Genomic DNA, 55,346 nt, shown 5'->3' on the forward strand with positions numbered 1-55,346 from the left:
CGCGATCGTCAGGTTCACGTTGTCGACGGCCGTGCTGTCGCCGAACTTCTTCACGACGTTCTCGATGCGGACGAACGCGTCCGTGCCGAAGCGTGCGCCGGCCGCGGCCGGCACTGCGGGGAGTGGCTGGATCATCGTCGTCTCCCTCAACCGCCCGACTTCAGTTGCAGCCAGAGACGGTTCTGCATCCGCGCGATCTCGGCGCTTCTGGGCATCGCGAGCGCCGTCTTCGCGATCGTCGCGTCGGACAGGTAGACGCTCGGATCCTGCACGATCGCCGGTGTCACGAACGCGCGCGCGGCCTTGTTCGCGCTCGGATAGAAGATCTCGTTCGTGATCGCCGCGTTGGTCTTCGGATCCTCGATGTAGTTGATCCACTTCAGCGCGGCTTCCGGATGCGGCGCATCCTTCGGAATCGCCATCACGTCGAACCACAGCAGGCCGCCTTCCTTCGGATTCACGTAGCGGATCTCGTACGAGCGCTTCGCGTCCAGCGTGCGCCGCCGCGCGATGCTCACGTCGCCCGACCAGCCGAGCACGACGCACACGTCGTTGTTCGCGAGATCGTCGGAATAGCCGGCCGAACTGAACTGCGTCACGTACGGGCGGATCTTCTTCAGCACGTCGTAGGCGGCCTGGTAGTCGGCCGGGTTCTTGCTGTTCGGATCCTTGCCCATGTACTGCAACGTCGCGGCGAACGCGGCGTCCGGCGCGTCGAGCAGCGAGATGCCGCAGCCTTTCAGCTTCGCCGCGTTCACCGGGTCGAACAGCAGCGCCCAGCTGTCGATCGGCGCGCTGTCGCCGAGCCGCTTGCGCACGGCCTCGACGTTGTAGCCGATGCCGGTCGTGCCCCATGCCCACGGCACGCCGTACTGGTTGCCCGGATCGACCTTCGCGATCATTTTCATCAGCACCGGATCCAGGTTCGCGAGGTTCGGCAGCTTCGACTTGTCGAGCTTCTGGTACACGCCGGCCTGGATCTGCTGCGCGAGATAGTTGGACGTCGGCACGACGATGTCGTAGCCCGAGCTGCCCGCGAGCAGCTTCGTCTGCAGCGTATCGTCGCTGTCGTAGCTGTCGTAGCGCACCTTGATGCCCGACTGCTTCTCGAACGTGGGCACCGTGTCCTTCGCGACGTACTCCGACCAGTTGTACACGTTCAGGTTGGTGTCGCCCGCGCGGGCCGACAGGCTGGCCGCGAGGGCCAGTACCGCCGACGCGACGAGCGTGGCGCGCAGGGCCGGAAGACGACGGATACGGATACGCATGGGGATTCTCCTTGTGATGGGGATCGGCCGTTGCGCCCGGTCCGCGTCCGGACTCGCGTCAACGCCGTCGAGCGGTGTTCAGCACAAGGGGCAATGTAGAGATCGCGGCCTGCACCGTCAGTCCTGCAAACCGGGACAAACGGCGACTTCGTTTCGGGCCGCTTGGGTAGATTCCCGCGTAGGCAGTCGAAATTATTCGTGATACCTGTAGCGCCACCTGAAATCTTCGACACCCGACGCCATGAGCGCTGCGCTTCCCGCCCCCGATCTCCCGCTGAGCCACGTCGCGTTCGTCACCGAAACGCTGGGCGATATCGCGCAAGCGGTCGGGACGCCGCAGTTCATGCGCGCCGTCTACGAGACGCTCGTGCGCTACGTCGACTTCGACGCCGTGCATCTCGACTACGAACGCGGCGCGTCGGCGGGCCGGCGCAACGTCGGCTGGATCGGCAGCTTCGGCCGCGAGCCCGAGCTGGTCGCGCAGGTGATGCGGCACTACTACCGCAGCTACGCGAGCGACGATGCGACGTATGCGGCGATCGAAACCGAAAGCGACGTGCAACTGCTGCAGGTATCCGCGCAGCGCGTCGCGAGCGAACTCCGGCACCTGTTCTTCGACGCGGGCGACATTCACGACGAATGCGTGATCGCGGGCGTGACGGGCGGCACGCGCTACTCGATCTCGATCGCGCGCTCGCGGCGGCTGCCGCCGTTCTCGCTGAAGGAGCTGAGCCTGCTGAAGCAGCTGTCGCAGGTCGTGCTGCCGCTGGCGTCCGCGCACAAGCGCCTGCTCGGCGCGATCTCCGCAGACGACTCGCCGCGCGACGAGCTCGATCTCGACCTCGTCGCGCAATGGCTGCCCGAATGGCAGGGGCGGCTGACCGCGCGCGAGATGCATGTGTGCGCATCGTTCATCCAGGGCATGACGTCAGCCGCGATCGCGCAGGCGATGGGGCTGAAGACGTCCACCGTCGATACGTACGCGAAACGTGCATTCGCGAAGCTCGGCGTCGAGTCGCGGCGGCAACTGATGACGCTCGTGCTGAGGAATGCGTCGCGACGGCACGACGCGTAGGCTGCCAGCCCGTTGCGCGCGCATCCATCACCGCGCCGCCTCATAACGATTCGACAATATATTGGTTCCCTTGACGATGCGCCGTCCGTATCGTTCACCGATTCGTCAGACCAATCGACCTACGGGGGAATCCAACAATGAAACGCATCCGTTCATTCGCACTGCTCGCGCTGCCGGCCGCGCTGTACGCCGCCGGCGCGCACGCGCAAAGCAGCGTCACGCTGTACGGCATCGCCGACGCAGGCATCGCCTACGTGCACAACGCGCAGAACGCGAACGGCAGCAATGCGTCGAGCCTCGTCAAGTTCAGCAGCGGCAACCTGTCCGGCAGCCGCTGGGGGCTGCGCGGCATCGAGGATCTCGGCAGCGGCCTGTCCGCGCTGTTCCAGCTCGAGAACGGCTTCAACATCGGCACCGGCGCACTCGGCCAGGGCGGGCGCGAATTCGGCCGCAAGGCCGTCGTCGGCCTCGCCAGCAGCACGTACGGTACCGTGACGCTCGGCCGCCAGTACGATCCGGTCGTCGATCTCGTGCAGGGCCTCACGCAGGACAACTACTTCGGCGGCGTGTTCGCGACGCCCGGCGATCTCGACAACTACGACAACAGCCTGCGCGTCAGCAACTCGGTGAAGTACACGAGCCCGCTGATCTCGGGCTTCCAGTTCGCGGCCCTGTACGGCTTCGGCGGCGTCGCGGGCGCCACCGGCAACGGCCGCACGTACAGCTTCGGCGCGAGCTACGCGAACGGCCCGCTGTCGCTCGGCGCCGGCTTCTTCTACGCGAACGGCGGCACGACGGTCGCCAACGGCGTGCGCACGTGGTCGAGCAGCTCGGACACGCTGTTCAACACCGTGATCAACCAGGGCTTCTCGAGCGCGAAGTCGATCCAGATCGTGCGCGTGGCCGGCCAGTACGTGGCCGGGCCGGCGACCTTCGGCCTCGCGTATTCGAATACGCAGTACGGTGCAGACACGCTGTCGGCGTTCAGCCAGAACGCGAAGTTCAACAACGGCTCGGCGTTCTTCAACTGGCAGTTCTCGCCGGCACTGCGCGCGGGCGTCGGCTACAACTACACGTCTCTGACGGGCCCGGCTTCCGCGCACTACAACCAGGTCAACCTCGGCGCGGACTACGCGCTGTCGAAGCGCACCGACCTGTATGCGCTGTTCGGCTACCAGAAGGCGAGCGGCAACACGCTCAACGCGAGCGGCGCCACCGTGAAAGCGGCCGCATCGGTCGGCTCGTACGGCGTGAACTCGGGCACCGATACGCAGGAACTCGCGATCGTCGGCATCCGCCACAAGTTCTGATCGCGTCGTCGCACGACGACTGCCCCGCAGGCGCGCGCCACGGTGCGCGCCTGCGGCGTTTACACTGTCCGACTTCAGGTTCCGCACGACGCAAGGAGACCGGCATGCTGACGGTATGGGGACGACGCAACGCGTTCAACGTCCAGAAGGTGATGTGGCTCGTCGACGAGCTCGCGCTCGCGCATCGGCACGTGCCGGCCGGCGGCCGGTTCGGCGTGCTCGATACGCCCGAGTTTCTCGCGATGAACCCGCATGGACGCGTGCCCTTGATCGACGACGAAGGTACCGTCGTATGGGAATCGCACAGTATCCTGCGCTACCTCGCCGCGCGTTACGGGCGCCCCGGCTTCTGGCGCGACGACCCGGCCGAGCAGTCGCGCGCCGACCGCTGGATGGACTGGGCGCAGACGACACTGCAGCCGACGTTCCTCAACGGCGTGTTCCGCGGTTACTTCCGGACGCCGCCCGAGCAGCGCGACACCGTGCGCGTCGAGCAGAGCATCGCGCAGTGCGCGCAGTATTTCCAGCTGCTCGACGCAGTGCTGGCCGAACATCCGTTTCTCGCCGGCGACACGATCACGCTCGCCGACATCGCGGCCGGCACGCACCTGTATCGCTATTTCGAACTCGACATCGCGCGGCCGGAGCTGCCGCACGTGCAAGCGTGGTACGAGCGCCTGCAGGCGCGGCCCGCGTATCGCGCGAACGTGATGATCCCGTTCGACGACCTGCGCGGCAAGCTCGACTAGGCTGGCGCCGCGCCGACGGCGGAACGACTTGCCGGAAGGTCTCGGGAACCGCTGATTGCCGGCCTAACGCCGCCGCATGCCTCCCGCCCCGCCCATGCCGCCGAACCGGTGCATGCCGCCAAACCCATGCCCGACTCCGACCGGGAACGCGCCATGGTGAAAGCCCGCGTCCATCGGTACACCGAAGCGGCGATGATCGATCGGGTTGAAATGGTTGAAGTGGTTGACGTGATCGAAGTGGTGGAAGCGATGGAACCGATCGACGAAGATGAAGCTCACGCCCGCGCCGATGAACACCGGCGGCCCCCAGTACCACGCGTCGTCATACGGATAGGCTGCCACCGGATACCACAGCACGCTACCGTCGGCACTTTGCACGATCTGCCAGGTGCCGTCGCTTTGAAGGCACGCGCGCCCGACGATTTGCTGCGCCGTGCCGTCGATGTCGGCTTGCGCGACGACTGCGCGGCAGTTCGTGCCGTTGTCCGAAGGATCGTCGATCATTTGCGCAAGGACGGACGTGGAAAGACCGAGACAGACGATGCCCGCCACGGATCGAAACAGGTTGCACATGATCGGCTCCTGCGTTGTTGCCCCCGACCACCTGATCCCCGGCGTCGCTGGCGGCGCCCGGAACACCGGTTTGCTTGCGCACGATGGGGCGCGCGGCGGTCATGGCGCACCGCGTCCTCGTGCAGGGTCTCCTGACGGCTAAACGACGCGGCCAGGCGGGTTATTCCTGGGGTCTGGATGCGAAGGGCCGGTGCCGGAACCGTCGGCACGCGTTGCCGTGGTCAGCGCACGGCGTGGCGAGTCGCGACGCGGTAGACGGCGGCTGCCGCGCCCCCGAATACCAGATGGGCTAGCAGCGTGATCTCGCCGCGAACCGGGATGAACCACGGGAAGATTGCGGTGAAGGCGTACAGGTTGACGCCATACAAGAGGAGTCCGAACGCGCCGCCGGCGAGCAGCGTGGCGCGGAACGACAATCCGTGGACCAGCCGTGCCAGCACGGCCGCATAGACCAGCGAAAGCGCGGCATGCACGACCGTCGCCACGCCCATGACCAGCGGATCGAAGCCGCCGGACGAACCGAGCACGCCGCGCCCCATCACGATGGCCGCCGTGAGGCGCGCGTCGCGAAGCAGGTTCCGGACGGCGTCATCGCCGACGATCGCCCAGAGCAGCAGCTCGATGACGGTCGAGGCGACCGCCGCGCCGAATGCTGCCCAGAGAATCGGAGCCGGACCGGTCTGCTTCAAGTGCCAACCTCCGCGATGACAGCCCGCTGCGCAGACTTACAACGGCCGTTCGCAATCCGACCAGTACGCAAACGGGTCGCGATGCTTCGGATAGTGCTCGTCGAGCCATTTCAGCAACGTCGCACGCGCATTGTCCATGTCGGCTTTCAGCGACGACGTCGTGAGTTCGTGCACTTCGATGGACTTTTCGCGGTCGATCACGAAGCAGTTCCAGTCGGGGCCGTCGAGATCCGGATCGTCGGATGCCTTCGACGACTTGCTCCAGCCGAAGCGCTTGCGTGCGTCGATGTAGTAGCGCGGGTGCACCTTCAGATACGACATCTCGCCGCCCTGCAGGCTGCTCTCGGCGCGCAGCACGTCGCGTTCGTCGACGATCTGCGTGACTTCCGGAAGGCGGCGCGAGCGCCATCCGGCCGGCAGCGTCGCCACGGCCCGGACGCTGTCGTACGTCCCCCATTCCAGCCCCCATGCTTCGGCCATGCGCTTCATGAACGCATCGGCGCTCGGATAGCCGCGCAGCTGGATCCGGGTCGACAGCGTGACTTCGACGCCGCCACGGCCGCCGGATGCACGGGACACCTCGTCGTCCGCCGCTTCGAACGGATTGCCGGGGCGCGGCGACGAACGCGTCGCGTCCGCAGGCGCCATGCCCGAAAACAGTTGATCCAGCGCGGCACGCGCTTTCGACGACTTGTCTGGTCTATTCATCGGTTCCCTTTTCTGCAAGTTTGAACCCGTACTGCAATGGTTGGAGATTGGCTCGCCGCCGGCCAAAGGCGCGATTTTGCCTCATTGCGGCGATCTCGCCGTATTCCGCGGCTGCATTGTAACGATCTGGCGACGCCGGTCGAGCGAACAGCATGGGCATGGACACGGTCCGTCGCATCCACGGCAAGCCGCGCGCCTACCCCAGCGCTTTCACCATCCGCTCCATCAACGCCAGCACTTCCGGCCGATTCTCGCCCTTCGCATGCACGAAGTGATACCTGAGCAGCGAATCGACTTCATGCCGGCTGACGCGGACGAGCGTACTGCGCTTCAGGTACGCGTCGGCCAGCGGCGTCCGCGCGAGCGCCACGCCGAGGCCCGCTTCGGCCGCCGCCAGCACGAGGTTGTAATCCTCGAACCGGCGATCCTGCGCCCGCGGCTTGAACGGAATGCCGAGCCCGTCGAACCAGGTGCGCCAGCCCGTCACGTCGGAATCGTGCAGCAGCGGCATGTCGAGCAGCGCGGCATCGCCGGTTCGGCGGCGCGCCTTCGCCAGCTGCTCGGCGAGCCGCGGATGCGCAACCGGATACAGCCGTTCCGGCATGAACGCACGGGTCTCGAGCTGGCGCCAGTTGCCGCGCCCGTACCGGACCGACAGATCGGCTTCGCCGCCGGCGATATCGACGTTGCGCAGTTCGATGCCGAGCTCGATACGCAGCGCGGGCGCCTCGCTTTCGAGCATAGGCTGCCGCTCGAACAGCCACAACTGCGCGAACGCGGGCACCACGCTCATCCGGACCAGCCGCGGCGTACGCGGGGAGCGCCACTGATCGGCCGCGCCGTCGATGATCGCGAATGCCTGCTCGATCCGGCCGACGAAGCGCTGCCCGTCCGGCGTCAGGCGCACGCCGCGCGCATGCCGCTCGAACAGCGCCATCCCGAGCCAGTTCTCGACGGCGGCCACCCGCCGGCTGATCGCGCCGTGCGTGACGCCGGAAACGTCGGCGGCCGCGAGAAACGAACCCTCGCGTGCCACCGTGCAGACGGTCTCCAGGCTCGCGAGCGGCGGCCGCGGGCCGGGCGCCGGCGCGGCGACCGGCAGTGCGCCCACGACCTGGCGCGCACGCGCCGGATCGTCAGCCCGCCGCGAACCCGAGCTGTGAGCCATTTTCATATCCGGATATTGATCTGTGCGCTAGCTTAACATCTCGCCACGCCGCACCATGGCTGCATGAATACCCTTTCCTCATCGACGTCGCGCGGCGCGCGACAACCGCTCGTCGCGGCAGGCGCGGTCGCGTTCACGATCGTCTCGTGGGCGTCCGCCTTCCCGTTCATCCGGATCGGCCTGCACGGCCTCGCACCGCTGCAGCTCGCGTCGGCGCGCTTCGCGACCGCGGCCCTGCTCGTGATCGCGTGGCTCGCATGGCGACGGCCGCCGCTGCCGACGAAAGGCGACGCGCTGCGCTTCGTCGCGTGCGGTTTTCTCGGCATCGCGCTTTACAACGCACTGCTCAATACCGGCGAGCAAACCGTGTCGGCCGGCGCAGCGAGTTTCATCGTGAACACGCTGCCGATCTTCACCGCGCTGCTGGCCGCCGTGTTTCTGCGCGAGCGCTTCAATCGCTGGGGATGGTTCGGCTCGCTGGTCAGCCTGGCCGGCATCGCGGTAATCGCACAAGGGCAGCCCGGCGGCCTCGTGCTCGGCTCGGGAAGCACGCTGATCCTCGGCGCGGCGCTGTGTTCGGCCAGCTATTTCGTCTTGCAGCGACGGCTGATCCCCGTGTACGGCGCACTGACCTGTACCGCGTACACGCTGCTGGCCGGCGCGGTGCTGCTCACGCCCTGGCTGCCCGGCGCGCTCGGGTCGCTCGCAGGCGGATCGCGCGATACGGCGCTGGCCGTCGTTGTGCTCGGCGTATTTCCCGCCGCGCTGGGTTACGCGACCTGGACCTTCGCGCTCGGCTACTTCGGCGCGGCGCGCGCGGCCAACTTCCTCTATCTGACGCCGGCGGTCGCGACGCTGCTGTCGATGGTGCTGACGGGCGAGCGGCCCGGCATCGCGACGGCATGCGGCGGCCTGCTGGCGATTGCCGGCGTGGTCTTCGTCGCATTGCGCGGACGTTCGTAGGATCGCAACGTCACCGAAAGACAGTACCGGCCCGTCGATCCGGATGCGGGCCGGGCGAAAAGACCCCGGCACCTGCCAAGCGGAATGGGTGATCCAGGCCGTGAAGTCCGCATCCGTTCGCCGATGCTGGCGGACCTGACCGTTAGTTGCGTTATAGGGGAGGCAACCGTTGATGAAGCCAGCCGACGAAACCGGATACGCGCTCGCGAGTGTCCAAACTGTGCAGACAAATCGACCGAACAGTTCCCGATTGACCGTGCATCAGTGTCCATGGCTTCGTCCTGGCGACCGGCCGAATAATGCATGTGGCCGTAAGGCCGACGACAGCGAATCGCAGCCTTGGGGCTCGCCGCAGCGCACGATTTCCGGCATCCGGGGCCTTCGACGTCCGGGCGCCGGCCCGCGCCGCACCGGCCCGCTACGCGATTCGCCGCAGCGCGCAAAACCGGCTTCAGATATATTCATACGAATTGCATGATGTCCGGCGACGATCCGCCCGCTCGCCCGGGCGGTCCGTCACACCACCGGACGCCATGCAAGTGAAGCCCGTGATGGGTATGGAGACTCGTCCGATCGCCCCGGCACCCCGGCCGGCCGGTCGAGACGTCACTAGAAAGACATTCAATTCGGAGATGGCAGATGGAACGAAGCACTGTCGGCATGCGCTGCAAACCCCTGATCACCGTTGCACTGGCTGCCGCCGCGTTCGCGGCCGCGTCGACGGCAATGGCCGACCAGGTCGTCAAGATCGGCAGCGTCGAACCGACGACGGGCGGTATCTCGCACCTCGGCAAGGACAACGAGAACGGCGCGCGCCTCGCGGTCGAGGAAATCAACGCCAAGGGCCTGACGATCGGCGGCAAGAAGGTCACGCTGCAGCTCGACGCGCAGGATGACGCGGCCGACCCGCGCCAGGCCACGCAGGTGGCGCAGAAGCTCGTCGACGACAAGGTCGTCGCCGTCATCGGCCACCTGAACTCGGGCACGTCGATCCCCGCATCGAAGATCTACAGCGACGCGGGCATCGTGCAGATCTCGCCGTCGGCCACGAACCCGACCTACACGCAGCAAGGCTTCAAGACGACCTACCGCGTCGTCGCGACCGATGCGCAGCAGGGCCCGGCGCTCGCGAGCTACGCGCAGTCGAAGGGCGTGAAGAGCGTCGCGGTGATCGACGATTCGACCGCGTACGGCCAGGGCCTCGCGAACGAGTTCGAGAAGAAGGCGAAGGCGCTCGGCCTGAAGGTGCTGTCGCACGACGCGACCAACGACAAGGCCGTCGACTTCCGCGCGATCCTGACCAAGGTCAAGGGCGAGAACCCCGACGCGATCATGTACGGCGGCATGGACGCCACCGGCGGCCCGCTCGCGAAGCAGGCGAAGCAGCTCGGCCTGCGCGCGAAGATCCTGTCCGGCGACGGCGTGTGCACCGACTCGCTGGCCGAACTGGCCGGCCCGGCGGCCGACAACGTGCTGTGCTCGCAGGCAGGCGCTGCGCTCGAGAAGATGCCGGGCGGCGCGGACTTCCTCGCGAAGTATCAGAAGCGTTTCAACCAGGGCATCAAGTTCGACGCACCGTTCGCGTATGACGCGGTCTACATCGCGGTCGACGCGATGAAGCGCGCGAATTCGACCGACCCGGCGAAGATCCTCGCGGCGATGCCGTCGACGAAGTACGACGGCGTGATCGGCACGACGACGTTCGATTCGAAGGGCGACCTGACGCACGGGATCATCTCGATCTACGGCTACAAGACCGGCAAGAAGACCTTCCTCGACCAGGTGAAGATGTAATCCGCCGCGGCGCCGGCACGACGGGAACGCCACCTGTCGGCGCCGGCGCCACGCGGACCGATTTCTGATTCGCGGAGACGAAGCATCATGTGTGCAATGGCGTATGCGGAATTTCAACAGGAGTTGAAGAAGGCTCAGCTGACGGCGCGCGAGTTCGCCCGCCTGATCCGGATGAACGAAAGTTCGATCACGAACTATTCGAGCAAGGGCACCGTCCCGTCCCACCTCGCGGTCATCGCGAAACTGATCGGCACGCTGGCCGCGCACGAGATCGACTTCCGGCGCGTGATCCGGCAAATGCGGATCGAGCCGAAACGGCCGCGCGGCGTCGGCGTGTTTCCCGCGGCGGAAAAGCCGCGCACGCGGAAAGCCGCGAAAGCCGACGCCTGAACGGCGGCATGCGTCGAACGCGGCAAGGAGATGGACGCTCGACGCTCGATCGATGCGCCCTCACGGGCCGTGCGACACGCGCCGCCCGATCGTCACCCCGCCGCCCGCACGTGATCGAGCAGCGCCTGCAGCGGATGGCGCACCTGCTTCGACGACATGCGCTTCACCTGGCTGCGACAGGAATACCCGGTCGCCAGCGCCTCGCCTTCGTCCTCCGGGCCGTCGACGTGCGCCGCCCACGACTGCGCATAGATCGTCTTCGACGTCGCGAGATTGCGCGTCTCATGCCCGTAGGTACCCGACATCCCGCAGCATCCGGTCGACTCGACCTTCAACCGCAGCCCGCGCCGCGCGAACACCTGCATCCATTGCTTGCCGCTGTCGGGCGCATTGGTCTTCTCGGTACAGTGCGGCAGCAACCGGTACGAACCGGTCGCACCGCCCGCACCGGCTTCCGGCAGTGCCTGCAGCAGCCACTCCTGCGGGAGTGCAACTTTCGGTACCTCGGTAAGCCCCGTCACCTTCAGGTATTCCTGCCGGTACGTGAGCGTCATCGCCGGATCGAGACCGACCAGCGCGACGCCCGAACGCGCCAGCGCGGCCAGTTGCGTCGCATTGCGGATCGCGGCCTTCTCGAACGCCTGCAGAAAGCCCTGGACGTGCAGCGCCTTGCCGTTCGGTGCGAGCGGCGCGAGCCAGACCTGGAAGCCCGTACGCGCCGCCAGCTCGATCAGCGTCGCCAGTTGCCCGGTATCGAAATAGCGCGTGAACGTGTCCTGCACGATGACGACGCTGCGCTCGCGCTGCGCATCGCTCAGTGCGGCGAGCGCATGCGGGTCGGCCGGCTTCACGTTCCATTGCCGGATCACGGCCGCGAGATCGAAGCGGCTCAGCAGCGGGCTGTCGACCATCCCGACCTGCCGCTCGAGCAGCGTGCGCATCCACCTCGCACGCATCAATCCGTTGTACAGCGCAGGCACGCGTGCCATCCACGGCATCGTGAATTCGAGCGAGCCGATCAGGTAGTCGCGCAGCGGCCGCAGGTAGCGCTGGTGATACAGCTCGAGAAAGCGTGACCGGAACTCGGGCACATTGACCTTCACCGGGCACTGTCCCGCGCACGACTTGCATGCGAGGCAACCGGCCATCGCGTCGTACACCTCGTGCGAAAAATCGGCGTCGCCGCTGCGCGCCGCGCGGCTGTTGCGCCAGCGCTCGGCCAGGCCGCGCAGAAGCGGCTGCCGCGCACGCGCCGCCGCGACGACGTCGATGCCGGCCTGTCCTTGCAGGCGCAACCATTCGCGCATCAGCGACGCGCGCCCCTTCGGCGATTGCACGCGTTCGCGCGTCGCCTTCCACGACGGGCACATCGCGTCGTCCGGATCGAAGTTGTAGCACGCGCCGTTGCCGTTGCAGTGCATCGCCGTGCCGTAGCTCTGCCACACGCGCTCGTCGATCTGCCGGTCGTGGTCGCCGCGCGTCGGCACCTCGTCGATCTTCAGCAGCCGCATCGTGTTGTCCGGCGGCGTCGCGATCTTGCCCGGGTTGAACTGGTTGTGCGGATCGAACGCGGCCTTCAGCTGCTGCAGCGACGGATACAGCTCGCCGAAAAACGCCGGTGCATATTCGGAGCGCACGCCCTTGCCGTGCTCGCCCCACAGCAGGCCACCATGCCGCTGCGTGAGTTCGGCCACCGCGTCCGACACGGGCCGCACCAGCGCGGCCTGCTTCGGGTCCTTCATGTCGAGCGCCGGGCGCACGTGCAGCACGCCCGCGTCGACGTGGCCGAACATCCCGTACTGCAGCCCGTGGCCGTCGAGCAGCGCACGGAATTCGGCGATGTACGCGGCGAGGTTCTCGGGCGGCACCGCGGTGTCCTCGACGAACGGCTGCGGGCGCGCCTCGCCCTGCACGTTGCCGAGCAGGCCGACGGCGCGCTTGCGCATCGCATACACGCGCTTCACCGCATCGTCGCCGGCCGCGAGCGTATGGCCGAGGCGCTCCACGCTCGTATCGGTGCGCAGATGCTCGACGAACGCACGCACGCGCGCATCGACGTCGTCCGCGTCGTCGCCGCTGAACTCGATCAGGTTGATGCCGAGCGTCGGCCGCTGGTCGTCCTGCGGGAAATACTCGGCCACGCTGCTCCACACGAAATCCTTCATCGCGAGCATCAGCACCTTCGAGTCGACCGTCTCGATCGACAGCGGCTTGAGTTCGAGCAGCGCGCGCGCATCGCGCAGCGCGTCCATGAAGCCCGCATAGCGCACGTTGACGAGCACCGAAACCTTCGGGATCGGCAGCACGTTGAGTTTCGCCTCGACGACGAAGCCGAGCGAGCCCTCCGCGCCGCACAGCACGCTGTTCAGGTTGAAACGGCCGTCGGGTTCGCGCAGGTGCGCGAGGTCATAGCCGGTCAGGCAGCGGTTGAGCTTCGGAAATTTCGCGTCGATCAGCGCCGCCTTGTCGTCGCTGATGCGGCGCGCGGTGCGATACACCTTGCCGATACGATCCTGCCGCGCGCACCGGCGCTCCAGTTCGTCGTCATCGAGCGCGCCGCTGTGCAATTGCTCGCCGCCCATCAGCACGAAATCGAGTTCGAGCACGTGGTCGCGCGTCTTGCCGTACGTGCAGCTGCCCTGCCCGCTCGCATCGGTGTTGATCATCCCGCCGACGGTCGCGCGATTCGACGTCGACAGCTCCGGCGCAAAAAACAGCCCGTGCGGCTTCAGCGCCGCATTGAGCTGATCCTTGACGACGCCCGCCTGCACGCGCACCCAGCGCTGCTCGACATCGATTTCGAGGATCCGGTTCATGTTGCGCGACAGGTCGACGACGACGCCGTCGGTCAGCGACTGCCCGTTCGTGCCCGTGCCGCCGCCGCGCGCGGCCACGGCAACGTCGCGGTGCGCGGGCTCGGCCAGCAGTCGTGCCACCAGCCGGACGTCATCGGCATGCGCGGGGTAGATCACCGCCTGCGGCAGGCGCTGGTAGATCGAGTTGTCGGTGGCCTGCACCGTCCGGTTCGCGTGATCGGCACGGATCTCCCCGGCGAATCCGGCGGCCCGCAGCGCGGCGAGAAAGTCGCGGTACGCGTTGGCAGGCGGGCTGGCGGGACGGGGCAACGGGGCGATCGACATGGGTAAAAGCGCAGTGTGGGTGGAGCCGGCCGGCATGCGCGCGCCAAAACATGAATTTTCGGCAAGTTTCCACGCGACCGGGAATTCCAGTATCTTCGGAGATTCCATGAGAAACAAACGAATTCTCATCCGTCGAATATTGCATAAAACTCATGAATTACCGTCGCCTGACCCCGTCGATGTCATTGCTGCTCGTGTTCGAGGCCGCCGCCCGGCATGAAAGCTACACGCGCGCGGCCGAGGAACTGTCGCTGAGCCAGAGCGCGATCAGCCGGCAGGTCCAGACGCTCGAGGATCAGCTCGGCGTGCCGCTGTTCCGGCGCGAGGGGCGCTCGGTCAAGCTGACCGAAGTCGGCCGCCGCTACTTTGCCGAACTGAGCGGCGCGCTCGGGCGCATCCGTGGCGCGACGCTGCAGGCGATGTCGCATCAGGCGGGCGCCGGCACGCTGCGGCTCGCCACCTTGCCGACGTTCGGTTCGAAATGGCTGCTGCCGCACCTGCACGACTTCTACGCCGCGCATCCGGGCGTGACCGTGCATCTTCATTCGCGGATCGGCGCGATCGATTTCCTGCACGACGACCTCGACGCGGCCATCACCGTCGGCGCGGGCGACTGGCCCGGCCTGCACGCGCACCGGCTGTACAACGAGTTCCTGATCGCGATCGCGCCGCCCGACCCGGGCCGTGGCCGCAAGGCCGACGCGCGCACGCCGGCGTGGGCCGCCAAGCAGACGCTGCTGGGCGTGACGAGCAACCAGCAGGCGTGGGCCGAATGGTTCTCGCACTATCGGCTCGATCATCGCCAGATGCGGATCGGCCCGAGCTTCGAGCTGACGTCGCACCTGATCCAGGCCGTGCGCGCCGGGATGGGAATCGGGCTGGTGCCGAAGGTGCTGGTGGAGGATGAACTGAGCCGCGGCGAACTCGTGTCGATCGGCGACGCGATTACCAGCCAGCGCAGCTACTACCTCGTCTATCCGCCGGGCAACGAGACGCTGCCGTCGCTCGTCGCGTTCCGCGAATGGCTGATGACGTCGTGCTGACGCGCGGCCGGCCGCGGGCCGCTCAGGTGCGCCATTCGCCGAGAATCTGCTCGGCCAGGTAGTCGCACGGCGGGCGCGCGGACTGCGCGCTGCGCGCGAGCACGACTTCGATCTCGCCCAGCGGCGGCAGCCCGTGGCTTTCCGACAACTGCATCAGGTGATCCGGGATGCAGCAGCGCGCCAGCGGCGCGACCGCGAGCCCGGCCTCCACCATGCTCAGCAGCCCGAGGTGACTCGGGCTTTCGTACGACATCCGGTACGGGATCTTCTGCCGGTTCAGCGCCTTGACCGCCCGATCGCGCGCCATGCTGCCGCCGTACGTGAAAAACGCCACCGGCAGCGGCCGCTCCTCCCACACGTCGCGCTTCGGCGACCCGGCCCAGACGAGCGGCTCCATCCGGATCAGCTCGCCGGTCACGCCCTTGATCCGCGTGAGGCACGCGAGGTCGACCGTGTTGTCCTTCAGCATCGGCACGAGCGCGCTGCTCGGCTGGCCGATCACGCGCACTTCGACACGCGGGTGCATCGCGGCGAATTTGCCGAGCACCTGCGGCAGCAGCGACGAAATGTAGTCGTCCGGCACACCGATCGTCACGCGGCCGCGGATCTCCGGACGCACCACCGACGCCCATGCCTCGTCGCGCAGCGCCAGCATCCGGCGGCCATACTCGGCGAGCATCGTGCCGCCGTCGGTCGCCGTCACGTTGCGCGTGTCGCGGACGAACAGCGGCTTGCCGAGCGCGTCTTCCAGCGCCTTGATCTGCATGCTCACCGCCGACGGCGACCGGTGCACGGCCTGCGCGCCCTGCGCGAACGATCCGGTTTCGGCGACGGCCACCACCATCGCGAGCACATCGAGGTCGAGCTTTTTCATGTCGATTCAGGAAATCTGATCAATCGATTCAGTTTATCCCGTTTTACTGTTCGCCTCCACGGCCGGACAATGAACTCCGTCAGCACTCACTCGATGCAGGAAGCGGAAACATGCAACCCTCCGGATCGCTCTACGGATTTCTCGCCATCGGCGGCATGCTCGCGGTCACGCCCGGGCCGAACATGGTCTACGTGATGTCGCGCTCGATCGCGCAAGGCCGCACGGCCGGGCTCATTTCGCTGGCCGGCGTGATGATCGGCTACCTGTTCTACATGTTCGGCGCGGCGTTCGGCATCACGACGCTGTTCATGAGCGTGCCCTATGCGGGCAGCGCGCTGGGCGCGGTCGGGGCGGTCTACCTGCTGTACCTCGCGTGGCAGGCCGTGCGGCCGGGCGGACGTTCGCCGTTCGAGGTGCAGGCACTGCCGAACGAGCAGCCGATGCGCCTGCTCGCGATGGGCGCGACGACCAGCGTGCTGAACCCGAAGCTCGCGATGCTGTTCGTGTCGCTGCTGCCGCAGTTCATCGACTACCGGCAGGGCAGCGTGTTCGGCCAGTCGCTGTTTCTCGGGTCGCTGCTGATCGCCGCGTTCGCGTCGGCCAACGGGCTGGTGGCGATCTGCTCGAGCAGCATCGCGAAGCTCCTGCACGGGCGCCCGACGCTGCTGCTCGCGCAGCGCTGGGCGATGGGTGCGGTGCTCGGCGGGCTGGGCGTGCAGATGGTGGTCGAAGCGTCGAGAATGGCGGGCGCGGCGTAACGGCGGCGACGCATATCGCGACGCACGTCGGCTCACTGCGTCGGCAGTTCGGCTTCCAGCTCGCGCAACCGTTCCGGAAACCGCACGCGCAGCACCACGAACCACGCGACCCCGACCGCCAGCAGCACGACGAACACATAAGGCAGCCATGCGTAGACGCCGTCCGGCACCGGGTACACGCTGCCGGCGAGCGGAATCGCAAGCAGCACGACCGCGACGGCGCTGATCGCGACGTGCCGCGCGCGCAGCCTGCGTTGCCGGCGCAGATAGAGCGGTGCACCGACCGCGACCAGCACGTATGCGAGCAGCCAGCCATAGGTGGCAATCGAGCTGAGATAGCCGTACGAATCGAGCAGCGTCGTGCCGTGTGCGGTCGACACCAGCGCCGTCGCCAGCGCGAGCACCGCGATCAGCGCGACGGCGACGTGCGGCGTCGCATTCGTGTCGTGCGCGCGCCCGGTCGACGCATGCAGCACGCCCTGCCGCCCGAACGTATAGACGATGCGCGCCGCCGCGTTGATCGACGAGAAGAATGCCGCGAAGAAACTGAGCGCCACCCCTGCGTCGATCAACACGCCGATCCACCCGGCGCCGAGCCGATGCGCGAGCACCGCGAGCGGCCCGTCGACGCGATCGAGCGGCGGCGTCTGCCCGTGGAACGCGCTCACCATCCCGTAAGCGCCGACCACGAACAGCAGCGCCGGACCGACGACGCTGATCAGTACCGCGCGCGGAATCGCGCGGAACGGGTCGCGCGCCTCGGCGCCGAGCACGGTCGCGCTCTCGAACCCGGTGAAACTGAAGAACGCGAGCACCATCCCGAGCTGCAGTTGCGTCGGCTTCACGCCTTCGAGCGTCAGCTGCGCGCGATCGACGGGATGACCGCCGAATGCGATCGCCCCGATCACGACGGCGGCGATCAGCAGCAGCGTCGCGAGTTCGACGAACAGCGTGAAGCGCGTGGACAGCCGGATGTCGCGAAACGCGATGTACCACGCGGCAAACGCGGTGACGACGGTCAGGCCGAGCACTGCGCCGACCGGCGTCGCGCCGCCAAGCAAGCCGGTTTCGCGGCCGAACACGAGGAACGTATTGATCGTGCCCTGCAGGATGCCCGCCGCCGCAAACGCATACGCGATCAGCAGCGACCAGCCGCAGATGGCGCCCCACGTCGGCCCGATGCCGACGGACACGTACGCATAGAGCGCGCCCGGCGATGCCGAATCGCGCGCGAACACGGCAATGCTCCACGACGAGAACAGCAGCGCGACGATCGCGAACAGGTACGCGAGCCACGTGCCGTTGCCCGCCGTCGCGAATACGGCGGGAATCAGCACGCCGATCCCGCCCGACACGCCGACGAGGCCGATCGACTGCGCGATCAGCTCGGGCAGGCTCAGGTAGTTGCGCCGCAGGCCGCTGGCGTGCGGCGCGAGGCCCGGGGCGGGTAGCGCTTGCGCGGATGTAGCCGGATGATTCATCGATTCACCTCGTCATGATTGAAGCGGTGCGGTGCGTGCCGGTCAGTTCCACGAATGGCGCGCGGGCTTCACGCCGTTGAGGTAGTAGTTGCCGATCGCGTGGTATTTCCAGCGCACGGGATCGTGCAGCGTATGCACGCGCGCGTTGCGCCAGTGGCGGTCGAAGTTGTATTTCGCCAGCGTCGACTTGCTGCCGCCGAGTTCGAACAGCTTGCTTGCGGCGAGCAGCGACACTTCGGTCGTCGCGATCTTCGCCTCGCCCACCGCGATCGCGGCCTGCGCGACCGTCTGTTCGTTCGGCTCGCGCTTCGCGGCGTCGACGAAGCGCCCCGAGCGCTCGAGCAGCGCCTCGGCCGCATGCACGCGATAGGCGATGTCGCCGATCTGTGCGATCGTCAGTGGATCCTCGCTCGCGCGCTCGACGCCGCTGTCGATCCACGGACGCGCATGCTGCCGCACGAAGTCGATCGTGTCCTGCAGCGCGGCGCGTGCGATGCCGAGATCGATCGCGGCCGTCGTGATCTGCGCGAACGGCCCCGCGAAAGTCGGACGATCGTAAGAACGCTGCGTGTGGAACATCTCGAACGGGCTCACGCGCACGTTCTCGGCGATCACGGTGCCGCTCGCGGTGGTACGCTGACCGAAGCCGCTCCAGTCGTCCACCACGGTCAGCCCCGGCGCACCCTGCGGCACGAATGCGAGTACGGCCTGGTCCGACTCGTCGAGCGCGAGCACCGGAATCCAGTGCGCGAACAGCGTGCCGGTCGAATAGAACTTGCGGCCGTTCAGCACGAAGCCGTCGCCGTCACGGCGCACGCGCGTACGGATGTCGAGCACGTTCTTGCCGCCCGCTTCGGAAAACGCATTGCCGTAGCGCGTGCCCTTCAGCACGAGATCGAAAAAGAAGCGCTTCTGCGCATCGCTGCCTTCGAGACGAATGTCTTCGACCAGGCAGTAGTGATTCTGCGGAATCTGGCCGATCGACGGGTCGGCCTGCGACACGATCGCGATCACTTCCGCGAGCGTGACGTTCGATACTTCCGCACCGCCGTATTCACGCGGCACGGTAATGCCCCACAGGCCGCTCGACGAGAACAGCTCGATCTCGTCGAACGGCAGCTGACGTTCGCGATCGCGCAGCGCGGCATGCTCAGCCAGTCGCGCCGCGATACGGTGCGCGACCTCGATGGCCTCGGCATCCGAGCCGATGACCGGAACGAGCGCCGCATCCGCTTGCGGTTGCGGTTGCGTGGTTTCTTCGATGATTTCCGTGGACATGAAATTTCCGGCAAATGACATGAATCGATCGACGGTGCCGTTCCGCCCGCCGTCGATCGCCTGTTCGGGAATGCGGGGACGTCCGACCGGGTTCGTCCGCGACGGTCGCTGCGCGAGCCGATCAGGCGCCCCGCTCGCCGCTTGCGTCAGCGCGGTCTCGCGTCGGTGTCGCGCATCACGCGGGCACTGCCTGCCGCTGCGCTTCGAGTTCGCGCACGAGCGGCAGCACGCGCTTGCCGAAGTACTCGACTTCCTCGATGAAGTGCAGGAACCCGGCCAGCACGAGATCGACGCCGATCGCCTTCAGCGCGACGATCCGCTCGGCGATCTGCTGCGGCGTGCCGATCAGGTTCGTGCGGAAGCCGTCGTTGTACTGCACGAGATCCTCGAACGTCGATTTCGCCCAGTTGCCCTCGCCTTCGGGCGACGCCTTGCCGGCCTCCTTCACCGCATCGCCGAACGCGTGCACGGCCTCGACGTGCGCGTGCCGGATGATGTCGTCGAGCACGGCCTTCGCCTCCTCCTCGGTATCGCGTGCGATCACGAACGCGTTGACGCCGATCCGCACGCGATGGTTGTTCGCGGCCGCCTTCGCGCGGATGTCGTCGATCTGCGCCTTCAGGTTCTCCGGCGTATTGCCGTTCGTGAAATACCAGTCCGACACGCTCGCCGCGTTGTCGCGCGCCGCACGCGAACTGCCGCCCTGGAAGATCTCCGGATGCGGCTTCTGCACCGGCTTCGGGCTCAGCGTGTAGTCGTTGAAGCGGTAGAAATCGCCCTTGAACGTGAAGTTGTCCTGCGTCCAGATGCCCTTCAGCGCCTGGATGAATTCCTTCGAGCGCCGATAGCGTTCGTCGTGTTCGAGCCACGGCTCGCCGATTGCGGTGAATTCGCCCTTGAACCAGCCGCTGACGACGTTAATCGCGATGCGCCCGTTCGAGATGTGGTCGATCGTCGCGAGCTGCTTCGCGACCACGGCCGGATGCCATGGCCCCGGCAGGATCGCGGCGAGCACCTTGAGCTTCGTCGTCGCATGCAGCAGCGCCTGGCTGAACGACACCGACTCGTGCTGGTATTCGGCGCCGTAGCCGGCCGTGAAGCGGATCTGGCTCAGCGCGTAGTCGAAGCCGGCCGCCTCGGCCGTGCGCGCGAGCTGCTGGTTGTATTCGAGGCTCCAGTCGGTACGTTGCTCGATCGTGCTGACGACGAGGCCGCCGCTGACGTTCGGCACCCAGTATGCGAATTTGACGCCGTCGGCGGAAGGGTCGGGAAGGCTCATGAAGGTGTCCTGTCGAAGGGGAAACGAAAAAGCGGCTTACGCGGCCGCGGCGGAAAGCGCGGGCACGCGCAGTTGCGGCACGGCGCGCTCGACAGCGAGTGCGATGCGCTCGCGCAGCGCCGGGTTCGCGATCCGGTATTGGTCGAAATCGCTTTCGGATGCATACACGCCGATCGGCAGCGTGCGCGCCTGGAAGAAACTGAACAGCGGTCGCAGTTGATGATCGATCACGAGCGCATGACGCTCGCTGCCGCCGGTGGCCGCGAGCAGCACGGGCACGTCGACGAGCGCATCGTGGCGCACGAGGTCGAACAGGTGCTTGAACAGGCCCGTATAGGACGCCCGATAGACCGGGCTCGCGACGACCAGTACGTCAGCCGTCTCGATCACGCGGATCAGTGCGTCGAGGTCGGCCGGCACCTGCGCGCGCGTCAGTGCGCCGGCCAGCCGGCTGCCGATTTCTCCGAGTTCGATCAGCCGCGTGTCGATCGGCAGCGCGGCGCCGAGTGTCGCGACGATCTCGTGGATCAGCGCCAGCGTGCGCGACGGCCGCTGCAGGCTGCCCGATATCGCGACCACGTTGAGGGGATTGCTCATGCGATGCGTTCCTGTTGTCGAGCCGCATGTCGATGCGGCGATACCGCTTCGAGTCAGCAAGGAGCGTGCCATTGGCGCAGGCCGTGTCACTGCGTGATCGTCTGCATCGCGAAGTTCCGTGTGGTCGCCCGCCTGGCACAGCGTTCGCTCAAATGCGCGAGCGCGGCAAGCTTTCCGATGCTTGCGTCACATCGTTAGTCCACGGCGCGATGAACCGGGCGAAGCGGTCGTGCTCGAGCGCTGCTGCTCAGGAAGCAGCGCATCGCACGCCGCGACATCGAATTCGACGCTTCGACGTCGCATCGATCGCGCTCACCCGCACCATTGCTGGTTCCGCAGCAATCGCGCTTTGGTTATCAGAAATCGATGCTTTTCGCGCGCGGAGAAACGTTGAACACTCTGCTGACCACGCAGCAGCCGGACCGCCGCGCCCGCCGACACGGGCCTGCGTCGCCGGCCATCCAACGGTTCATCGCCATGACTTTCACTTCCGCATCGTCGCGCCCGCTCAACCTTCGTGTCGTCGCCACGCCCCGCAACGCGTCGGAAACGCACGATCCGGGCGACCTGCCCGCTGCGGAGCACACCGCATCCGTCCTGACGTTGCCCGGACGCCACGCACAGGTCCGCGCGCGGGCGCAGGTGTTCGCCGACCCGCGTTCGCTCGCGCTGCTCGAACAGGTGCGCCGCGTCGCGCCGAGCGACGCGAACGTGCTGATCGTCGGCGAGACGGGCACCGGCAAGGAACTGATCGCGCGCCACGTGCACGAACTCGGCGCTCGCCGCGACGGGCCGTTCGTCGCGGTGAACTGCGGCGCGTTCTCCGACACGCTCGTCGACAGCGAACTGTTCGGCCATGAGAAAGGCGCGTTTACGGGTGCCTTCAGCGCGAAGCCCGGCTGGTTCGAGGCCGCGCACGGCGGCACGCTGTTTCTCGACGAGATCGGCGACCTGCCGCTGTCGATGCAGGTCAAGCTGCTGCGCGTGCTGCAGGAGCGCGAGGTCGTGCGGCTCGGTTCGCGCACGGGCATTCCGGTCGACGTGCGCGTGGTGGCCGCAACCAACGTCGATCTGCAGCAGGCGGTGGCCGCGGGGCATTTTCGCGGCGACCTGTTCTACCGGCTCAATGTCGTGCAGCTCGCGGTCCCGCCGCTGCGCGAGCGGCCGGGCGACATCCTGCCGCTCGCGCGTCACTTCTTCGACGACTATCGCAGCCGGCTCGGCTACGGCCCGCGGAGCATCGATCCGCGCGCCGAGCGCCGGCTCGCGGCACACGGCTGGCCCGGCAATATCCGCGAACTGGAGAACGTGATCCATCATGCGCTGCTCGTGTGCCGTCACGACGCGCTGCGCGACACCGACCTGCACCTTGCATCGCCATGCATGCCGCCGGCCGCCGTGCATGCGCCCGAATCGTCCACCCACGCGCAGGCAGCGTTCGAACGCGCGCTGCGCGACCTGTTCGACGACGGACACGGCAACCTCTTCGAACACATCGAGGACACCGTAATGCGTGTCGCGTTCGACTTCAGCCACCGCAACCAGATCCGTGCCGCGCAGTTGCTCGGCATCAGCCGCAACGTGCTGCGCGCGCGGCTGATCCGCGCAAGGGAAATTACGGCGCTGAAGTAACCGTCCCGACGGCGCGATCGCGCCGCAATCCGTGCAGGGATGTCCGAACCTGATGTATCGTGGCGCGAAGCATGTGCTTCGTTGCCGCTCCTGCATCCGGTTGCCCGTCACGCGACCGTCCGCACCCGGTGACCGGGCACCCGCACGATTCTCCGCAATACGAAAGCCGGCCGGCGCCCGTGCGGGCCCGGCCGTGCCCCGTTCACCCGTCCGGAATCCGTCGCCATGAAAAAGCTTGTGAACCGCCCGTCCGATGTCGTGCGAGAAATGCTGGAAGGCATCGCGCGGCAATCGCCGCATCTCGCGATCCTCGGCGACGAGCACGTGCTCGTCCGCCAGCCGTTGCCCGAACCGTCCCAGCGCCCTGTCGCGATCCTGTCCGGCGGCGGCAGCGGCCACGAGCCCGCACACGGCGGCTACGTCGGTGAAGGGATGCTGAGCGCGGCCGTGTGCGGCGAAGTGTTCACGTCGCCGTCCACCGACGCCGTGCTCGCCGCGATCCGCGCAAGCGCCGGCCCCAACGGCGCGCTGCTGATCGTGAAGAACTACACGGGCGACCGGCTCAATTTCGGGCTCGCCGCCGAACTTGCGCGCGCCGAAGGCATTCCGGTCGAAACGGTCATCGTCGCCGACGACGTATCGCTGCGCGGCCGTGTCGATCGTGGCCAGCGGCGCGGCATCGCCGGCACCGTGCTGATCCACAAGCTCGCCGGCGCGGCCGCCGCGCGCGGGCTGCCGCTCGCGCGTGTCGCGGCCATCGCGCGCGACGCGGCGGCCGAGCTCGGCACGATGGGTGTCGCGCTCGACGGCTGCACGATCCCCGGCGCCGACAAATCGGGCTTCAGCCTCGGCGACAACGAGATCGAGCTCGGTCTCGGCATCCACGGCGAGAAAGGCGTCGAGCGCCGCGCACCGCTGGCGGCCGATGCACTTGCCGATACGCTGCTGTCGAGCATCGTCGCCGATCTCGTGCTCGACCGCGACGAACGCGTCGCGCTGTTCGTCAACGGACTCGGTGCGACGCCGGACATGGAACTCGCGATCGTGCTGCGCGCCGCGTACGACAACCTGACCCGGCGCGGCATCGTCGTCGCGCGCGCGTGGGCCGGCACGTTCCTGTCCGCGCTGAACATGCCCGGCTGCTCGATCTCGGTGCTGCGGCTGAACGACGAACGCGCGTCGCTGCTCGACGCGCCGACGCAGGCGCGTGCGTGGCCGGGCGGCGGCGCCGTGAATGCGCAGATCCGCGTCGCCGCGGCCGCGTCGCAGGATGCCCCGTTGCCGCCGCTCGATGCGGCCGGTCGCGCATGGGCCGCGCGCCTGCAGCCGGCGCTGCAGGCGGTCGCACAGACGCTGGTCGACCACGAGCAGACGCTGACGGACCTCGATGCGGCGGCCGGCGACGGCGACCTCGGCGCGAGCATGCTGCGCGCCGCGCAAGCGATCCTCGCGTTGCCCGACACCGCGTACGCCACACCGGCCGGCGCGCTCGCGGCGCTCGGCGCGGCATTGCGCCGCGCGATCGCCGGCAGCTCGGGACCGTTCTACGCGACCGCGCTGCTGCGCGCGTCGCGCCGGCTGGCCGATATCGCCGACCCGTCGGCACGCGACTGGGCCGCGGCGTTCCGCGCGGCCGTGGATTCGATCAGCGAACTGGGCGGTGCGCATGCCGGCGACCGGACGATGCTCGATGCGCTGGTGCCGGCCGTCGACGCATTCAGCCGCGCACTCGACAACGATCGCGATACCGCAAGCGCATGGACGGCGGCCGTCGAAGCAGCCGTGGAAGGTGCAGAGGCAACTGCTCAGATGACGCCGCGCGCGGGGCGCGCGAGCTATCTCGGCGAGCGCGCGATCGGCACGCCGGATGGCGGCGCGGTAGCCGTGTCGTACTGGTTGCGTGCATTGCAGCCGCACGTGCGCTGAACGGCGACGAACACGCCCATCCAGCCCGTCAGCAGCACCTGCCAGCCGTCGGCCCACGGGTGCGGGTCCGGCGCGCCGACGCGGAACGGCGCGGTGAACATCGCGACGAGATAGAACAGCATGCTGAACGCGAGCAGCACGGTGGCCGGGCGGCCCATCGGCGGACGGATGGGCGCGGAGGAAGGCGTCGTCGAGTTCATGGTTGCGTCAGGCGCAGTGTCGCGTCGAAGCGAATGCCTGACGCATCACGCTCAAACGCCTTCAACCAGCACCGCGCGATAGCGCGCGCCCTTGAAACGGTGCTGGACGACAGTCTGGTATTCGGGACCGTGGTACCACGCGTGCGCCGCTTCCTTGGACGGAAACTCGACGATCACGACACCCTCCGGCCCTTCGCCCTCCAGAATTTCCTGAGCGCCGTAAGCGGCCAGCACCTTCACGGGATGACCGGCAAGCGTCGCGCCGACCTTGCTCCCGTAGATGTCGAGTTCGTGCTGGTCCTGTGTGCTTTCCCTTGTGAACACGATGTAGGTTGCCAAGATACGTACCCCTTGTGCGATGGATGGGAGAAATCGCGCGCGCCACCGGGCCGGCGGCAGCACGCACCGAGCCGGGACGCCGGCCGGATGGGCGGATTATAGATGTTTGCCGGGAAGCGGTACGCGCGGTCCACGCCCTCGCGTTCGCCGGGGGTTGGCACCGCGCAGCTGTCTTCGGCCGATCCACGCGCCTGAGCGCGCCGGCACCGGGCCAGGGACGGGTCTTGCAACCCGTCGCCGCCGAAAGCACCGACGTGCATCAGGCCAACGTCGCAGTCGCCTGCATCGCCAGCCAGCCATCGCGATCCTTCGCCCACAGTTCGATCGTGCTGCCGTCGTCCGACGGCTTGCCGCACAGCGTGAACGGCTCGCCGTCGAAGATCGGGCGCACCGCGCGGAACGCGAAGCTCGCGAGCGTCGCGCCCGGCCGTTCGCGATGCACGAGATCGACGAGCAGCGTCGCAATCAGCGGGCCGTGCACGACGAGCCCCGGATAGCCTTCTTCCTGCGTCACGTAGTTGCGGTCGTAGTGGATGCGGTGGCCGTTGAAGGTCAGCGCCGAGTAACGGAACAGCATCACGGCGTCGGCCGCGACGGTGCGCGCCCACGTTTCGCCCGCGGGTGCCGCGACCGGCTTCTGCACCGGCGCGCCCGGCTGCGGCGCGTCGCGATAGACGATGTCGTGCTCCTCCTCGACGCACAGCGCACCATCGGATTCGATCCGGTGCTGCACCGTCACGAACACGAGCCGCCCGCTGCGGCCTGTCTTGTCCTCGATGTTCGCGATCGTCGATTCGCGCGTCGCACGCCGCCCCGCGCGCAGCGGCGCATGAAACGTCAGCCGGCCGCCGGCCCACATGCGGCGCGGCAGCGGTACAGGCGGCAGGAAGCCGCCGCGCTTCGGGTGGCCGTCAGGACCGACCTCGGCCAGCGGCGCGACGGGCAGGAAGTACAGCCAGTGCCATATCGGCGGCACGACGTCGCCGGGCGACGGACGGTCGAGCGTGGCGGCCAGCGCGTTCAGCGGGAACGCGGTGATGTCGTCGCCGAGCGTTTCGGTCTTGCCGAGCCACGCGTCGAGTGACGCGGGGGCGGCGGGCTGCAAGGATGAGTTCGACACTGATGGAGTCTCCGGTACGCTGGCAATGTTCCTAATATGCACGCCGCACACCGTTTCGCGAAGTCGGCATTGCCGAACCGAGGCTTCGAATTTGCTTGACGCATGCGGCCTTGCGCGTCCTGCCCGACGATTTTCGTCTGACCATTCAATATAGCCGCCACGCGCGATTCCTGCGATTTTCGGCCCCCCCTTACAGCTTGACCACCGCCGGCACGCCGCCTAAATTGCTTCTGACGGACCGGCCGCGCCACGAGCGACATGTCATCCGGGTGACAGGAAACGATAGTTTGCTATCGAATGTTTTTACCCCTATCATCTCGGCCATGACCAATCTGCACGACCTCCGCCTCGCCGTCAGCAGCCTGCTCGTGCTGTCCGCGCGCAAGTGGCGCCGCACCAGCGACGGCGTGCTGAACGCATACAACGTGTCCGAAGCCTGCGCGACGCCGCTCCTGATCGCCGGCCGGCTCGGCGAGGGCGTGCGGCAGGGCACGCTCGCCGAACACGTCGGCATTGAAGGGCCGTCGCTCGTGCGCCTGCTCGACCAGCTGTGCGCGGCCGGCCTCGCGCGTCGCGACGAGGATCCGCACGACCGTCGCGCGAAGACGATCTCGCTGACGGCCGCCGGCCGCGCGGTCACCGCGAAGATGGAAGAAGACCTGCGCGTGCTGCGCGCCCGGGTGCTCAAGGGCGTGTCGCGCGCCGATCTTGAAACGACGCTGCGCGTGCTCGAGGCGTTCAACGCGTCCGAGTCGCACGCGCCCGGCACGCGTCTCCCCCACGCCGACGACACTGCGTCATGACCTATCCGAGCCTTCGCGACTGGCTGTTCTCGGGCAAGACGTTCGCCGCGTCGATGCTGGCGCTGTACCTCGGCCTGTATTTCCAGCTGCCGCGCCCGTACTGGGCGATGGCGAGCGTCTACATCGTGTCGAACCCGTTCGTCGGCGCGACGCGCTCGAAGGCGCTGTACCGCGCGCTCGGCACCGCGCTCGGCGCGGCCGCCGCGATCTTCTTCGTGCCGCCGTTCGTCGAGACGCCGCTCCTGTTCAGCATCATCGTCGCGACCTGGTGCGGCACGCTGCTCTACCTCGCGATCTCCGACCGCACCGCGCGCAGCTACGTGTTCATGCTCGCCGGCTACACGATGCCGCTGATCGCGCTGCCGACCGTGACCGATCCGTCCACCATATTCGACGTCGCGATCGCGCGGACCGAGGAAATCGTGCTCGGCATCGTGTGCGCGAGCGTGGTCGGCAGCGCCGTGTTCCCGAACCGGCTCGCGCCGACGCTGATCGAACGCACCGACGCGTGGTTCAAGGACGCCGCGTTCTACGGCCGCGAGACGCTGTCCGGGCATATCGCCGGCAAGGCACTGTCGGCCTGCCGGCAACGGCTCGCGGCGACGATCACCGGCCTCGAATTCCTGCTGAGCCAGCTGAGCTACGACCATGCGCACCCGCGCATCCTGGCGCGCGCGCAGGCGCTCGCGGGCCGCATGCAGTTGTTCCTGCCGCTGATGTCGTCGCTCGCCGATCCCTTGATCGCGTTGATGCGCGACCTGCATGTGCGCCCGCCCGCCCTCGACGCACTGCTGGCCGACGCCGCGAAATGGTTCGACGCACCGCTGCCGGCCGTGAAAGCCGGCACCGACGGCGACATGGCCCATGATCCGGTCGCGGACAACCTGCGCGAGCGCATCGCCGCGCTGCAGCCCGCCGACAGCGCGCTGGCGAGCTGGGATGGCGCACTGTTGTCGAACGCGTTGTGGCGGCTGCGCCAGGTCATCGACATCTGGCAGGACTGCCGCTCGCTGCGCGCGCTGATCGCGAACGAATCGGGCGTGTGGCAGCCGCGCTACCGGCACTGGCGGCTCGGCGGCACCGAGCGCTTCTTCGATCGCGGGATGATGCTGTTCTCGACGCTGACCGTCGTGCTCGCGATCGTGTTCGCATGCTGGCTGTGGATCTCGTCCGGCTGGCACGACGGTGCGGCGGCCGTCACGCTCGTGGCCGTGTCGTGCAGCTTCTTCGCCGCGCTCGACGAACCCGCGCCGCTGGTGTTCAAGTTCTTCCTGTCGACCGCCGCGAGCGTCGTGTTCGCAGGCCTGTACCTGTTCGTCGTGCTGCCGCACGTGCATGACTTCGCCATGCTCGTGCTGATGTTCGCGGGCCCGTTCATCCTGATCGGCACGCTGCTGCCGCGCCCGCAGTTCAACATGGTGACGATGCTCGTCGCGGTGAACACGGCCACCTTCATCAGCATCCAGAGCGCGTACGATGCCGATTTCTTCGTGTTCCTGAACAGCAACCTCGCGGGTGTCGCCGGGCTGCTGTTCGCATACGTATGGACGCGGGCGACACGGCCGTTCGGCGCGGAACTCGCGGTGCGGCGCCTGCTGCGCGCGGGCTGGGAAGACGTCGCGCGCTCCGCGTCGACGCAGCCGCTCGACGACCAGCGCAATCACGCATCGCGGATGCTCGACCGCGTCACGCAGTTGCTGCCGCGCCTCGGCGCGTCCGACGACCACCGCCACCCGTCGATCGAAAGCTTCCGCGACCTGCGCATCGCGCTGAACGCGCTCGACCTGCGACGCTCGCGCCGCCGCCTGTCCGGCGACGTGCCCGACGCGATCGATCGCGTGCTCGCCGGCGTCACCGATCACTACGCACACTGCGCGGCAGCGAACGCGCGCCAGCCGGTGCCGCCCGCGCTGCTCGCGACGATCGACGACGCGCTGCACCGCGTGGCCGGCCGCAACCTGCCGGGCACGGCACCGGCCGACGGCGGCACCGCGCCTGCGGCCCCGGCCACGCACCGCCGGCTGCGCGACACGCTGCACGCGCTCGTCGGGCTGCGCCTGTCGCTGTATCCGGCCGCCGCCGGCCAGGCGCCACAGGCACCGGACGGAGCACGCGCATGACCCGACTTTCCAACCTGCCCTTCCGACCGCGACCATGATCGGCGAAATCGACATCTTCGGCGTATTCGTGCCGGCTCCGCTCGTGCTGATGCTGATCGCCTACCTGATCAACATCGTCGTGCGCGCCGTGCTCGAGCGCGTCGGCTTCTACCGCCTCGTCTGGCACCGTTCGATCTTCGACCTCGGCATCTACGTGTTCGTGCTTGCCGCCGTCGTCATCGCTTCCCACCGTCTCGTGGCTACCTAACGTGAAAAAATCCTGGCTCTCGGCAGGGCAAATCCTGCTCACCCTGATCGTTGTCGTCGTGGCCGGCCTCGTGCTGTGGCGGATCATCAATTACTACATGTTCTCGCCGTGGACGCGAGACGGGCACGTGCGCGCCGACGTGATCCAGGTCGCGCCGGACGTGTCGGGCCTCATCACCTCGGTTCAGGTCGCCGACAACCAGGAGGTCAGGCGCGGCCAGGTGCTGTTCGTGATCGACCAGGCGCGCTACACGCTTGCGGAACGGCTCGCCGAAGCGACGCTCGCGCAGCGCCGCGCGACACTGGCCCAGGCGAAGCGCGAATACGCGCGCAACCTGCAGCTCGGCAACCTGGTCGCGAGCGAACAGGTCGAGGAAAGCCGCACGCGCGTCGAGCAAGGCGAGGCCAGCGTCGCCGACGCGCAGGTATCGCTCGACACGGCGAAGCTGAACCTGCAGCGCACGACGATCGTGAGTCCCGTAGACGGCTACCTGAACGACCGGGCGCCGCGCGTCGGCGAATACGTGCCGGCCGGCCGCGCGGTGCTGTCGGTCGTCGACCGCAATTCGTTCCGCGTCGACGGCTACTTCGAGGAAACCAAGCTGCGCGGCATCCATATCGGCCAGCCGGTCGACATCATCGTGATGGGCGAGCCGCATGCGCTGCGCGGCCACGTGCAGAGCATCGTCGCCGCGATCGAGGATCGCGACCGCACGCAGGGCGCGAACCTGCTGCCGAACGTGAACCCGGCGTTCAGCTGGGTGCGGCTCGCGCAGCGCGTGCCGGTACGCGTCGTGCTCGACGAAGTGCCCGACGACTTCCGGATGATCGCGGGCCGCACCGCGACCGTGTCGATGCGCGACGCCGACACGCGCCGGAACGGCACCGCAAAACCGGCTGTCGGTGCCAGCGCGGCCTCGGCTGCGGCGCCGGCGTCTGCGGCAGCCGCGGCAGCCGCCAGCGCGGCGGGAGCATCGCAATGAACCGGCACGGTCTGCGCCTCGCGGCCGCATTCGCGCCGCTTGCGCTCGCACTCGGCGCGTGCAAATCCGTCGGCCCCGACTACACGCTGCCGCAGCAGGCGTACGTGAACGCGCCGCTCGCGAACCATGCGCTCGACGACGCGAACGGTACGCTCGTGTCGCGCGACGCGCTGCCCGGCAACTGGTGGCAGCTGTATGACGATCCCGTGCTCGACGCGCTCGTGCGCGATGCGCTGAAGTCGAACACCGACCTGCGCGTCGCCGCGGCCAACCTCGCGCGTTCGCGTGCGGCGCTGGAAGTCGCGAGCCAGCAGGGCGGGTTCTCGGGCGGTGCCGAAGCCGCCGTGCAGCGCGCGCAGGAATCGGCCGAGCAATACCTGCTCGAGAACAAGCTGCCGGTCGTCAACGAAGGCGCGGTCGGCATCAACGTGTCGTACGAGATCGACCTGTTCGGCAAGCTCCGGCGCGGTGTCGAAGCCGCACGCGCAGACAGCGACGCCGTGAAGGCGGCCGGCGACCTGGCGCGCATCACGGTCGTCGCCGACGTCGTGCGCGCATACGTCGAATCGTGCTCGGCCGGTGACGAGCTGGCGATCGCGAAGCAGTCGCTTGCGCTGCAGAAGCAGCGCGTCGCGCTGTCACAGCGGCTGCGCGATGCCGGGCGCGGCAACCAGACCGACGTGACGCGCGGCGTGACGCAGGTGCGCACGCTGGCCGCCGACATCCCGCGCTTCGAAGGCCGCCGCAAGGTCGCGCAATACCAGCTCGCCGCGCTGCTCGCGCGCGCGCCGGCCGACCTGCCGAGGGCCGTCGCCGAATGCGAACGGCTGCCGAAGCTGCGCCAGCCGATTCCGATCGGCGACGGTGCCGCGCTGCTGCGCCGCCGCCCCGACGTACGCGAAGCCGAGCGGCAGCTCGCCGCCGCGACCGCGCGGATCGGCGTGGCGACCGCCGCGCTGTATCCGTCGATCAGCATCGGTGCGTCGGCCGGCTCGGTCGGCGTCGCCGCCGACCTGTTCTCGTCCAACACGAATCGCTGGTCGTTCGGTCCGCTGATCAGTTGGTCGTTCCCCGTCAACGGCCAGCGCGCACGCGTGCGCGAAGCCGAGGCCGCGACGGGCGGCGCGCTCGCGCATTTCGATGGCGTCGTGCTGAATGCGCTGCGTGAAACGCAGTCGAGCCTCGCGACCTATGCGGCCGACGTGCAGCGCACCGATGCGCTGCGCACGGCGTACGAATCGGCGCGCAATTCCGCCGACGAAACGCATCGTCTCTATGCCGCCGGCCGCGAGTCGTTCATCTCCGATCTCGATGCGACGCGCACGCTGACGAGCGTGCAGGCGCAGGTCGCGGCGGCCGAAGGCCAGGTCGCGGCCGATCAGGTGCGGCTCTTCCTTGCGCTGGGCGGTGGGTGGGAAGGCGACGGCGCAGCGGTTGCCCGGGATGCCCGCCCCGCCAACGCGCGTGCCGCCGCGACGCCTGCCGGCAACGAATGATCGCCTCACCGGTATCACTTCACCACATGACGACTGTGCGGCGAAACGCCCTGTGCTTGCGGGTATCCCTGATTCGCGCCATAGCATCCGGAGGACGACAGTCACCCGCGTTGACGGTAAGCTGATCGACGCATTTTCATTCACCTGCCGTTGCCGCTCCGGCAGCGGCATCACTCGGAGATCCATCATGCGAACCAGCGCCCGCAACCATTTCGCCGGCCAGGTCGGCGCCGTCAAGCCCGGTGCCGTCAACGACGAAATCACGCTCCGCACGCAGGACGGCCTCGACATCGTCGCCGTAATCACCCACGGCAGCGCGGCTACGCTGGGCCTCGCGGCCGGCACGAAGGCGTTCGCACTCGTCAAGGCGTCGTCGGTCATCGTGATGGTCGACGTCGACAGCAGCAAGGTATCGGCGCGCAACTGCGTCGCAGGCACCGTCGCGTCGGTCACGAAGGGCGCGGTCAATGCGGAGGTCGTGATCAAGGCCGCGGGCGGTGCCGAGATCGTCGCGATCGTCACCAACGACAGCGTCGATCGTCTCGGCCTCGCGAGCGGCTCGGCTGCGTCCGCGATCTTCAAGGCATCGAGCGTGATCGTCGGCGTCGAGTGATCGCGAACCGATCCGCGCCGCGTATTCGCGCGGCGCAGTTGTCATGCGGATACACACGATGACCGCCTCGTTCGATCGCGCGCATGAACAGGCGCTGCAATCGCTGCAATCTGCGGCAGCCCGTGCCGGCACACCCGACGCACAGCTGTTCGGTACGCTCATCGCAGCACGCGCGTGCCGCAACGAACTCTCGCTGCTGGGCCTGACTCCCGGACAGTTCGCCGGCCTGCTTGCCCGGCAGTTTCCGCACCTGACGCCTGCCGCGATCGCCGCACTCATGCCGACGGTCACGCTAGCACGACTGCCAGCGGCCCACGCCGAGTTCGTCGCGACGCTTCACGCGCGGCTGATGGACGACGCGAATCCCGCCGTCACCCACGACGATGCCGACTGCGTCGCATCGATCGTCGCGCATGCGTGCCTGCGCCCCGATCACCTGTGGCGCGATCTCGGGCTCGACGGGCGCGACGCGGTATCCGCAATGCTCGATCGCTATTTCCCTGCGCTCGCCGCGCGCAACGTCACCCACCTGCGCTGGAAGAAATTCCTCGCACAGGAAGTGGCGGCCTCGCTTGGTGCGCCTCCGGGTCCCGCACCGGGATGCCCAGGCTGCGAGGATTTCGGCTTCTGTTTTCCGCACGCGCGATAGCGTCACGGTGGCCCGGGCCGTCCACTTGCGTCATCGTCATCGTGGACAGGTGCGACACGCATCCCATAGACGGTCACCTTGCGGCGCGCGCTGCCTGCCGTCCACGATTGCGCTCAATGCCGATGCCGGTGATGAATGTCGGGAAAGTGCGCGTGGCTGTGCGTGATCGGCAGATGTACGTGCGGATGCGAGTGCGGCTCGTCGCCGTCGTACGCAAAGTCATGCGTATGCTGGTGATGTTCGTCGTGCCGATGCCGGTGCGTGTGCTCGAGCCGCTCGTGCTCGTGCGTGTGCTCATGCCGTTCGCGCACATGCAGCCAGATGCCGAGCGCCATCAACGCCGCGGCGACCCAGAAAGTTGCCGGCGGCAGCGCGGGCCAGATCAGCAACGACAGCACGACGCCGAACAGCGGCGCGATCGAGAAATATGCACCGGTGCGCGCACTGCCGAGATGGCGTAGCGCGACGACGAACAGCACGAGGCTGATCCCGTAGCCGCCGAGCCCCGTCAGCATCGCCGCGGCCGCCACCGGTACGGGGGGCAGCATCGCGCCGGTCGCCAGCGCGATGCCGATGTTCACGGGCCCGGCGATCAGCCCCTTCAAGCACGCGATGACCATTGCGTCGTTCGCGGCGACCTTGCGGGTCAGGTTGTTGTCGAACGCCCAGCACAGGCATGCGCCGACGATCAACAGCGCGCCAACCGGCACGCCGGCCCGGCCTGGCGTCCACGACAGCAGCGTGCCGCCGGCGACGATTGCGACCATGCCGAGAAACACCTGCGTATCCACGTTCTCGCGAAACACGACCCACGCGATGACGGCCGTCAGTACGCCTTCGAGATTGAGCAGCAGCGCACTCGTCGCCGCCGGCGTGCTCGACAGCCCGAGCATCAGCAACGCCGGGCCGGCCACGCCGCCCGCGACAATCGCGCCGGCCAGCCACGGCAGGTCGGCGCGCTGCAGCGGTGCGGCGTCCGCCGCCGGTGCGCGACGGTTGTGCAGCCTGCGCAGCAGGATCCCGATGCCGAGCCCGACGCCGCTGCCGAGATAGAACAGGCCGGCGACCATGAACGGCGACATCGCGCCGACCAGCGCCTTGGCGAGCGGTGTCGCGGCGCCGAACAACGCGGCGGCGGTGAGTGCGACAAGAATCGCGGAATGTCTCGGGTTCATGATCCGGTTTGAATTGACATCGAAAATTGGCCGACGTGACTTCGGATCGTGTCGGCGCACGCTTGCCGCACCTTTCGAAATGCAAGCTGCATCGTGCGGCCCGACGATCCAGTCGGGATTATCGCGCGTCATGATGTCGCGATGACCTCAACCGGATCGTTCGCATCGTGCTCCGATATTCCGACATTTTTTAGGGAAACGAATTATCTGGAAAATCGATCTGTTCATTCAGGTATGCAAATCATCTACCTGAAAATGGCAAGCGCATGCCGTACCATCTGACGAGCGCGCTTCGTCGGGATGCGTTGCCTGTCTGACGCGGGATAGGTGTGTGCTGGCCGGCAAGCGCCGGGAAGGCAGTCCTGACCTGCCTCTGTCGAGGCAGGTCAGTCTGTCGTGTCATGCGCCACATGCGATGTGCATGCGGGTGCGCGCCGTGCCGTAGACGGCGGCGGCGGTGTTACTCGTTGCCGGCGACCTGCTGCTCGACCTGCGGTGCTGCATCGGTCTGAACTTCTGCTGCATCCACCGCTTGCGGTGCGGCAGCGGCCTCGGCCTGCTGTTCGGCCTTCGGCGGCGGCTGCGCGCCCTTGGTCGCCTGCGCGGCGCCCTTGTTGCCGGGACGGCGCGCCTTCAGCCGGCGTGCCCGTGCCGCGTCGTCATGCGTGACGCGCCCTGCTTCGTTGCCCTGCAGGTCGACGCGCACCGCGTCTTCGACGAGGCACGACCAGTAGCGGTTGCCGCGGCACCACGTCGACATGGCTTCGCGCAGTTCGGCTTCGGTGAGGCCGACGGCCTGTGCTTCGCGCGCCAGGTCGTCCCAGATGCCGACCTTGAGCGGCACTTTGGGGGCCGGATTCTTCGGGAACGCGCTTGGAAACTTCCGCTGCAGTTTGCCGATCGCAACGATGACCGGATCGACCGGCGCCGACGGCTTGGCCGAAGCAGGCTTTGCGCGATGCGGCGCCTTCGCACCGGCACCCGCCTTGGCGCCAGCGCCCGGCTTCGCACCGCGGGACGGCTGGTCGCCGGACTTCGGCTTGGCGCCGGCGTCCGTCGGCGCTGCCGGCCGCTTTGCGTTGCGCTCCTGCTTGGCCTTCGCTGCGAGCTGCGCCCGCAATTCGGCAAGTTGTTCAAAACCCATAAATTCAATCCACCAGGAATATAAGGTGTGGTTCGTGCGGCCATGCCGCGCGGCTCGAAAGCTTCGCCGCCGTGCGGGCGGCCTGTCTGCCGCCGATGCGGAACATGACGGGGCCGCATCGCGCACGCCACTCTGTTTTCAGGCACCCGGCCACGATGCCGGACAAGGCAGGAGTGGAAGTATACCGGTACGCGCGGTGGCCGGTTGACTCGCCGGTCTGCATTTGCCCGACCCCGGAGGCCGGAAAGGCGTCCGCGCGGTCATGTTGCGCATTATATGGATACGCTTCCGGATGTCACGCCATTCGAGGACGTCGCGGAAATCGGGCCAGGCCCGGCTTCGGCACCGGCCCGCATCCGGCGTGCTGCATTCCGTGCGACGGACGTCGAACCCCGGCGCGCGACAGGTCACCTGTACGCCCCCTCGGTGGTACCGCACGCACCCTCGACTCGTTGTGTCCGCATCGATCGCGCCGCGTACATGGATGCCGGAAAATGCGTAGTATGGCCGGATCGATGTCGTCGGCAGCGCACTTCGACCCGTTTCGCTGCACGCCCGGTCAGCCGGCGACATTCGCCTTTGCCTGCGAAAAGAACCGGTTGTACGAAACGGAGCGGATCCATGGTTCCCCGACACGACATCGCGCACGACGGCATCACGCGCGAGGAAATTCACCATCGGCACATCGACATGCGCGGCTATCGTCGCAGCGACGGCCTGTTCGAAGTGACAGCTTGCCTCGCGGACCGCAAGACCAGCGATTTCACGCCGCCGGGCGGCACGCGAACGGTCGCCGCGCTGTCGCCGATCCACGACCTCGGCGTGACGCTCGTCTTCGACGCCGACATGGTCGTTCGAGCGGTGTCGACGTTCATTCGCTCGCATCCGTATGCGCAGTGTCCGGGCGGCGGCGATTCGCTGCAGGCGCTCGTCGGGCTGACCATCGGTGCCGGCTGGAACAGCGAGGTTCGCAAGCGTCTGCCGTCCTGCGATACGTGCACGCACCTGAAGGAATTGCTCGGCCCGATCGCCACCACGGCCTATCAGACGATGGTCGGCATGCGGCGATCGTCGCTCGACTATCGCGACAGCGAAGGAAAGCCGCTCAAGATCGACAGTTGCCACGCGTATGGCGCATCGCGCGATCTCGTGAAACGTCTTTGGCCTGAATATCACCAGCCTTCGCCGGCGGCAAAGGGCAACTAGGGTTCGGTATTGGGCCGGTTGCGCGTCCGCTCGAACCGCGCCGGCAAGTCGTCACAACCGCAACCGTCATCAGAACACGCCCAGCGCGAGCCCCGCGGCGAGACCTGCACCCAGTTCAGCGCAGCGCGCGAGATCCTCGCCGTCGATGGTCTTTGCCGCGAGGATGCGCTCCGGCGTTTGTGCGTGAGTACAGACGATCAGGCCGCGTGCGACGTTCTTCAACCGCCATCCGGTGGCGATCCGGTCGATCTGGCGCAACGCGTTCTGTCCGTCGCTTCCCGCGCAAATCATTGCCGCATACGGGCGACCGTTTACGCGATCGAGCGCCGCGTAGTAGCAGCGATCGAAGAAGTCCTTCATCAGCCCGGACATCGCCGCGAGATTCTCCGGCGTCGCAAACAGGTAAGCGTCGGCGGCCAGCACGTCGTCTGCGCTCGTCGCGTTCGCGCGCTGCAGCCTGACGTCGATGCCGGGTTGCTCGCGCGCCGCGGCGGCAGCCGCTTCGGCCATCTGCCTCGTGCCCCCGGTCATCGTGTGATAGACGATCAACAGCGTCTTCATGCGTAATCGCTCGTGTTCGGCTTCAGGTGCGACGGCTCATCGGTGCTGCGCGCGTCGCTCGTACACAGCGCGCCGGCTGCGCTTCGCGCAGGGCATGCCGACGCCTGATGGTCAGTCCTGCGTGGCGCGGATTGCATCGCCGCCGTCCGGGCGCGCGTAATACGCGAGAAACATGTCGGCCGCGGATTCCGCGACTTTCCGTTGCTCTTGCTCCGTGAGCGGCGGCTGGCCCATCGTGATCTGCGGCCAGAACGCAAATGCCTTCACGATGCCGTGCAACTGATGCGCGGCAAATACCGGATCGGTGACCGACAGGCGGCCGGCCGCTGCGGCCGCACGCACCCAGACCGTCATGTCCTCCTCTCGCTCGCCGAGACGCTCGACCATGTCGCGCGCACGCTCCGGGGAATGGATCGCGGCGCCGATCGCCACGCGCGCGAGTGCGAGAAACGCCTCGTCGTTCAGCAGGCGCAATTTGCGGTCCAGTAACGCGAGCAGTTGCTCGCGCAGCGGCACGTCGGCGCGATAGGTCGGCGAGCCGCCGGTCTGCGTCGCATCCCACAGCTTGTGCAGGATCGCGGCGAACAACGTTTCCTTACCGGGGAAGTGGTTATAGACCGTGCGCTTCGACACGTCCGCGCGCGCAGCGATACGATCCATGCTGGTCGCATCGTAGCCCGTCGCGAGAAATTCCTCGATCGCCGCATCGACGATGGCCGCGCGCTTTCGATCGGTCAGGCGCAGAGGGGGAGTGCTGGTATCCATACGAAAATTTTACACCGGATAGTTTACTTATCCCAAAAATAAACTACACTGTTTAGTGTACTTTATTCTCCGGACGAACCGACATGGCATCGCCTCTTGTTTTGATTCACCGCATTCTGGGTTTCGCAGCCGCCCGGCGCGGTCGTGCGCTGTCCGGCGGTTCGCCGCAGCACAACGGCGAGCGCTTCACCAATGTCGCACCGCGCCCCGTCGAAGGATTCGGCAAGACGCTCGGGATCGCGTGGAACATGCTGGTCAACAAGCCGCGCAACACCGTGCCGACCGGCGCGTTGCCCATCGATTCGCTGACCCGCGCAGCGCTCGACGCGGCTCCCGATCGCAGCCTGTATCGGTTAGGCCATTCGACGATGCTGTTCAAACTGCGCGGCGAATTCTGGCTGACCGACCCCGTATTCGCCGAGCGCGCATCGCCGTTCCGGCGCATCGGACCCAAGCGCTTCCATGCGCCGCCGATCGCGCTTGAAGATCTCCCGCCGCTGCGCGGGGTGATCCTGTCGCATGACCACTACGATCACCTCGATCGCGAGACGGTACTGGCGCTTGCCGCAACCACCGATGTGTTCGTAACCACGCTGGGCGTCGGCGATCGCCTGATCGAATGGGGTATCGACGCAAAGAAGGTTCGTCAGCTCGACTGGTGGGAGAGTGTCGACGTGGCCGGCCTGACACTGACGGCGACACCCGCGCAGCACTTTTCCGGCCGCAGCCTGTTCGACGGCAACAGCACGCTGTGGGCATCGTGGGTCATCGTCGACGACAACCTGCGTGTGTTCTTCAGCGGCGACACCGGCTACTTCGACGGGTTCCGGACGATCGGCGAGCGTCTCGGGCCGTTCGACGTGACGCTGATCGAAACAGGCGCCTATGATGCGCAATGGCCCTATGTGCACATGCAGCCGGAAGAAACCGTGCAGGCGCACATCGACTTGCGCGGACGCTGGCTGGTCCCGATCCATAACGGCACGTTCGATCTCGCCATGCATCGCTGGCAGGAACCGTTCGAGCGTGTCACGGCGCTGGCTCTCGTGCGCGGCATCGAGTTGTCGACACCCAGGATCGGTGAGCGCCTCGATCTCGACGCACCGCATCGCGGCGAGCGGTGGTGGCGCACGGTTGACGAGCGCGCGACGGCGCCGGTAACGAAATCGCGCCGCTGGCAGCTTTGCGCGTCGCAGGCGACGAAGTAGGTCCGTCGGTCGTTGCGCCGTCCATCCGGGAGCGTGGCCATGCCGCGACTCCCGACGAAAGGCGCATGCGTTGCCGGCAGCCGCACACCGACGACCTGCCTGACCACCCGATTACCTGAATAGAGATGTCATGCCCCCGGCACCCGTCCGATACCCATCCGGCCAACGAGACGACGACGTCGCCATCGCTGCATTCAATCAGGCAGACCAACAGCCGATCAATCGCAGCCGCATGTGCGAACTACGGCAAACGCTCGCAACGCGCGTCGCGAGATGGACCGAAGGCGCCGATCACGTCACCACGACCATTCCGAACCTGAGTTTTCATCGCAGGGAAGCGCCGACGCAGCCGATGGAGTGCATGGTCGAGCCGAGCTTCGCTCTTGTCGTTCAGGGTACGAAACGGGTCATACAAAGCGGCGACGCCTATATTTACGATGCCAACCGTTTTCTGATCACGTCACTCGATTTGCCTGGTTCGACACAGGTCATCGAGGCCAGCCACGAGATGCCGTTTCTCGGGATCGGGCTCAAGCTCGATTTTCACGTTCTGGCGGAACTGATGATGCAGGTCGCTCCGGATGGCGACGATGCCCCCGTGGGCCGCGGCCTCGTCGTCGGCGACATGACCGAACCGCTATACGACGCACTGAACCGGTTGCTGGCGTTGCTGGACGACCCTAGCGCCATTCCTGTTCTCGCCCCATACGTCGAGCGGGAAATCTACTATCGGTTGCTGACGAGCGACCAGGGCGCTCGCCTGCGTCAGATCGCGTCCGCCGGTAGCCAGGGCAACCGTGTGTCGCGCGCGATCCAGTGGTTGCGTGCCCACTATGACGAGTCGTTGCGGGTCGACGATCTCGCGGCGCAAGTCCAGATGAGCAGCTCGACCTTCCATCACCACTTCCGCCAACTCACGGGCATGAGTCCGCTGCAGTACCAGAAATGGATACGGCTTAACGAGGCACGTCGGCTGATGCTGTCCGAGCGACTCGACGCCGCATCGGCATCGTTCAGGGTCGGGTATGCGAGCCCGACCCAGTTCAATCGGGAATACAGCCGGTTGTTCGGCAACTCACCGCGGCGAGATATCGATAGCTTGCGCGGCGGGACGGATGTCGTTCTGTCGATCGCAGCAAGTCATTGATCGCAGGTAACAGCCTCTGAGATGCGGGTGCCCTGCTTTGGCGGAACCCGCGGAACGACTGGATCGGTTTCACGCGTGTGTGATCGAGTCAGTTGATTCGAGCGGGGCGCAATGGAACGCGCGTGTCATGCCCGCTCAGGAATACCGGCTCAGGACCAATTGCCCGACATCGGTCCGGGGAATTTCATTTGAAGGTCTTGGGTGCGTTGATGACCGCATTCAAGGGGCCACGCACCCAAGCCCAGATGCCGGTCTGTTGCAGACAGCCATCACCCATCCCTGCCGACAATCGCAGCACCTGCCCCAGCGTTCAGGTTCTCGGGCGCAGATTTCTTATCACTCGACTTGTCCCGAGACACCGTGTTTCGACGGATCGGGTGATTGATGTGATGATGCGTTGTCACGTGACAACTCGTGTTGAGTGTCACGACTACGCGTCGAGTCTGGGCAGCGACATGGTTCCATGTGGACCCCAGGCAGTAGCAAATTTGCCTTTCGTAGACCTAGGTTGCTGTAAATCGTATCGATAACCACTAAATACGTATTAAAAAATACATATCATGGGGTTTGCGGGTTCGACGCTGGCAACAGCGGGCGAAAATATCATGCGCCCCTATTTCCGCGAGCGGTTTTGTTCAATTAGCGTGAAACAACATGAAGAAAGTGGCGCAAACCATTGCCAGACAAGGATTTCCGAGAATGCCCCATTTCTCGAAAATGTTTCACGATACGCCCGGTAGCGTTGTTGCAAATCCTTCGACACGTAGTTTCGCGCCGATTTGACCCGCTCGCGTACGCCGCGGCCGTAGATCGACGTCGGGATACTTTGGCGGCAACGCCGGCGCACAACAAAGCAGCGCCTCTCCCCTACCGGCAGCGTGACGAGATGAGACGATGGTACCCTTTGCATAAATGGGGACATATCAACAGCGACACATCCACACTACAACGGTTGCTCTGTCCGGGTGACCACGTGGCTCATGCTTGAACAAACGCGCGCTCGAGTGAGTAGTCGGTGGTGCAGCTGAATACAGGGCGATAGATCGCTCGCAAACTCGCCACCCTCAAGCACGTGCCCGCGACGACTGGGTGCGCCCTATCGATTAGCCGATCAAGAGGCCACGCCCGCAGTTTCGGTTGTCACGTGACAACTCATCAACGAATCGGGCGAGGGAAACCACATTCAGTGGCAAATCACCGACTGTGAAGCCTCTCGCCAATAGAAGGCTGCGCTTCTGCTCCATAGGCTGTTCAATCTCACTATCTTCGGAAGATGCTGTGTCGCTAACCCTGGCCGACACCACGAGCCGTTTGTCACGTGACAACTCGCTTCGGCGGCGGGTAGCCGTACACAACTCAAAAACCGTATTTCGGATGTAGAACCAGAGTTGTCTGCACCGACGCCACGACCGGATTTGAAATTTTCTGGCGATGTACACATCGACACGAATCGATTACTAGCGTCTTGTCACGTGACAACTACAAACCTCATCGACGTTCGAGATTCCTGCTAATCAGAACCGCAGTGTGCTGAGAACGAAATAGAAAAATGTCACGACAGTCGTCTTTCATGTTTCATCTTCGTCGTCGACATTAGAACAAGTGACTTTTTCGAATCTCTAGGGATGTATTGGTAGAGCGATCAAAAATTTATTTTTACTTGAACAATCATCTCTGATGACAAGTAGGCCATTTGGCCCACTTGTCACGTGACAACCACATGATCATCAAGATTCGCATTGCATTGAATACTTCTCTGGACATTTTTTCAGTAACTGCATATATTACGCAAAACTCCTTGGAGGAATTTAATGGCTTTCAAGATCGCCGTCAGTAATCAAAAAGGTGGGACTGGGAAGACGACCATCTCCGTCAACATCGCGGCTGCGTTCGAAGCCGGCGGCAACAAGGTGGCCCTGATCGATGCCGACCCTCAAGGCACTTCTGTCCGCTGGGTCACGAGCGGCGAGAACACGCTGCCGATGACGGTCCTTTCGCTGGCCCCTGCTGGCCGCGGCATCGGTGGCGAGATCAAGAAGCAGGACGCGAACTTCGACGTGATCGTCGTCGACTGTCCCGGCAACCTCGAAGATCCGCGCATCGCATCCGTCCTTGAAGTCGCCGACTTTTGCCTGGTGCCGCTGTCACCGTCGCCGGCCGACCTGTACAGCACCGTCGCGATGATCCGCATGATCGAGTCCATGCGTTCCGTTCGAAACCCTAATCTTTCTTCCGCATTGATGCTAAATAGTGTCAATGGAAAAACTAAAATGCGTGAAGAAATTTTAAAAATTCTAAGAGCGGAAGAAATAGGGGAGCATCTGCTCGACAGCCAGATCGCTCAACGCGAGGTCTACCGTCAGACATTCGCGCTCGGCACCACGATCCACCATCACAATCGATATCTGAAGGGCCTGAAAGAAGCCCGTGCGGAAATCGAAAAGCTGGTCACGGAAATGGCCCAATACATCGCGTCGACGCGCGCTACCGGAGCCGCCCATGGCTAAGGACACTTCGAAAGACAAGAAGCCGACTGGCAACCTGCACCTCGCCGCCGGCCTGCTGCGCGGACTCGCGCAGGAAAATGCGGCACTCGAGACGAGGCTGCCCGAACCGGCGGCCGTTGCAAATGTCGCCGTCGAGACAGCGCCTGCGGGCGCCCCGGCCGCAGTCACGCCCGCCGACACGCCGGATCTTGGCGCGCCGCAGAAGGTGCTGGTCAAGGACTGCATCCCGAACCCGTTCAACCCGCGCGTGTTCTACTCGGAATCGAGCCTGCACGAGCTCGCGCTCACGTTGAAACGGGAAGGGCAGATCGAGCCGATCAAGGTCACGCGGCTCCCGGAATTTCCCGGCAAGCTCGTCGTGATCGACGGGCAACGCCGGCTGCGCGCGACGAGCATCAATGGCGACGAGACCATCAACGCCACGTTCCGCACGGATCACACGCCCGAGCAGCTCTACACGATCGCGTATCGCGCGAACCACGACCACGAACGCCAGACGATCTTCGACGATGCGGTTGCATGGAAGCGCCTCCTCGACGAAAAGGTATTTTCCGACCAGAACACGCTCGCGGAAAAGATCGGCAAGGACAAGGCATCGATCAGCAAGACGCTGTCGCTCAATGCGCTGCCCAACACGCTGCTGGAGCGGATGGCCAGTGCGAATGACGTGGTCGGCCTGCAGGCGGCGTACTTCCTGAAGCTGATCTTCGAGCGCCTGGGCGAGCCGACGGCCGACCGGCTGCTGACGGCCGTGATCGACCGGAAGAAATCGGTTCGCGATCTCGAGAATTTCCTGCGGGCGCAGAGCGACGGCAACAAGAAAACGGGGCGCACGCGTTACAGCGTTCGTCACGACTTCGCGCTCGAGTCGCGCGCGATCGGCCAGTTGAAGACCTACCCCGACGGCCGTCTGGATCTGCAGCTCAAGGGCGTTGACGCGTCCCATCAGGAAGCGCTTGCCGACCAGCTCAAGACCGTCATCGATGCCTACGTCGCCGAGCTGGCGACGGCCGCGCAAAAGTAACGCGCCAAAAGCAGAAGGCCTCGCATCCGCCTTGCATCGCGAAGCCGGACGACCACAAAGTCCGGCGCACGACGCGCCCGCGGCCGCGAGGCCTTGATCAGTTGCCTGCGAGACTGCTTTTGAGCAGGAATTCCAGCAGGTCGTCCGAGGTCGGTTCGCCCCAGGTATCCAGTGCCAGCCATCGGAAGAAGCTGGTCTGCGCGAGCTTGCTCGCCTTCTTCTTCGGCGACAGCGTCAGGTCTTTCGAGCCCACTACCGTCTCGTTATAGCGTTCGAGCAGCTTGGTCTGGTCGTCGATCTCCAGCTCGCGGAAATACGCGCCGGCTTCCTCGACCTTCGCCGCCAGATATTTGTCGCGAATCTGCTCCTGCTTGCTCTGCGCGGATTCCTTCGCCGGTGCGGCCGTCTCGGTTCCCTGCCCGTCCGCCAGCGTATAGCCGTGCGTCAGTGCCTTGCGGAAATACGCGGCCACGTTGTCGACCGGCGCCGCATTCTTCTTCGTAGTCCGATTGAGCGTATAGGCGATCGCCGCCTTGATGCGCTGCGCGCCGTATTGCGTGATCAGCCGGCGCGCCTCCGAACGTGGAATGCCGAACTTGGCGACTTCCTCGACCAGCGCTTCGTTCTTGACGTCGCCGTCCTCCACCGTATCGGCGCTCTGCTTGCGCGTCACCTTGAATTGCACGGCTTCCACGCTGCGGCCGGACTTGTGTTCGATCAACTCGAGCGTGTGATCCGATACTTCGTTCACCTCCTGAATGCACGGCACCAGGACCTTGCTCTTGAACAGCTTGTACTCCTTGTACGACTGCGATGCCTTGTCCTGGCCGAGAATGAGGTCCCGGAATTTCGGCAGCGGGATCTTCGCGGTGATGCCAATCCCTTCGTAGCGCACCGTGTTTTCCCACAGCGCCAGCGAGTGCGACCGCCGGAATTCGCGAGCGATCCGCATATCGATCAGCGCGTAGATTTCGGGGTTCAGCAGTTCGCTGCGAATCTGGTCGGAGAAGCTGTACTTCAGCACCGATTGCTCGAGCTCCGCGCCGGCGAGCAGGCCCGACGCTTTCCAGACCGTCGAACGGTCGGCGGCCAGGTAGTCCCAGTTGACGACGGTACTGATCAGCGAGTTGACCGTGTCCTTCACGTACTTCGTGTTGTTGCTGTTCAGCCCGCTCTCGTGCGAAAGCGACGCGATCGAGATCGAGAAGCTCGTCCGGCCAGGCTCGAACGCCTCCTGCCGAAGTGCATTCTTGATCAGCGAACTGAACATCTTGCGCTGCTGCAGCCCGATCTTCCCCGACTTGGGCGCGATATGAATCGCCTGGACCGCCTTGCGCAGCAAGTCGGGAGGCTCGGGTGTCTGAAACAGCGAAACCTGTTTGTCGGAGCCTTTGCTTGCGGGCTTGCGCGGCATCGTGATGTCCGGATAAGGTGACCTTGGTGATAGCGGACTTTATACCTTTTCTCGCTGCGGGGCAACGCCATTTCTCCAGCATCACTTTCACTATCGCTCATAATTATATGATCCTAAAGGGAAATAAATGATTTTCAGGCCTGCAGGGAACCCCATATCCATCTACCTTTGGAAAAAAATACCTCCCAAAAGCCGCTACCTTTGATGTCCGGGCATCGAAACCCGGCACGAGATTTGCCCTGCGGAAGGTAACCATTCATGGGAGACAAACGTCCGGAATCGAGATCGCCGGCCGGATTCGTGGTGCCCTGCAGCACAGCCGTGTTTTCTCCCATAACTTGCTACCTTCATCGTTTCCCATAGGAGGGAACCTGTCAGCTTCGTCGATGGGGTTGTTTTCGATCAGGACGATGAAAATCGCTCCCATAAATGGTAACCATTGGTTTTCCCCATAGCAGGTAACCTATCTGCGCCAACGATCCAGTCCATACGAAAGCTTTCCGGAGCACCGACGAGAAATGCAGCCAATCCCGCTGAACTTTCTCCCATAAAAAGGTACCTTTGAGACTCCCCATAACCGGCTACCCGAAGAAAATCCCTGTGCGTCAAAGCATTAGAGGATCAAGAAAACTGCCCCATAAAAGGCTACCTTCGTACGTTCCCATAGATGACTACCCTGGGCGAATCATGATCGCTTTCCCATAACCGGGTACGCTTGCCCCATATCCACAACCCTGATTCCCCACAACGCGGTACCCCATTCCCCAAATCCACAGACCTGAAACCCCAGACCTTTCCACCTGTGCTCCCATAAATGGGTACCGAACCCCCCTCAAACCCTTGTGGCACAAGGCTGTGAGCCGGCTAAAAGTAGTTAAAGAAGTAAACGTGGTTTACAAAAGATGTAAACACACGTGCGCTGCCACAGAAAGACGAACCCCATAAACCGCTACCAATGGGAGCCGTCTGTGGTACGGAAGGCGTGTCGACCCTTCGATCCAGGCCTGCGAACACGAGGTTGGTGACTTGTTTCACCGGGATTTCAGGCCTGACAAGGCTCCCGGCAGAGGTGAGTGCCTACTCACAAACGCCGAAACGTAGAAACCTATGGGAGGAAATCGCGAAAAAGTCCTCCGATTTGGCATACAGGTTCCCGTTTATGGGACCCACGAATCCACTTCATGATCGCCTGCGCACCATGGATTAGCCGGCAGAGGAGGTTCGCGACCGAGGCGGCGGACATCTACGGATCCGCGCAAGCTACAGTTCGAAATCATCCCGGACTGCATGCGTGTGGTTTTTTGTCCTCACGCATGCGTGTCCGTGGACAAGTTTTTACCGATCGCCCGCCGGCGCTTTTCGACAAATTTAGCCTGTGGACTGTGCGCAGGGGAAACCATTTCCGGCTGCTTCGTCATGCAGCAGCGGTCCAATTTTCTACCTTTGCCCCAACCGACGCGTCGCGCTGTGTCCCTGGCAAGCTACGAGGGGCCCGCACAACCGACCAGGAATGAGCGTCATGCCTACTCGCCATTCGCACAGGTTGCCGGCTCCTGGACCGATCCGGAGATCGTTATGCGCCGACGTGAAGATACGGTCGACGAAGAAGCTCACCGTAGTCGAACCGCGGATGGCTCCCGAACATGCTCACCTTCCGGAATTTCGAGATCCCGTAAAAGCTCACCGATCAGGCATCGCCGCAGGTATCGGCAAGCTGTGAAAATTGCAGTGCCGTCCAGCTGACGCACCATCGAACCAGTCAAATGAAAAACCTGTGGCAAAGGCAAACTGTCCGTGGTGTATCCACCGACACAGCATCACGAATCAACAAGCCTTGTCTCGACTTCAGCGCCGGAGCAACCTCTGCCAGACGGGCACCATGCCTTCGCACGGTCCCTCGACGCATGCGTGAAGCGATGCGGGTCAACGTCTTCACCGCACGCACAGTGTTCGGCTTTTCGTCATACGTGCCTGTCGGTGACGACCTGCACCGCGACAGGTAACCAAAGCCATAGGTAACCACCCACATCACAGCGTGGCGACGCAATGCGATCGTTTCGATTGTCGGACAAACCGAATCGTGGTCGTTTATGGGAGGAACCGTCGCTCGAGCCGCGTCGAACGACAACGTAATGCACACGTCGACCGCTGCTGCGGTGATCATGGATGCGCGAGGCGGCTCACGTCACGCATGAGCGTGTCGACATCACCACCGGTGAAACAGCCGTCGATGTCGCGCATCGAACTGTGCGTGCATATTCGTTGCAGTCACCGGAGCGTGCGATACGGCGTCCCTGTCTCTATCACGCGACGGCCGTGCAGGGTTCCCGTCATCTCCCATACGCGTATCCCGATTCCGTCATCAACATCACGTTCGCGCCACATTTTTCACGACACGGTTATGATGCACAGGTCCTGATCGCGACATGACGACTGATCAGGGCAGGGGCGGTATCTCGATGGTTTTTCAATCCGTGATAGTCATCAAAAAAGAGAGTTCAGCGATGCAAATCCAGATCAGAAAATTTGCGCTGGCTGCTACTGCAGCCGCTTTCCTGTTCGGCTCGGCCGTTCCTGCGTTTGCGCAGACCGACGCCGCCAGCGCACCTGCTGCACAGGATGCCAAGGCAGCGAAGAGCGAGGCACGCAAGGCGGCCAGGGCCAAACGCAAGGCCGAGCACAAGGCCGCCCGTGCGAAGAACACCGCCGAGCTGAAGAAACTCGAAGATGCCGGTTACAAGCCGGCGGCCAATGATCCGAACTATCCGCAGAACCTGCAGAACGCGGAGAAGAAAGCCGGCGCTGCAGCAAGCCAGTAAGCGTCGTTGGCGGCAAGCCGCGGCTCGCACCGCGGGTTGCCGCATGCATCGCGATCACGCGACGCACACTGAAAATCACGTTCCGTGAATTTTCGTCATTTGATTTGGAATCCTTCTTTTATCGCCACGCACGACCGGCATCTCGAAGCGGTCAGTGTCGCGCGTCCGGCGCGGTCGCGTTCCCCGTCGTTTTCAGCCAGTCCTTGAATGCACGCACGGCATCGTCGTTCGCGCGTGCGGCTGCCACGTACGTGAAGTAGCGCCAGGGCGGCAGTGCCGGTTCGCTGAACGGCTGCACGAGCCGGCCTTCGGCGATGTCGTCGGCGACGAGCGCGATCGGCCCCATTGCGACCCCGAGCCCGTCGAGCGCGCCTTGCAGTGTCAGGTAGAAATGCTCGAGCGTGAGCGAGTGCCGCGGCACGAGATTCGGATGCCCGGCCGCCGCGAGCCACTCGGGCCACATGCCGGGATAGGTTGCCGCGTGCAGCAGCGTAAAGCCTGCGAGATCGGCGGGCGTGTCCAGCGGCCGACCCTCCAGCAACTTCGGCGCACACACCGGCAGCCGCACTTCGGACAGGAATTCCTCGGCGACGTAACCGTCGACGGCCTGCGGGCCACCGCGAACGATCAGGTCGACCTTGTCGCGCAATTTATCGATCGGCTCGTTTGACGTCGACAACCGCACCTCGATGGCCGGATGGGCGACCTGGAACGACGACAGCTTCGGCACGAGCCAGCGCAGCGAAAACGTGGCGGGCGCGCTGACGCGCAGCACGCGCTGCTGCGCGTGGCCGAAGTGCTGCGCGGTGGCGAGCGCGATCCGGTCGAACGATGCGCCGACTTCGGCGAGATAGGCCCGGCCGGCGTCGGTCAGCTCGACGCGCCGGTTGTGGCGTTCGAACAACGGCCGCCCGAGCCACGCCTCCAGTTGCTGCACGTGCCGGCTGATTGCGCCGTGCGTCACGCACAGCTCGTCGGCGGCCAGCGTGAAGCTGCCGAGTCGTGCGGCGGCTTCGAACGCGCGCAGTGAATTCAACGGAGGGAGTCGTCGGGCCATTACTTTGTTTCGTGTGATATTTCTTCACGCGAAGGTTCAGGTTTAATCGTTTGATCGGGCGATACAGCTCCGCCAATATGGCACACAAACGGCCGGCTCGGCCGAGCGAGTGTCTGAATTTCTCACATGGAGTGCGGAGCATGCCGAACGTGGTGGTAGTGGGTGCCCAATGGGGCGACGAGGGTAAAGGGCGCGTCGTGGACTGGCTGGCGGCCCAGGCCGATGTCGTCGCGCGCTACAACGGCGGCCACAACGCGGGCCATACGCTGGTCGTCGGCGGCAAGACGTACAAACTCGCGCTCCTGCCGAGCGGCGTCGTGCGCGGCAAGCGCGGCGCGATCGGCAACGGCGTGGCGCTCGATCCGGAAGCGCTGCTCGCGGAAATCGGGCGGATGGCCGAGCTCGGGCTGTCGGTGACGCCTGACAATCTGTCGATCGCCGAGAACGCGACGCTGGTGCTGCCGATTCACCGGGCAATCGACCAGGCGCAGGAGCGTCTGCGCCGGGAACCGATCGGCACCACGCTGCGCGGGATCGGGCCGGCCTACGAGGACAAGGTCGGGCGCCGCGGGCTGCGCGTCGGCGATCTCGCGGAGTCCGGCCGGCTTGCCGCCAAGCTTGACGTGCTCGTCGACCATCACAACGCGTGGTTCCGCGGCCTGGGGCTCGACGAATATGACCGCGACGCGATGTTGGCGACGCTGGTCGATCTCGCGCCGAAGATCCTGCCGTTCGTCCGTCCTGTCTGGGCCGACCTCAACGACGCGACCGATCGCGGCGAGCGCATCCTGTTCGAGGGTTCGCAGGCGGTGATGCTGGATATCGACTGGGGCACGTACCCGTTCGTGACGTCGTCGGGCACCGTGGCGTCGGCCGCGGCGGCCGGCACCGGGCTGGGAGCATCGAAGCTCGGCCATGTGCTGGGTGTGACCAAGGCGTATGCGACGCGTGTCGGCGGCGGCCCGTTCCTCACGGAGCTGGACGACGTCACTGGCGAAACGCTGCGCGCGCGCGGGCAGGAATTCGGCGTCAATACCGGCCGGCCGCGACGCTGCGGCTGGCTCGATGCGGCACAACTGCGCCAGGCCGTCAGGATCTCGGGCATCGATTCGCTCGCGCTCACGAAGCTCGACGTGCTCGACGGCTTCGAGTCGATCGAGCTGTGCATCGGTTACGAACTCGACGGTGCGCGTGTCGACCATCTTCCCGCAAGCCTCGATGCGCAGTCGCGCGCGAAGCCTGTGTACGAACGATTCGACGGCTGGCACGGCACCGTGAAGGGCGTGCGCGAGCGTGCGGCGCTGCCGCGCGCCGCGCAGGATTTCATCGCGCGCATCGAAGCGGTCGCGGGCGCGCCGGTGTCGATGATCACGACCGGTGCGGAACGCGACGACACGATCGTGTTGCGCAATCCTTTCGATGCGGCGGCGGCTGCGTAACGGGCGAGACAGGAAGGACGTAAATTGCGCTGCGGCGTCGCGGCAGGCGGGTCGTTTTTGCCGGCCCGGATGCACGCGACGAGCGGTTTCGCGGCACGATTCGGCATCCGGATCACGCCGCGTACGGCGAACTGGACACGCCTGCAGCGCTGCTGTACTGTTCCGCACAATTCGCGCCAGACCGGCCTGTGCCGGAGCCGCCGGCACCCAGGCCGCACGGCGGCGCGACGTGATCTCAATCCCGGGGACAGGTCGATGGACACGTTACAGATGATGCGCATTTTTGTCCGGGTCGCGGAGGAGGGCAGTTTCACGAGCGCGGCCCATCGCCTGGACATCACGACGGCCTACGCATCGCGTTCGGTCGCACAGCTCGAAACGCATCTGCGCACGCGCCTGCTCAATCGCAGCACGCGCCGCATTGCGCTGACCGATGCGGGGCAGCGCTATCTCGACCGCTGCCAGCGCATCCTCGGCTATATCGACGAAGCGGAAGCCGAGGCGGCCGACGCACAGGCGAAACCGTCAGGACGGCTGCACGTTCACGCGACGACGAGTTTCGGCCAGTCCTACGTGGTGCCCGCGGTCGTGCGCTACCGCGAACGCTATCCGTCGGTCGCGGTTGAACTGACGCTGTCGCAGCACGTGCCCGACATCATCGACGAAGGCTACGACGTATCTCTGCAGTTGAGCACGACCGAGCTGCCCGATTCCGGGCTCGTGTCGCAGCGGCTCGGCGACGTGGGCAGCGTGCTGTGCGCGTCACCCGCGTACCTGCAGGCGCGCGGCACGCCGCGCACGGTGAGCGACCTCGAAGGGCATGCGTGCCTGCAGATCGTCACGCCGCTCTTTCCGCGCGATCGCTGGCATCTCGACGGCCCCAACGGACGCGAAACGTTCGAACTGCCGTTGCCGGATTTCCAGGTCAACATCGCCGATGCGCTCGGTGCCGCGCTGCGTGCCGGCCTCGGGATCGGCTCGCTGCCGATGTCGGCCGCGCTGCCCGGGCTCGCGAGCGGCGCGCTGGTGCGTGTGCTGCCCGAATACCGGCTGCAGAAGCTGACGGTCTATACGCTGTATGCGTCGCGCCAGTATCTCGACGCGAAGATCCGCACATTCGTCGATTTCCTGCGCGAATGCGTGCCCGAGTTGCTGGCTGCCGACGAGGCTGCGCTGACCGCGTCGTGCGCGTCACGTCATTCCTGATTCAGCGATGGCTGCTGCGCGAGGGCCGCGCGTTTCTTGACCGGTTAAATAATATGCAGTCCTGTATTTTATGTGGATGTCGGCCGCGACTGCACGCCCGGTCCGGGAAACGTTGCCCGTGCAACCGGCTCGCCCTTATGAAAACGCTCGCTTTCGATATCGAACATTGTTGGTTCGATGCGTGGCACCGCCTGCGCTCGCGTGACGGCGTGGCCTGGCTCTGCGATCGAGCGCATGACAAGCAGCCTCGCCGTGTGCGATCCCATTCAGGGCGCGACGCGCGACAGCGGCACCGCTTCGCCGCGCAGCCTCGCGACGTCGCGACCCGGCGCATCGCCGAACAGCCGCGCGTATTCGCGGCTGAATTGCGATGCGCTCACGTAGCCTACGCTGCGGCACGCCTGCCGCGCATCCATCGCCGACAGGCACATCAGGCGGCGCGCCTCCTGCAGCCGCAGCACCTTCTGGCATTGCAACGGACTCATCGACGTGACCGCACGGAAGTGATGATGGAAGGTCGACGGGCTCATGTCGACCTGTCGCGCGAGTGAGTCGACCGTCATCGGATCGAGGTAATGGTCGCGAATCCACGCGACCGCGCGCGAGATGCGCTGCGTCGTGGAACCGGCCTCGCCGACCTGTGCGACGCGCGCGCCCGACGGGCCGCGCAGCAGCCGGATCAGGATTTCGTCGACGATCAGCGGTGCGATCAGGTCGAGATCGTCGGGTTGCGCGATCAGTTGCATCAGCCGCGCGACGGCGTCGACGATTTCGGGCGTAGCGTCGAGCGTATCGAGCGCGCCGTAGTCGACGGCCTTCGGCAGTCCGCGCGGAAAGACAACCGGCGTGAGCGCGGCGATGCGCACCGGATCGAGTTCGAGCTGCGCATAGAGGAACGGCTCGGCCGGGCCCGCACGCGTCACGCGGCCGGTGACGGGCACGTCGGCCGTCGTGACCAGCATCCGCGCTTCGTCGATCGCGTAGGTGTCGTCGCCGATCCGCATCGATTTCGCACCTTGCCCGACGATGCTCAGGCACGCGTGGTGCACGCCGTGGTTCCACTGCGGCGGCGCGACTGACGCACGCGAGATGCGCATGCCGCGCACCGGGAGGTCGAACGAACCGTCGTGCGGCGCGTACGCGGCGATCAGCGCCGCGAGCCGGGCCGCATGCGGCCGTGCCGGCGACCGAGGGTCGTGATCGGGCGAGGTGCGCGGTTGCGGTGGCGTTCGGGCGTCGATTTCCATGTTGCGTGAGCGGGGGCTGAGTGAGCTAGGCGAGGTGCGCGGCTGCGGTTCGCCGTCGTGGTGAAGGCAGGGGCGCCGGCTCGGCGGTCACATCGTACGGCCAGTTGCGCGCTCGGGATTGCCTAAACCTGTCGGAAATTAGCCCGATCATCCGGACCTGCACGGTCGGCGGTCGCATCGCCCGTCATCGCATGGTGTGCAGCGCACAAATTCGGAAATTAAGGCAAAACAATCGCAGGATCGGGCAAGCCATTGTCCGGTGGTTTTCATACCATTGCAGCTGCTGAAAGAAATGTGTTCCAGCGCGTTCGGGCGACGCGGGCAAGACCGTCGCATGTTGCGCGGCCGCCGGCGGCGCCGCTGCGCGTGTCGCCGCCGCGAACCGCTGGAAAAGACTCAGGACTGCTATCGAATGATCGTGCATCGGGCCAGCCGAGGCCGGCTTGCGTCCGTTGCATGCCGGCGCGCGCCCGTCGCGAGCGTACCGACCGACCTGGCGTGGCCGGCGTCGGCGCCGCCGCATTGGCCGGGCCGGTGCAGATCGACCGTGACGCGACGGCGCGCGCCGGTGGAACGGCAGCCGTCCGCGCAGGGGAATCCGGACAAATGGACCAACTTCAATCGATTCGGGCATTCGTGACGGTGGCAAGGGAAGGCGGATTTCGCCGGGCGGCGACGCGGCTGCGTGTGTCGACAGCGATGGCGAGCAGGCTGGTCGATGCGCTCGAGACACGTCTCGGTGCGCGCCTGCTTCAACGCAGCACGAGCCACCAGTCGCTGACGGAAATCGGCGAGCTGTATCTCGCGCGTGTCGAGCGGATTCTCGGTGCGATCGACGAGATCGACGGCCGTTTCGTCGCAATGGGCGACAAGCCGGAAGGCGCGTTGCGCGTGGCCGCACCGGTCGCGTTCGGGCTCAGCCAGTTGAGTGCGTTGCTCGATCGCTTCGTGCACCTGTTTCCGGACGTGCGGCCGACCGTGACGCTGACCGATGCGCATGTCGACCTGACCGCCGAAGACATCGACGTCGCGTTCCTGACCGACGGCATGCCGGTGTCCGGTGCGCACGCGCTGCATACGCTGGCGGCGTACGAATCCGTGCGCGTCGCGGCACCGGGTTACGTCGCCGCACATGGCGGCGCGGCGGCATCGGGCGACTGGCCGGACCTCGCGACCGTCCGGCTCGAGCTGCCGGCGGCCGACGACGATCCTGCGGCCGCGATTCGATCAGGCACGGTGGCCGGCAATGCGGGCGTCGGCCATCTCGAGATGGCACGACGGCTGGCCGTGGCCGGCATGGGCGCGGCCGTGCTGCCCGCGTATCTCGTCGACGCCGATCTGGCGGTCGGCACGCTGGTGCGTATCGCGCCTGTCCGCCCGCTCGCGCCCGTCACGCTGAGGCTCGCGCATACACGTGCCGCGCACTTGCCGGCTGCTGCGCGCGCGTTCATCGAATTCGCCGGCGCCGCGTTCCGGCCCGCGAGCTAGCGGCCGGTCGACTCCACGGCAACGCGTGCTCACCGGGCCGCGCACTCGCCGTTCTTTTTTCGGAAGCAGTTCGGCAAACGGACGCTCCGCAGGGTGCAACGTACACCCGAAGCAAGCGCCCGCATGGATGGCGGACCGGAAGCGACAGTATTCCGTCCGCGCATGCAGGCCGTGAGGAGATCTGGTGATTCCCATTGAAGGTCGTCTATTTGTGAGAGGTCGCTCCATGCGCGTCGAACGGGTTCCATACCGCTTAATCACTGCCGCAACGGCTGCCGTTTTCCTGGCCGCGTGCGGGAAGAAAGAATCGGCACCGCCGCCGCAAACGCCGGAAGTCGGCGTCGTCACCGTTCAGCCGCAAGCCGTGCCGGCCGTGACCGAACTGCCGGGCCGCACCAGTGCATTCCTCGTCGCGCAGGTCCGCGCACGGGTCGACGGCATCGTGCTGCGCCGTGAATTCATCGAAGGCACCGACGTCAAGGCCGGCCAGCGTCTGTACAAGATCGACCCGGCACCCTACGTCGCCGCGCTGAACAGCGCGAAGGCGACGCTTGCACGGGCGCAGGCGAACCTCGTCACGCAGAACGCGCTGGTCGCACGCTACAAGGTGCTGGTCGCCGCGAACGCGGTCAGCAAGCAGGACTACGACAACGCGGTGGCCACGCAAGGCCAGGC

47 protein-coding genes and 2 pseudogenes are annotated in these 55,346 nt (G+C 65.9%); 27 read left to right on the forward strand and 22 right to left on the reverse strand.

Annotated elements, in window-relative coordinates:
• Positions 1–135 (reverse strand): annotated as a pseudogene (locus DIE03_RS35060) (polyamine ABC transporter ATP-binding protein); the annotation flags it as partial.
• An 11-nt stretch (positions 136–146) separates the two neighbouring features.
• Positions 147–1,268 carry a polyamine ABC transporter substrate-binding protein gene (locus tag DIE03_RS35065; protein ID WP_124456679.1) on the reverse strand — a complete coding sequence of 374 codons (1,122 nt, stop codon included), beginning with the start codon at positions 1,266–1,268 and terminating at the stop codon, positions 147–149.
• A gap of 241 nt (positions 1,269–1,509) precedes the next feature.
• Here DIE03_RS35065 and DIE03_RS35070 point away from each other — a divergent pair, with 241 nt between their 5' ends.
• From DIE03_RS35070 to DIE03_RS35080, 3 genes are all read left to right on the forward strand, one after another.
• Positions 1,510–2,343 carry a helix-turn-helix transcriptional regulator gene (locus tag DIE03_RS35070; RefSeq protein WP_124456680.1) on the forward strand — a complete coding sequence of 278 codons (834 nt, stop codon included), beginning with the start codon at positions 1,510–1,512 and terminating at the stop codon, positions 2,341–2,343.
• A gap of 137 nt (positions 2,344–2,480) precedes the next feature.
• A complete protein-coding gene (locus DIE03_RS35075) occupies positions 2,481–3,653 on the forward strand; it encodes a porin (protein WP_124456681.1) in 1,173 nt (390 codons plus the stop codon).
• Positions 3,654–3,757: 104 nt separating this feature from the next.
• Positions 3,758–4,402, forward strand: coding sequence for a glutathione S-transferase family protein (locus DIE03_RS35080; protein WP_124456682.1), 645 nt, complete (start codon positions 3,758–3,760; stop codon positions 4,400–4,402).
• A gap of 63 nt (positions 4,403–4,465) precedes the next feature.
• Here DIE03_RS35080 and DIE03_RS35085 read toward each other — a convergent pair whose 3' ends face one another.
• The 4 genes from DIE03_RS35085 to DIE03_RS35100 form a co-directional block, all read right to left on the reverse strand.
• Complete coding sequence (locus DIE03_RS35085) at positions 4,466–4,975, reverse strand: hypothetical protein (protein WP_124456722.1); 510 nt, start codon at positions 4,973–4,975, stop codon at positions 4,466–4,468.
• A 221-nt stretch (positions 4,976–5,196) separates the two neighbouring features.
• On the reverse strand, positions 5,197–5,664 hold the full coding sequence (locus DIE03_RS35090) for a sodium:proline symporter (protein WP_124456683.1): 468 nt from the start codon (positions 5,662–5,664) through the stop codon (positions 5,197–5,199).
• Positions 5,665–5,700: 36 nt separating this feature from the next.
• Positions 5,701–6,372: a nitroreductase gene (locus DIE03_RS35095; protein ID WP_124456684.1), complete on the reverse strand. Its 672-nt coding sequence runs from the start codon at positions 6,370–6,372 to the stop codon at positions 5,701–5,703.
• 196 nt (positions 6,373–6,568) lie between these two features.
• Complete coding sequence (locus DIE03_RS35100; RefSeq protein ID WP_124456685.1) at positions 6,569–7,546, reverse strand: LysR substrate-binding domain-containing protein; 978 nt, start codon at positions 7,544–7,546, stop codon at positions 6,569–6,571.
• Between the two features lie 57 nt (positions 7,547–7,603).
• Between DIE03_RS35100 and DIE03_RS35105 the strand changes: the two genes are divergently transcribed.
• The 3 genes from DIE03_RS35105 to DIE03_RS35115 all read left to right on the forward strand — a co-directional run bounded on the left by DIE03_RS35105 (position 7,604) and on the right by DIE03_RS35115 (position 10,687).
• Positions 7,604–8,503, forward strand: a complete 900-nt coding sequence (locus DIE03_RS35105; RefSeq protein WP_124456686.1) for a DMT family transporter — start codon at positions 7,604–7,606, stop codon at positions 8,501–8,503.
• A gap of 639 nt (positions 8,504–9,142) precedes the next feature.
• Positions 9,143–10,297 (forward strand): branched-chain amino acid ABC transporter substrate-binding protein, encoded by a 1,155-nt coding sequence (locus tag DIE03_RS35110; RefSeq protein WP_124456687.1) that lies wholly within the window; start codon positions 9,143–9,145, stop codon positions 10,295–10,297.
• A gap of 87 nt (positions 10,298–10,384) precedes the next feature.
• The gene (locus DIE03_RS35115; protein ID WP_124456688.1) at positions 10,385–10,687 is read left to right on the forward strand and encodes an XRE family transcriptional regulator; all 303 of its coding nucleotides are present in this window, start codon (positions 10,385–10,387) and stop codon (positions 10,685–10,687) included.
• Positions 10,688–10,779: 92 nt separating this feature from the next.
• On the opposite strand, the gene DIE03_RS35120 is transcribed toward DIE03_RS35115, so the two are convergent.
• Positions 10,780–13,827: an FAD-binding and (Fe-S)-binding domain-containing protein gene (locus DIE03_RS35120; RefSeq protein WP_124456689.1), complete on the reverse strand. Its 3,048-nt coding sequence runs from the start codon at positions 13,825–13,827 to the stop codon at positions 10,780–10,782.
• A gap of 152 nt (positions 13,828–13,979) precedes the next feature.
• On the opposite strand from DIE03_RS35120, the gene DIE03_RS35125 reads away from it, so the two are divergent.
• Complete coding sequence (locus DIE03_RS35125) at positions 13,980–14,870, forward strand: LysR substrate-binding domain-containing protein (RefSeq protein WP_124456690.1); 891 nt, start codon at positions 13,980–13,982, stop codon at positions 14,868–14,870.
• A 22-nt stretch (positions 14,871–14,892) separates the two neighbouring features.
• Here DIE03_RS35125 and DIE03_RS35130 read toward each other — a convergent pair whose 3' ends face one another.
• A complete protein-coding gene (locus DIE03_RS35130; protein WP_124456691.1) occupies positions 14,893–15,744 on the reverse strand; it encodes a LysR substrate-binding domain-containing protein in 852 nt (283 codons plus the stop codon).
• Positions 15,745–15,854: 110 nt separating this feature from the next.
• Here DIE03_RS35130 and DIE03_RS35135 point away from each other — a divergent pair, with 110 nt between their 5' ends.
• Complete coding sequence (locus DIE03_RS35135) at positions 15,855–16,502, forward strand: LysE family translocator (protein WP_124456692.1); 648 nt, start codon at positions 15,855–15,857, stop codon at positions 16,500–16,502.
• Between the two features lie 32 nt (positions 16,503–16,534).
• On the opposite strand, the gene DIE03_RS35140 is transcribed toward DIE03_RS35135, so the two are convergent.
• The 4 genes from DIE03_RS35140 to msuE form a co-directional block, all read right to left on the reverse strand.
• Positions 16,535–17,983, reverse strand: coding sequence for an APC family permease (locus tag DIE03_RS35140; RefSeq protein ID WP_124456693.1), 1,449 nt, complete (start codon positions 17,981–17,983; stop codon positions 16,535–16,537).
• A gap of 42 nt (positions 17,984–18,025) precedes the next feature.
• Positions 18,026–19,261, reverse strand: coding sequence for an SfnB family sulfur acquisition oxidoreductase (locus DIE03_RS35145; protein ID WP_124456694.1), 1,236 nt, complete (start codon positions 19,259–19,261; stop codon positions 18,026–18,028).
• Positions 19,262–19,436: 175 nt separating this feature from the next.
• Positions 19,437–20,540 carry a dimethylsulfone monooxygenase SfnG gene (gene sfnG / locus DIE03_RS35150; RefSeq protein WP_124456695.1) on the reverse strand — a complete coding sequence of 368 codons (1,104 nt, stop codon included), beginning with the start codon at positions 20,538–20,540 and terminating at the stop codon, positions 19,437–19,439.
• 36 nt (positions 20,541–20,576) lie between these two features.
• Positions 20,577–21,137, reverse strand: coding sequence for an FMN reductase (msuE, locus tag DIE03_RS35155; RefSeq protein ID WP_124456696.1), 561 nt, complete (start codon positions 21,135–21,137; stop codon positions 20,577–20,579).
• A 477-nt stretch (positions 21,138–21,614) separates the two neighbouring features.
• On the opposite strand from msuE, the gene DIE03_RS35165 reads away from it, so the two are divergent.
• Together DIE03_RS35165 and dhaL are read left to right on the forward strand one after the other, a co-directional pair.
• Positions 21,615–22,769 (forward strand): sigma-54-dependent Fis family transcriptional regulator, encoded by a 1,155-nt coding sequence (locus tag DIE03_RS35165; protein ID WP_124456697.1) that lies wholly within the window; start codon positions 21,615–21,617, stop codon positions 22,767–22,769.
• 225 nt (positions 22,770–22,994) lie between these two features.
• Positions 22,995–24,695 carry a dihydroxyacetone kinase subunit DhaL gene (gene dhaL, locus DIE03_RS35170; RefSeq protein WP_124456698.1) on the forward strand — a complete coding sequence of 567 codons (1,701 nt, stop codon included), beginning with the start codon at positions 22,995–22,997 and terminating at the stop codon, positions 24,693–24,695.
• Here the strand turns inward: dhaL and DIE03_RS35175 are convergent.
• The 3 genes from DIE03_RS35175 to DIE03_RS35185 form a co-directional block, all read right to left on the reverse strand.
• Positions 24,605–24,895: a hypothetical protein gene (locus tag DIE03_RS35175; protein WP_124456699.1), complete on the reverse strand. Its 291-nt coding sequence runs from the start codon at positions 24,893–24,895 to the stop codon at positions 24,605–24,607. The genes dhaL and DIE03_RS35175 overlap by 91 nt on opposite strands.
• Positions 24,896–24,946: 51 nt before the next feature.
• Entirely contained in the window at positions 24,947–25,234 is a 288-nt protein-coding gene (locus tag DIE03_RS35180) for a DUF1330 domain-containing protein (protein WP_124456700.1), read from the reverse strand.
• A 259-nt stretch (positions 25,235–25,493) separates the two neighbouring features.
• Positions 25,494–26,354: a MaoC family dehydratase N-terminal domain-containing protein gene (locus DIE03_RS35185; RefSeq protein WP_124456701.1), complete on the reverse strand. Its 861-nt coding sequence runs from the start codon at positions 26,352–26,354 to the stop codon at positions 25,494–25,496.
• Positions 26,355–26,677: 323 nt separating this feature from the next.
• On the opposite strand from DIE03_RS35185, the gene DIE03_RS35190 reads away from it, so the two are divergent.
• From DIE03_RS35190 to DIE03_RS35220, 7 genes are all read left to right on the forward strand, one after another.
• Positions 26,678–27,157, forward strand: coding sequence for a MarR family winged helix-turn-helix transcriptional regulator (locus DIE03_RS35190; RefSeq protein WP_124456723.1), 480 nt, complete (start codon positions 26,678–26,680; stop codon positions 27,155–27,157).
• A complete protein-coding gene (locus DIE03_RS35195) occupies positions 27,154–29,277 on the forward strand; it encodes an FUSC family protein (protein WP_124456702.1) in 2,124 nt (707 codons plus the stop codon). The genes DIE03_RS35190 and DIE03_RS35195 overlap by 4 nt, the downstream gene beginning before the upstream one ends.
• Positions 29,278–29,311: 34 nt before the next feature.
• Positions 29,312–29,524 carry a DUF1656 domain-containing protein gene (locus DIE03_RS35200; RefSeq protein ID WP_124456703.1) on the forward strand — a complete coding sequence of 71 codons (213 nt, stop codon included), beginning with the start codon at positions 29,312–29,314 and terminating at the stop codon, positions 29,522–29,524.
• 1 nt (position 29,525) lies between these two features.
• A complete protein-coding gene (locus tag DIE03_RS35205; RefSeq protein ID WP_124456704.1) occupies positions 29,526–30,506 on the forward strand; it encodes an HlyD family secretion protein in 981 nt (326 codons plus the stop codon).
• Positions 30,503–32,002, forward strand: a complete 1,500-nt coding sequence (locus DIE03_RS35210) for an efflux transporter outer membrane subunit (RefSeq protein WP_124456705.1) — start codon at positions 30,503–30,505, stop codon at positions 32,000–32,002. Before DIE03_RS35205 ends, DIE03_RS35210 begins: the two co-directional genes overlap by 4 nt.
• Positions 32,003–32,189: 187 nt before the next feature.
• On the forward strand, positions 32,190–32,615 hold the full coding sequence (locus DIE03_RS35215) for a molybdopterin-binding protein (RefSeq protein ID WP_124456706.1): 426 nt from the start codon (positions 32,190–32,192) through the stop codon (positions 32,613–32,615).
• Positions 32,616–32,673: 58 nt separating this feature from the next.
• Positions 32,674–33,264, forward strand: a complete 591-nt coding sequence (locus DIE03_RS35220) for a nitrogen fixation protein NifQ (protein WP_124456707.1) — start codon at positions 32,674–32,676, stop codon at positions 33,262–33,264.
• A 113-nt stretch (positions 33,265–33,377) separates the two neighbouring features.
• Here the strand turns inward: DIE03_RS35220 and DIE03_RS35225 are convergent, their stop codons facing one another.
• Both DIE03_RS35225 and DIE03_RS35230 read right to left on the reverse strand, forming a co-directional pair.
• On the reverse strand, positions 33,378–34,439 hold the full coding sequence (locus tag DIE03_RS35225; RefSeq protein ID WP_124456708.1) for a DMT family transporter: 1,062 nt from the start codon (positions 34,437–34,439) through the stop codon (positions 33,378–33,380).
• Between the two features lie 460 nt (positions 34,440–34,899).
• Positions 34,900–35,583 (reverse strand): ProQ/FinO family protein, encoded by a 684-nt coding sequence (locus DIE03_RS35230; protein ID WP_124456724.1) that lies wholly within the window; start codon positions 35,581–35,583, stop codon positions 34,900–34,902.
• A gap of 621 nt (positions 35,584–36,204) precedes the next feature.
• Between DIE03_RS35230 and DIE03_RS35235 the strand changes: the two genes are divergently transcribed.
• A complete protein-coding gene (locus tag DIE03_RS35235) occupies positions 36,205–36,789 on the forward strand; it encodes a DUF2889 domain-containing protein (protein ID WP_124456709.1) in 585 nt (194 codons plus the stop codon).
• Positions 36,790–36,858: 69 nt separating this feature from the next.
• Here DIE03_RS35235 and DIE03_RS35240 read toward each other — a convergent pair whose 3' ends face one another.
• On the reverse strand, positions 36,859–37,350 hold the full coding sequence (locus DIE03_RS35240) for a flavodoxin family protein (protein WP_124456710.1): 492 nt from the start codon (positions 37,348–37,350) through the stop codon (positions 36,859–36,861).
• 111 nt (positions 37,351–37,461) lie between these two features.
• Positions 37,462–38,115 carry a TetR/AcrR family transcriptional regulator gene (locus DIE03_RS35245; protein ID WP_124456711.1) on the reverse strand — a complete coding sequence of 218 codons (654 nt, stop codon included), beginning with the start codon at positions 38,113–38,115 and terminating at the stop codon, positions 37,462–37,464.
• Positions 38,116–38,198: 83 nt separating this feature from the next.
• Here DIE03_RS35245 and DIE03_RS35250 point away from each other — a divergent pair, with 83 nt between their 5' ends.
• The 4 genes from DIE03_RS35250 to DIE03_RS35265 all read left to right on the forward strand — a co-directional run bounded on the left by DIE03_RS35250 (position 38,199) and on the right by DIE03_RS35265 (position 44,001).
• Positions 38,199–39,323 (forward strand): MBL fold metallo-hydrolase, encoded by a 1,125-nt coding sequence (locus DIE03_RS35250; RefSeq protein ID WP_124456712.1) that lies wholly within the window; start codon positions 38,199–38,201, stop codon positions 39,321–39,323.
• 130 nt (positions 39,324–39,453) lie between these two features.
• A complete protein-coding gene (locus tag DIE03_RS35255; protein ID WP_124456713.1) occupies positions 39,454–40,470 on the forward strand; it encodes an AraC family transcriptional regulator in 1,017 nt (338 codons plus the stop codon).
• A gap of 1,811 nt (positions 40,471–42,281) precedes the next feature.
• Positions 42,282–42,977, forward strand: coding sequence for a ParA family protein (locus DIE03_RS35260; RefSeq protein ID WP_011350423.1), 696 nt, complete (start codon positions 42,282–42,284; stop codon positions 42,975–42,977).
• Positions 42,970–44,001 carry a ParB/RepB/Spo0J family partition protein gene (locus tag DIE03_RS35265; protein ID WP_124456714.1) on the forward strand — a complete coding sequence of 344 codons (1,032 nt, stop codon included), beginning with the start codon at positions 42,970–42,972 and terminating at the stop codon, positions 43,999–44,001. Before DIE03_RS35260 ends, DIE03_RS35265 begins: the two co-directional genes overlap by 8 nt.
• A 97-nt stretch (positions 44,002–44,098) precedes the next feature.
• Here the strand turns inward: DIE03_RS35265 and DIE03_RS35270 are convergent, their stop codons facing one another.
• Positions 44,099–45,415 (reverse strand): replication initiation protein, encoded by a 1,317-nt coding sequence (locus DIE03_RS35270; protein WP_124456715.1) that lies wholly within the window; start codon positions 45,413–45,415, stop codon positions 44,099–44,101.
• Positions 45,416–47,919: 2,504 nt separating this feature from the next.
• Between DIE03_RS35270 and DIE03_RS35275 the strand changes: the two genes are divergently transcribed.
• Positions 47,920–48,234, forward strand: a complete 315-nt coding sequence (locus DIE03_RS35275) for a DUF4148 domain-containing protein (protein WP_124456725.1) — start codon at positions 47,920–47,922, stop codon at positions 48,232–48,234.
• Positions 48,235–48,385: 151 nt separating this feature from the next.
• Here the strand turns inward: DIE03_RS35275 and gcvA are convergent, their stop codons facing one another.
• Positions 48,386–49,291: a transcriptional regulator GcvA gene (gene gcvA, locus DIE03_RS35280; RefSeq protein WP_124456716.1), complete on the reverse strand. Its 906-nt coding sequence runs from the start codon at positions 49,289–49,291 to the stop codon at positions 48,386–48,388.
• A gap of 140 nt (positions 49,292–49,431) precedes the next feature.
• Here gcvA and DIE03_RS35285 point away from each other — a divergent pair, with 140 nt between their 5' ends.
• Both DIE03_RS35285 and DIE03_RS35290 read left to right on the forward strand, forming a co-directional pair.
• Positions 49,432–50,730 carry an adenylosuccinate synthase gene (locus DIE03_RS35285; RefSeq protein WP_124456717.1) on the forward strand — a complete coding sequence of 433 codons (1,299 nt, stop codon included), beginning with the start codon at positions 49,432–49,434 and terminating at the stop codon, positions 50,728–50,730.
• 255 nt (positions 50,731–50,985) lie between these two features.
• Positions 50,986–51,936 (forward strand): LysR family transcriptional regulator, encoded by a 951-nt coding sequence (locus DIE03_RS35290; RefSeq protein WP_124456718.1) that lies wholly within the window; start codon positions 50,986–50,988, stop codon positions 51,934–51,936.
• 266 nt (positions 51,937–52,202) lie between these two features.
• On the opposite strand, the gene DIE03_RS35295 is transcribed toward DIE03_RS35290, so the two are convergent.
• Entirely contained in the window at positions 52,203–53,183 is a 981-nt protein-coding gene (locus tag DIE03_RS35295) for an AraC family transcriptional regulator (protein ID WP_124456719.1), read from the reverse strand.
• A 606-nt stretch (positions 53,184–53,789) separates the two neighbouring features.
• On the opposite strand from DIE03_RS35295, the gene DIE03_RS35300 reads away from it, so the two are divergent.
• Both DIE03_RS35300 and DIE03_RS35305 read left to right on the forward strand, forming a co-directional pair.
• A complete protein-coding gene (locus tag DIE03_RS35300) occupies positions 53,790–54,671 on the forward strand; it encodes a LysR family transcriptional regulator (protein WP_124456720.1) in 882 nt (293 codons plus the stop codon).
• 226 nt (positions 54,672–54,897) lie between these two features.
• A pseudogene (locus tag DIE03_RS35305) lies at positions 54,898–55,346 on the forward strand (biotin/lipoyl-binding protein); the annotation flags it as partial.

It is taken from the genome of Burkholderia sp. Bp8992 (genome assembly GCF_003853705.1).
Lineage (GTDB): Bacteria > Pseudomonadota > Gammaproteobacteria > Burkholderiales > Burkholderiaceae > Burkholderia.

Bases quoted from the DNA above. Each gene is read 5' to 3' on its own strand.
- DIE03_RS35065 (WP_124456679.1), bottom strand. From the start codon at position 1,268: ATGCGTATCCGTATCCGTCGTCTTCCGGCCCTGCGCGCCACGCTCGTC.
- DIE03_RS35070 (WP_124456680.1), top strand. From the start codon at position 1,510: ATGAGCGCTGCGCTTCCCGCCCCCGATCTCCCGCTGAGCCACGTCGCG.
- DIE03_RS35075 (WP_124456681.1), top strand. From the start codon at position 2,481: ATGAAACGCATCCGTTCATTCGCACTGCTCGCGCTGCCGGCCGCGCTG.
- DIE03_RS35080 (WP_124456682.1), top strand. From the start codon at position 3,758: ATGCTGACGGTATGGGGACGACGCAACGCGTTCAACGTCCAGAAGGTG.
- DIE03_RS35085 (WP_124456722.1), bottom strand. From the start codon at position 4,975: ATGTGCAACCTGTTTCGATCCGTGGCGGGCATCGTCTGTCTCGGTCTT.
- DIE03_RS35095 (WP_124456684.1), bottom strand. From the start codon at position 6,372: ATGAATAGACCAGACAAGTCGTCGAAAGCGCGTGCCGCGCTGGATCAA.
- DIE03_RS35100 (WP_124456685.1), bottom strand. From the start codon at position 7,546: ATGAAAATGGCTCACAGCTCGGGTTCGCGGCGGGCTGACGATCCGGCG.
- DIE03_RS35105 (WP_124456686.1), top strand. From the start codon at position 7,604: ATGAATACCCTTTCCTCATCGACGTCGCGCGGCGCGCGACAACCGCTC.
- DIE03_RS35110 (WP_124456687.1), top strand. From the start codon at position 9,143: ATGGAACGAAGCACTGTCGGCATGCGCTGCAAACCCCTGATCACCGTT.
- DIE03_RS35115 (WP_124456688.1), top strand. From the start codon at position 10,385: ATGTGTGCAATGGCGTATGCGGAATTTCAACAGGAGTTGAAGAAGGCT.
- DIE03_RS35120 (WP_124456689.1), bottom strand. From the start codon at position 13,827: ATGTCGATCGCCCCGTTGCCCCGTCCCGCCAGCCCGCCTGCCAACGCG.
- DIE03_RS35125 (WP_124456690.1), top strand. From the start codon at position 13,980: ATGAATTACCGTCGCCTGACCCCGTCGATGTCATTGCTGCTCGTGTTC.
- DIE03_RS35130 (WP_124456691.1), bottom strand. From the start codon at position 15,744: ATGAAAAAGCTCGACCTCGATGTGCTCGCGATGGTGGTGGCCGTCGCC.
- DIE03_RS35135 (WP_124456692.1), top strand. From the start codon at position 15,855: ATGCAACCCTCCGGATCGCTCTACGGATTTCTCGCCATCGGCGGCATG.
- DIE03_RS35140 (WP_124456693.1), bottom strand. From the start codon at position 17,983: ATGAATCATCCGGCTACATCCGCGCAAGCGCTACCCGCCCCGGGCCTC.
- DIE03_RS35145 (WP_124456694.1), bottom strand. From the start codon at position 19,261: ATGTCCACGGAAATCATCGAAGAAACCACGCAACCGCAACCGCAAGCG.
- sfnG (WP_124456695.1), bottom strand. From the start codon at position 20,540: ATGAGCCTTCCCGACCCTTCCGCCGACGGCGTCAAATTCGCATACTGG.
- msuE (WP_124456696.1), bottom strand. From the start codon at position 21,137: ATGAGCAATCCCCTCAACGTGGTCGCGATATCGGGCAGCCTGCAGCGG.
- DIE03_RS35165 (WP_124456697.1), top strand. From the start codon at position 21,615: ATGACTTTCACTTCCGCATCGTCGCGCCCGCTCAACCTTCGTGTCGTC.
- dhaL (WP_124456698.1), top strand. From the start codon at position 22,995: ATGAAAAAGCTTGTGAACCGCCCGTCCGATGTCGTGCGAGAAATGCTG.
- DIE03_RS35175 (WP_124456699.1), bottom strand. From the start codon at position 24,895: ATGAACTCGACGACGCCTTCCTCCGCGCCCATCCGTCCGCCGATGGGC.
- DIE03_RS35190 (WP_124456723.1), top strand. From the start codon at position 26,678: ATGACCAATCTGCACGACCTCCGCCTCGCCGTCAGCAGCCTGCTCGTG.
- DIE03_RS35195 (WP_124456702.1), top strand. From the start codon at position 27,154: ATGACCTATCCGAGCCTTCGCGACTGGCTGTTCTCGGGCAAGACGTTC.
- DIE03_RS35200 (WP_124456703.1), top strand. From the start codon at position 29,312: ATGATCGGCGAAATCGACATCTTCGGCGTATTCGTGCCGGCTCCGCTC.
- DIE03_RS35210 (WP_124456705.1), top strand. From the start codon at position 30,503: ATGAACCGGCACGGTCTGCGCCTCGCGGCCGCATTCGCGCCGCTTGCG.
- DIE03_RS35215 (WP_124456706.1), top strand. From the start codon at position 32,190: ATGCGAACCAGCGCCCGCAACCATTTCGCCGGCCAGGTCGGCGCCGTC.
- DIE03_RS35220 (WP_124456707.1), top strand. From the start codon at position 32,674: ATGACCGCCTCGTTCGATCGCGCGCATGAACAGGCGCTGCAATCGCTG.
- DIE03_RS35225 (WP_124456708.1), bottom strand. From the start codon at position 34,439: ATGAACCCGAGACATTCCGCGATTCTTGTCGCACTCACCGCCGCCGCG.
- DIE03_RS35230 (WP_124456724.1), bottom strand. From the start codon at position 35,583: ATGGGTTTTGAACAACTTGCCGAATTGCGGGCGCAGCTCGCAGCGAAG.
- DIE03_RS35235 (WP_124456709.1), top strand. From the start codon at position 36,205: ATGGTTCCCCGACACGACATCGCGCACGACGGCATCACGCGCGAGGAA.
- DIE03_RS35240 (WP_124456710.1), bottom strand. From the start codon at position 37,350: ATGAAGACGCTGTTGATCGTCTATCACACGATGACCGGGGGCACGAGG.
- DIE03_RS35245 (WP_124456711.1), bottom strand. From the start codon at position 38,115: ATGGATACCAGCACTCCCCCTCTGCGCCTGACCGATCGAAAGCGCGCG.
- DIE03_RS35250 (WP_124456712.1), top strand. From the start codon at position 38,199: ATGGCATCGCCTCTTGTTTTGATTCACCGCATTCTGGGTTTCGCAGCC.
- DIE03_RS35255 (WP_124456713.1), top strand. From the start codon at position 39,454: ATGCCCCCGGCACCCGTCCGATACCCATCCGGCCAACGAGACGACGAC.
- DIE03_RS35260 (WP_011350423.1), top strand. From the start codon at position 42,282: ATGGCTTTCAAGATCGCCGTCAGTAATCAAAAAGGTGGGACTGGGAAG.
- DIE03_RS35265 (WP_124456714.1), top strand. From the start codon at position 42,970: ATGGCTAAGGACACTTCGAAAGACAAGAAGCCGACTGGCAACCTGCAC.
- DIE03_RS35270 (WP_124456715.1), bottom strand. From the start codon at position 45,415: ATGCCGCGCAAGCCCGCAAGCAAAGGCTCCGACAAACAGGTTTCGCTG.
- DIE03_RS35275 (WP_124456725.1), top strand. From the start codon at position 47,920: ATGCAAATCCAGATCAGAAAATTTGCGCTGGCTGCTACTGCAGCCGCT.
- gcvA (WP_124456716.1), bottom strand. From the start codon at position 49,291: ATGGCCCGACGACTCCCTCCGTTGAATTCACTGCGCGCGTTCGAAGCC.
- DIE03_RS35285 (WP_124456717.1), top strand. From the start codon at position 49,432: ATGCCGAACGTGGTGGTAGTGGGTGCCCAATGGGGCGACGAGGGTAAA.
- DIE03_RS35290 (WP_124456718.1), top strand. From the start codon at position 50,986: ATGGACACGTTACAGATGATGCGCATTTTTGTCCGGGTCGCGGAGGAG.
- DIE03_RS35295 (WP_124456719.1), bottom strand. From the start codon at position 53,183: ATGGAAATCGACGCCCGAACGCCACCGCAACCGCGCACCTCGCCCGAT.
- DIE03_RS35300 (WP_124456720.1), top strand. From the start codon at position 53,790: ATGGACCAACTTCAATCGATTCGGGCATTCGTGACGGTGGCAAGGGAA.